Source organism: Vibrio sp. Scap24, assembly GCF_013394185.1.
Taxonomy (GTDB): Bacteria; Pseudomonadota; Gammaproteobacteria; order Enterobacterales; family Vibrionaceae; genus Vibrio; species Vibrio pomeroyi.
Map to the genome: position 1 here is coordinate 57672 of NZ_CP041333.1, position 57671 is coordinate 115342.

Annotated in this window: 53 protein-coding genes (2 of these 53 cut by a window edge); 39 read left to right on the plus strand and 14 right to left on the minus strand. The window is 45.8% G+C overall.

The window, feature by feature from the left end; genetic code table 11:
• Positions 1–1310, plus strand: the 3' portion of a protein-coding gene (locus FLM53_RS15855; protein ID WP_176679067.1) for an aspartate aminotransferase family protein. It extends 7 nt beyond the left edge of the window; the window shows 1310 of its 1317 coding nt (coding positions 8–1317); the start codon falls outside the window, past its left edge; it ends in the stop codon at positions 1308–1310.
• A gap of 205 nt (positions 1311–1515) precedes the next feature.
• On the opposite strand, the gene FLM53_RS15860 is transcribed toward FLM53_RS15855, so the two are convergent.
• The gene (locus FLM53_RS15860) at positions 1516–3030 is read right to left on the minus strand and encodes a PLP-dependent aminotransferase family protein (RefSeq protein ID WP_176679066.1); all 1515 of its coding nucleotides are present in this window, start codon (positions 3028–3030) and stop codon (positions 1516–1518) included.
• 240 nt (positions 3031–3270) lie between these two features.
• Between FLM53_RS15860 and FLM53_RS15865 the strand changes: the two genes are divergently transcribed.
• The 4 genes from FLM53_RS15865 (at position 3271) to FLM53_RS15880 (ending at position 6535) form a co-directional block, all read left to right on the plus strand.
• Positions 3271–4137 (plus strand): transporter substrate-binding domain-containing protein, encoded by an 867-nt coding sequence (locus FLM53_RS15865; protein ID WP_017061226.1) that lies wholly within the window; start codon positions 3271–3273, stop codon positions 4135–4137.
• Positions 4138–4268: 131 nt separating this feature from the next.
• A complete protein-coding gene (locus tag FLM53_RS15870; protein ID WP_176679065.1) occupies positions 4269–4910 on the plus strand; it encodes an amino acid ABC transporter permease in 642 nt (213 codons plus the stop codon).
• 112 nt (positions 4911–5022) lie between these two features.
• Complete coding sequence (locus FLM53_RS15875; protein WP_176679064.1) at positions 5023–5688, plus strand: amino acid ABC transporter permease; 666 nt, start codon at positions 5023–5025, stop codon at positions 5686–5688.
• Positions 5681–6535 (plus strand): amino acid ABC transporter ATP-binding protein, encoded by an 855-nt coding sequence (locus tag FLM53_RS15880; protein ID WP_256099308.1) that lies wholly within the window; start codon positions 5681–5683, stop codon positions 6533–6535. The genes FLM53_RS15875 and FLM53_RS15880 overlap by 8 nt, the downstream gene beginning before the upstream one ends.
• A gap of 108 nt (positions 6536–6643) precedes the next feature.
• Here the strand turns inward: FLM53_RS15880 and FLM53_RS15885 are convergent, their stop codons facing one another.
• Entirely contained in the window at positions 6644–7372 is a 729-nt protein-coding gene (locus FLM53_RS15885) for a UTRA domain-containing protein (protein WP_176679063.1), read from the minus strand.
• Between the two features lie 211 nt (positions 7373–7583).
• Between FLM53_RS15885 and FLM53_RS15890 the strand changes: the two genes are divergently transcribed.
• From FLM53_RS15890 to FLM53_RS15915, 6 genes are read left to right on the plus strand one after another with little or no spacing between them, the layout of a single operon-like run.
• On the plus strand, positions 7584–8687 hold the full coding sequence (locus tag FLM53_RS15890) for an ABC transporter substrate-binding protein (protein ID WP_176679062.1): 1104 nt from the start codon (positions 7584–7586) through the stop codon (positions 8685–8687).
• A 60-nt stretch (positions 8688–8747) separates the two neighbouring features.
• Positions 8748–9626, plus strand: a complete 879-nt coding sequence (locus tag FLM53_RS15895; protein ID WP_176679061.1) for an alkaline phosphatase family protein — start codon at positions 8748–8750, stop codon at positions 9624–9626.
• The gene (locus FLM53_RS15900; protein ID WP_099165983.1) at positions 9623–10516 is read left to right on the plus strand and encodes an ABC transporter permease subunit; all 894 of its coding nucleotides are present in this window, start codon (positions 9623–9625) and stop codon (positions 10514–10516) included. The genes FLM53_RS15895 and FLM53_RS15900 overlap by 4 nt, the downstream gene beginning before the upstream one ends.
• On the plus strand, positions 10516–11301 hold the full coding sequence (locus FLM53_RS15905) for an ABC transporter permease (protein WP_102285509.1): 786 nt from the start codon (positions 10516–10518) through the stop codon (positions 11299–11301). Before FLM53_RS15900 ends, FLM53_RS15905 begins: the two co-directional genes overlap by 1 nt.
• Entirely contained in the window at positions 11301–12320 is a 1020-nt protein-coding gene (locus tag FLM53_RS15910; protein ID WP_176679060.1) for an ABC transporter ATP-binding protein, read from the plus strand. The genes FLM53_RS15905 and FLM53_RS15910 overlap by 1 nt, the downstream gene beginning before the upstream one ends.
• A gap of 1 nt (position 12321) precedes the next feature.
• Positions 12322–12981, plus strand: coding sequence for an HAD family phosphatase (locus tag FLM53_RS15915; RefSeq protein WP_176679059.1), 660 nt, complete (start codon positions 12322–12324; stop codon positions 12979–12981).
• A 76-nt stretch (positions 12982–13057) separates the two neighbouring features.
• On the opposite strand, the gene FLM53_RS15920 is transcribed toward FLM53_RS15915, so the two are convergent.
• The 3 genes from FLM53_RS15920 to FLM53_RS15930 all read right to left on the minus strand — a co-directional run bounded on the left by FLM53_RS15920 (position 13058) and on the right by FLM53_RS15930 (position 15622).
• Entirely contained in the window at positions 13058–13723 is a 666-nt protein-coding gene (locus tag FLM53_RS15920; protein WP_010432275.1) for a response regulator, read from the minus strand.
• Positions 13720–15090, minus strand: a complete 1371-nt coding sequence (locus FLM53_RS15925; RefSeq protein ID WP_176680051.1) for an ATP-binding protein — start codon at positions 15088–15090, stop codon at positions 13720–13722. Before FLM53_RS15925 ends, FLM53_RS15920 begins: the two co-directional genes overlap by 4 nt.
• Positions 15091–15376: 286 nt before the next feature.
• Positions 15377–15622 carry a hypothetical protein gene (locus FLM53_RS15930; protein ID WP_010432281.1) on the minus strand — a complete coding sequence of 82 codons (246 nt, stop codon included), beginning with the start codon at positions 15620–15622 and terminating at the stop codon, positions 15377–15379.
• 300 nt (positions 15623–15922) lie between these two features.
• On the opposite strand from FLM53_RS15930, the gene FLM53_RS15935 reads away from it, so the two are divergent.
• From FLM53_RS15935 to maiA, 5 genes are all read left to right on the plus strand, one after another.
• The gene (locus tag FLM53_RS15935) at positions 15923–17962 is read left to right on the plus strand and encodes a DUF3466 family protein (protein ID WP_176679058.1); all 2040 of its coding nucleotides are present in this window, start codon (positions 15923–15925) and stop codon (positions 17960–17962) included.
• A 365-nt stretch (positions 17963–18327) separates the two neighbouring features.
• Positions 18328–19401, plus strand: coding sequence for a 4-hydroxyphenylpyruvate dioxygenase (gene hppD, locus FLM53_RS15940; protein WP_176679057.1), 1074 nt, complete (start codon positions 18328–18330; stop codon positions 19399–19401).
• A complete protein-coding gene (locus FLM53_RS15945; RefSeq protein WP_108202338.1) occupies positions 19394–20524 on the plus strand; it encodes a homogentisate 1,2-dioxygenase in 1131 nt (376 codons plus the stop codon). Before hppD ends, FLM53_RS15945 begins: the two co-directional genes overlap by 8 nt.
• Before the next feature lie 12 nt (positions 20525–20536).
• Entirely contained in the window at positions 20537–21574 is a 1038-nt protein-coding gene (locus FLM53_RS15950) for a fumarylacetoacetate hydrolase family protein (RefSeq protein WP_176679056.1), read from the plus strand.
• Between the two features lie 21 nt (positions 21575–21595).
• On the plus strand, positions 21596–22294 hold the full coding sequence (maiA, locus tag FLM53_RS15955; RefSeq protein ID WP_176679055.1) for a maleylacetoacetate isomerase: 699 nt from the start codon (positions 21596–21598) through the stop codon (positions 22292–22294).
• A 118-nt stretch (positions 22295–22412) separates the two neighbouring features.
• Here the strand turns inward: maiA and FLM53_RS15960 are convergent, their stop codons facing one another.
• On the minus strand, positions 22413–24419 hold the full coding sequence (locus FLM53_RS15960) for an acetoacetate--CoA ligase (RefSeq protein WP_176679054.1): 2007 nt from the start codon (positions 24417–24419) through the stop codon (positions 22413–22415).
• A gap of 199 nt (positions 24420–24618) precedes the next feature.
• Between FLM53_RS15960 and phhA the strand changes: the two genes are divergently transcribed.
• The 4 genes from phhA (at position 24619) to FLM53_RS15980 (ending at position 27013) form a co-directional block, all read left to right on the plus strand.
• Positions 24619–25413, plus strand: coding sequence for a phenylalanine 4-monooxygenase (gene phhA / locus FLM53_RS15965; protein ID WP_176679053.1), 795 nt, complete (start codon positions 24619–24621; stop codon positions 25411–25413).
• Positions 25403–25741 carry a 4a-hydroxytetrahydrobiopterin dehydratase gene (locus FLM53_RS15970; RefSeq protein ID WP_176679052.1) on the plus strand — a complete coding sequence of 113 codons (339 nt, stop codon included), beginning with the start codon at positions 25403–25405 and terminating at the stop codon, positions 25739–25741. The genes phhA and FLM53_RS15970 overlap by 11 nt, the downstream gene beginning before the upstream one ends.
• Before the next feature lie 249 nt (positions 25742–25990).
• Positions 25991–26200, plus strand: coding sequence for a DUF3283 family protein (locus FLM53_RS15975; RefSeq protein ID WP_008216860.1), 210 nt, complete (start codon positions 25991–25993; stop codon positions 26198–26200).
• Positions 26201–26296: 96 nt separating this feature from the next.
• On the plus strand, positions 26297–27013 hold the full coding sequence (locus FLM53_RS15980; RefSeq protein WP_017057670.1) for a YebC/PmpR family DNA-binding transcriptional regulator: 717 nt from the start codon (positions 26297–26299) through the stop codon (positions 27011–27013).
• A gap of 126 nt (positions 27014–27139) precedes the next feature.
• Here FLM53_RS15980 and FLM53_RS15985 read toward each other — a convergent pair whose 3' ends face one another.
• Entirely contained in the window at positions 27140–27397 is a 258-nt protein-coding gene (locus tag FLM53_RS15985) for a DUF2798 domain-containing protein (protein WP_176679051.1), read from the minus strand.
• Between the two features lie 83 nt (positions 27398–27480).
• Here FLM53_RS15985 and FLM53_RS15990 point away from each other — a divergent pair, with 83 nt between their 5' ends.
• Both FLM53_RS15990 and FLM53_RS15995 read left to right on the plus strand, forming a co-directional pair.
• Positions 27481–28380, plus strand: coding sequence for a LysR family transcriptional regulator (locus FLM53_RS15990; protein ID WP_017630284.1), 900 nt, complete (start codon positions 27481–27483; stop codon positions 28378–28380).
• 17 nt (positions 28381–28397) lie between these two features.
• Complete coding sequence (locus FLM53_RS15995) at positions 28398–29273, plus strand: NAD(P)-dependent oxidoreductase (RefSeq protein WP_176679050.1); 876 nt, start codon at positions 28398–28400, stop codon at positions 29271–29273.
• Positions 29274–29419: 146 nt separating this feature from the next.
• Here FLM53_RS15995 and FLM53_RS16000 read toward each other — a convergent pair whose 3' ends face one another.
• Complete coding sequence (locus FLM53_RS16000) at positions 29420–30301, minus strand: LysR family transcriptional regulator (RefSeq protein ID WP_218113439.1); 882 nt, start codon at positions 30299–30301, stop codon at positions 29420–29422.
• 116 nt (positions 30302–30417) lie between these two features.
• Here FLM53_RS16000 and FLM53_RS16005 point away from each other — a divergent pair, with 116 nt between their 5' ends.
• Positions 30418–31395, plus strand: coding sequence for a DUF1254 domain-containing protein (locus FLM53_RS16005; RefSeq protein WP_176679048.1), 978 nt, complete (start codon positions 30418–30420; stop codon positions 31393–31395).
• A gap of 441 nt (positions 31396–31836) precedes the next feature.
• Here FLM53_RS16005 and FLM53_RS16010 read toward each other — a convergent pair whose 3' ends face one another.
• Together FLM53_RS16010 and FLM53_RS16015 are read right to left on the minus strand one after the other, a co-directional pair.
• Positions 31837–32607, minus strand: a complete 771-nt coding sequence (locus FLM53_RS16010; protein ID WP_176679047.1) for a hypothetical protein — start codon at positions 32605–32607, stop codon at positions 31837–31839.
• A 58-nt stretch (positions 32608–32665) separates the two neighbouring features.
• Positions 32666–33031 (minus strand): hypothetical protein, encoded by a 366-nt coding sequence (locus FLM53_RS16015; RefSeq protein ID WP_176679046.1) that lies wholly within the window; start codon positions 33029–33031, stop codon positions 32666–32668.
• Between the two features lie 728 nt (positions 33032–33759).
• Between FLM53_RS16015 and FLM53_RS16020 the strand changes: the two genes are divergently transcribed.
• The 13 genes from FLM53_RS16020 (at position 33760) to rlmJ (ending at position 51426) form a co-directional block, all read left to right on the plus strand.
• Positions 33760–34434, plus strand: coding sequence for a hypothetical protein (locus FLM53_RS16020; RefSeq protein ID WP_176679045.1), 675 nt, complete (start codon positions 33760–33762; stop codon positions 34432–34434).
• An 86-nt stretch (positions 34435–34520) separates the two neighbouring features.
• Positions 34521–35219: an ABC transporter ATP-binding protein gene (locus FLM53_RS16025; RefSeq protein ID WP_176679044.1), complete on the plus strand. Its 699-nt coding sequence runs from the start codon at positions 34521–34523 to the stop codon at positions 35217–35219.
• Positions 35207–36496, plus strand: a complete 1290-nt coding sequence (locus FLM53_RS16030) for an FtsX-like permease family protein (RefSeq protein WP_176679043.1) — start codon at positions 35207–35209, stop codon at positions 36494–36496. Before FLM53_RS16025 ends, FLM53_RS16030 begins: the two co-directional genes overlap by 13 nt.
• Positions 36489–37283: an outer membrane lipoprotein-sorting protein gene (locus FLM53_RS16035; protein WP_176679042.1), complete on the plus strand. Its 795-nt coding sequence runs from the start codon at positions 36489–36491 to the stop codon at positions 37281–37283. The genes FLM53_RS16030 and FLM53_RS16035 overlap by 8 nt, the downstream gene beginning before the upstream one ends.
• Before the next feature lie 9 nt (positions 37284–37292).
• Positions 37293–38585, plus strand: a complete 1293-nt coding sequence (locus FLM53_RS16040) for a hypothetical protein (RefSeq protein ID WP_176679041.1) — start codon at positions 37293–37295, stop codon at positions 38583–38585.
• Positions 38585–39643: a sensor histidine kinase gene (locus FLM53_RS16045; protein ID WP_176679040.1), complete on the plus strand. Its 1059-nt coding sequence runs from the start codon at positions 38585–38587 to the stop codon at positions 39641–39643. Before FLM53_RS16040 ends, FLM53_RS16045 begins: the two co-directional genes overlap by 1 nt.
• 67 nt (positions 39644–39710) lie before the next feature.
• Positions 39711–40559 carry a LytTR family DNA-binding domain-containing protein gene (locus tag FLM53_RS16050; RefSeq protein ID WP_176679039.1) on the plus strand — a complete coding sequence of 283 codons (849 nt, stop codon included), beginning with the start codon at positions 39711–39713 and terminating at the stop codon, positions 40557–40559.
• Between the two features lie 175 nt (positions 40560–40734).
• On the plus strand, positions 40735–43497 hold the full coding sequence (locus FLM53_RS16055) for a pitrilysin family protein (RefSeq protein ID WP_176679038.1): 2763 nt from the start codon (positions 40735–40737) through the stop codon (positions 43495–43497).
• Positions 43498–43882: 385 nt separating this feature from the next.
• Positions 43883–46657: a pitrilysin family protein gene (locus FLM53_RS16060; protein WP_176679037.1), complete on the plus strand. Its 2775-nt coding sequence runs from the start codon at positions 43883–43885 to the stop codon at positions 46655–46657.
• 218 nt (positions 46658–46875) lie between these two features.
• The gene (locus FLM53_RS16065) at positions 46876–47376 is read left to right on the plus strand and encodes a hypothetical protein (protein WP_176680050.1); all 501 of its coding nucleotides are present in this window, start codon (positions 46876–46878) and stop codon (positions 47374–47376) included.
• Positions 47377–47614: 238 nt separating this feature from the next.
• Positions 47615–49414 (plus strand): protein translocase subunit SecD, encoded by a 1800-nt coding sequence (gene secD, locus FLM53_RS16070; RefSeq protein ID WP_176679036.1) that lies wholly within the window; start codon positions 47615–47617, stop codon positions 49412–49414.
• 2 nt (positions 49415–49416) lie between these two features.
• Complete coding sequence (gene secF / locus FLM53_RS16075; protein ID WP_176679035.1) at positions 49417–50358, plus strand: protein translocase subunit SecF; 942 nt, start codon at positions 49417–49419, stop codon at positions 50356–50358.
• A gap of 201 nt (positions 50359–50559) precedes the next feature.
• A complete protein-coding gene (gene rlmJ, locus FLM53_RS16080) occupies positions 50560–51426 on the plus strand; it encodes a 23S rRNA (adenine(2030)-N(6))-methyltransferase RlmJ (protein ID WP_176679034.1) in 867 nt (288 codons plus the stop codon).
• A 270-nt stretch (positions 51427–51696) separates the two neighbouring features.
• Here the strand turns inward: rlmJ and FLM53_RS16085 are convergent, their stop codons facing one another.
• The 4 genes from FLM53_RS16085 to FLM53_RS16100 form a co-directional block, all read right to left on the minus strand.
• Complete coding sequence (locus FLM53_RS16085; protein WP_176679033.1) at positions 51697–52518, minus strand: HNH endonuclease signature motif containing protein; 822 nt, start codon at positions 52516–52518, stop codon at positions 51697–51699.
• A gap of 208 nt (positions 52519–52726) precedes the next feature.
• Complete coding sequence (locus FLM53_RS16090; RefSeq protein WP_176679032.1) at positions 52727–53815, minus strand: alkene reductase; 1089 nt, start codon at positions 53813–53815, stop codon at positions 52727–52729.
• Between the two features lie 73 nt (positions 53816–53888).
• Positions 53889–55097: an MFS transporter gene (locus FLM53_RS16095; protein ID WP_176679031.1), complete on the minus strand. Its 1209-nt coding sequence runs from the start codon at positions 55095–55097 to the stop codon at positions 53889–53891.
• Positions 55098–55196: 99 nt separating this feature from the next.
• Positions 55197–55880, minus strand: coding sequence for an SDR family oxidoreductase (locus FLM53_RS16100; protein ID WP_176679030.1), 684 nt, complete (start codon positions 55878–55880; stop codon positions 55197–55199).
• Between the two features lie 125 nt (positions 55881–56005).
• Between FLM53_RS16100 and FLM53_RS16105 the strand changes: the two genes are divergently transcribed.
• From FLM53_RS16105 to FLM53_RS16115, 3 genes are all read left to right on the plus strand, one after another.
• Entirely contained in the window at positions 56006–56923 is a 918-nt protein-coding gene (locus FLM53_RS16105; protein ID WP_176679029.1) for a LysR family transcriptional regulator, read from the plus strand.
• 126 nt (positions 56924–57049) lie between these two features.
• Positions 57050–57442, plus strand: coding sequence for a GFA family protein (locus FLM53_RS16110; protein WP_017070209.1), 393 nt, complete (start codon positions 57050–57052; stop codon positions 57440–57442).
• 29 nt (positions 57443–57471) lie between these two features.
• Positions 57472–57671: the beginning of an OsmC family protein gene (locus tag FLM53_RS16115; protein ID WP_176679028.1), read on the plus strand. It continues 268 nt past the right edge of the window; 200 of the gene's 468 nt are visible here — the first part of the coding sequence; the start codon lies at positions 57472–57474; the stop codon falls past the right edge of the window.

Here is a 57671-nt window from a genome sequence, read left to right on the forward strand (position 1 = left end):
TATCAACAGAACAGTTAGTGAACCAAGATATTATCGACCTCGACAAGAGCGTATTTCATTCTTGGTCAGTTCAGGAAGCGGCAGAACCTATCGCTATTGCGGGTGGACAAGGCTGCAAAATGTGGGACTACGAAGGTAAGGAATACCTCGATTTTAGTAGCCAGCTCGTCAACACCAATATTGGCCATCAGCACCCACAGGTGATCAAAGCCATTAAAGATCAAGCGGATTCCTTGGTGACTGTTGCACCTGCGACTGCCAACCTCACTCGTGGTTTGGCGGCGAAACGCATTTTGTCGAAAGCGCCAAGCACATTTAAGAAGGTGTTCTTTACCAACGCAGGAGCAGACGCCAACGAAAATGCGATTCGCATGGCGAGACAATTTACAGGGCGCGATAAGGTGTTATCGGCTTACCGTTCTTATCATGGCAATACCGGAACAGCGATAGCGGCGACGGGCGATTTTCGTCGTATTCCAAACGAGTATAGCCGTGGGCACGTTCACTTCTTCAATCCATTTCTCTATCGAAGCGAGTTTAATGCGGCGACTGAGGCAGAAGAGAGTGAGCGTGCCCTGCAGCATTTAGAGCGAGTGATTGAATGCGAAGGGCCAACAGCGATTGCGGCGATTATCTTAGAGACGATTCCTGGAACAGCAGGCTTTCTCATTCCGCCTAAAGACTACCTTGTTGGTGTGCGTGAGCTTGCGACCAAGTACGGCATTCAATTGATCTTCGATGAAGTCATGATGGGTTTTGGCCGAACGGGCAAGTGGTTTGCGTTTGAGCACTTCAATGTTGTACCGGATCTGATCACTTTCGCGAAAGGGGTCAACTCGGGTTACGTTCCGGCTGGTGGCGTGGTAGTCAGTGAACCGATCGTTGAGTACTTTAAGTCGAACTTCTTTATGGGAGGCCTAACGTATTCTGGTCATCCTTTGGCGATGGCTTCTATCGTTGCAACGCTCGATGTGATGGAGCAAGAGGGCATTGTCACACATGCCGATAATGTCGGTAACAGCGTTCTCGGGCCACTTTTACTGAGTCTCCAAGAGTTGCACCCGATGATTGGTGATGTGCGCGGGAAAGGAATGTTTTGGGCGGTCGAGCTGGTGGAAGATCGTGAAAGTAAGACTCCATTGAGCAATGAAAAAATGGGCAAATTGAAAGCGGAATTAACCAAGAGAGGTTTGTTAACCTTCATTGTGAATAACCGTATTCACGTCGCTCCGCCTTTGGTTATTCAACCGAGTGAAATTAAGAAAGGCGTCAAGATCATTGATGAAGTTTTGCTTGAACTCGCTTCTTAATTCTTAAATAAGATAGCTAACACAGAAACACAGGCACTTTGGTAAAGGATTCCCCGTCCTTTTCAAAGTGCTTATTTTTACTGAGTGCTTAGCTTTTGAGTGTCTAGCTTCCAATTGATTAGGTATAGACGAAAAAGAGCATCGATTGATGCTCTTTTTTACGTCTTTGTCTTGAATAACAACGTCTACACAACCCTTTGTGATGCTAGCTCTTCATTACCTCTGATAGCTCTTTAATACCGGGTGCGATCAAGTCTTTATCGATCGCGTGAAAACCTAATCTGAAATAAGAATTGGGATCAAATTCAGATGAAGTGTCATTGCTCAACTTGGTTTCGGGATCGGTCATGAAGTGAGAATACCCTGTCTCAATCAAAATCCCTTTTTGTGCGGCTCGTGACGCTAAGCGTTGGCTATTGATGTGACTCGGCGTTTGTAGCCACAAAGAGTTGGCTTGCTCACTCTGAGCCAGTCGCTTGCAGTCTGGTAGGTACTTCAAGACCGCATCATTGATCAGTTTCCAACGTTGGCGCGTGTTTTCTCTAAAACGTCTCACAAAGCTGTCGTAGTAGCCTTGTTCAATAAAGTGAGCCACTTCCATTTGAACGCGGCTTGGTGCGTGTCGATACATCAACCTACGCAGTATTCTAAGGTCGTAGATTAGCTCTTCAGGTGCCACTATGTAGCCTAATCTCAAGCCGGGTGCTAATAGCTTAGAGAAGCTGCTGACGTAGATGACACGTCCTTCCTTATCACTGGCTTTCAGCGCAGGTTTAGGGTTCCACTCCACGTTGCACTCGGCGTCATAGTCATCTTCGATAATCACTGCATCATTGGCTTTGGCCATCTCAAGTAACTGAGCTCGACGTTCGTCACTCATGGTCACGCCAGTGGGCGCTTGGTGGCTAGGTGTGACATAGAAGTGGTCACACAGTGAAGAGTGCTCATTGAACCTCAATCCTTGTTCATCCACTTGATGTGGATGTAACTGCGCACCTGAGAGGTTAAAGATGTGGTTCGCTTCTTTGTAACCGGGGTTCTCGACACCGACTCGGCTCTGGTGATTCATTAACAAGGTCGAGAGCAGGTAAAGCGCGTTCTGCGAGCCTAGGGTTATTAAAATCTCATCACTTTGAGCATGAATACCGCGCTGTGGAAGCACTCTCGTGCGTATTTGTTCCACCAGCATATCGACATCTTTATCGACCTTGTCGCAAAGCCAGCGGTGATCATGTGGGTCTGAGGTGACCTTTCTTGTCGCTTCTCGCCATTGAGCTAATGGAAAGTCATTGATAGAGGGTTGACCAAAAATAAATGGGTATTGGTAACAACTCCAATGCGAGGGTTTGACGATGCGTGGGTATTGGCCCAATTGCAGCTTAACGCGTTTGCTCCAATCCGGTGCATTGTCGCTGTCGGTTGATTCAAAATGATCCAAACTCGCGTCGATAGTATCACTCGGATTTTGATACTTTTCTGAAAGGTAATAGCCACTGCGAGGCTTACTGATGAGGTAGCCATCGTCGAGCAAACTGTCGTACACCAAGGAGACAGTATTGCGTGAAACACCCAATTGGCTAGAGAGCTTACGACAAGACGGAAGCGCTTGTTCTGCCGGGAAAATACCATTCAATATCGCCGTCACCAAATAGCTACGTACTTGTTCTTGCAGGCTTCTTTTGGAATCAAACTCGATGAAACAATTGTGATTTATCGCCATGAGATACAGTCCTTATTCTCAGTGAACCTCAGTCCAATTGGTATAAAAGAGCAAGAAATGCGCCAGAGTTCATATTGATGTTCTAGGGACAGTTTTTTGCCCTCTCTTAAACCCGCAAGTTACTTTGTCCCAAACCAGAAAATCGCTCTGTCCCAACCTGAAAATTAAATTGGCTCTACGTCTTCGATGCATTCCGTTCATAAAGTAAAGGCAGGTAAATAATCTCGATAAGGAAAGCGTATGAAACAGGGAATGACGATGAAGGCATGGGTTTCAACAGCGGCAGCAACAGTTGTACTGGGTTGTTTTGGAGTCGCACAAGCATCGGAGCTTGCTGCCATCGAAAAGCAAGGCTTCATGAAAGTGGCGACAGAAGATAACTACTCTCCATTCAACTATATCGACCGCGGTAAGCCGGCGGGGATTAACAAAGATTTGCTTGATGAGTTACGTGAATATTCGAAGTTCGATATCGAGCAAGAGATCTTACCTTGGACTGGATTACTCGCTTCGGTATCTGCCGGTCAATATGATGTAGCGTTAACTGGCGCGATCATTACCGATGCTCGCTTGAAGGCCTTTGACTTCACACCACCGATTGCTTCAGCGCAGCATTATTTCTTAACCAGAGCTGATGCGGAAGACATTAATACGGTAGCGGATTTAGATGGTAAAACCGTGGGCTTACAAGCGGGCAGTGCTTTGCTAGAGCGACTTCCAGAGCTAGAAGTGATGCTCGAAGCACAAGGCAAGTCTTTGGGCAAAGTCGTTCAGTACCAATCTTATCCAGAAGCGTATTCCGACTTGGCAATCGGCCGAATAGACTACGTGATCAACAGCGTCGTTTCCGTTAACGAGGTGGTGAAATCCAAGTCGAAAGTATTCAAAAAAGGCGAGGCGGTTTCTGGTCCTGGTTTCGTGAGCTGGCCTGTTCCTAAAGAGAACCCTGAGCTGTTGGCTTACCTAACGGAGTTTTTCCTGCACCTAGAGCAAACAGGAAAAATGGCGGAGTTGCAGAAGAAGTGGTTCGGTGAGTCATTCGACCAACTGCCTTCAGAGGCCATCACTTCCGTAGAGCAGTACCACAAGCTAACAGCAGTCCAATAGATGGATAAGCATGCGCTGACACAAACAGTTAAAGGCTGTTTGTGTCCATGCCAATGGGTTCAAAGCGGTTTAACCCATGAATCATTTGCGCAAAACCTATCGAAAGAAGTCGCTTATCAAAGAGGTCGTTTATGGATTATTACGCTTGGGAACAGTTGCTACAGGGCGCGTGGGCTACGGCATGGATATCAGCAGTCTCGATTGTATTAGGTGTCGTCATCGGGTTAGTCATTGCCTTGATTCGAATGATGAAAATCCCGTTTGTAGATCAAATGCTGGGTATCTATGTCAGCTGGGCACGAGCAACACCCTTGGTGACACTGGCTCTGTTTATCTTTCTTTCGTTCCCGTCATTTGGCATCAATTTAGACAAACACGTTTCTGCCATTTTAGCGCTCACACTCAACACATCGGCATTCAATGCGGAAATTTGGCGCAATGCCTTTCTTAACTTTTCAAAAGGGCAAATGGAAGCGGCCGAAGCGATTGGCATGCGACGCCTGACTTACTTCCGCCGAATCATGTTCCCACAGATGGTGATCATGAGCTTACCTGCGCTCGTCAATGAGATGTCGTTCTTAATCAAAGGCAGCCCAGCGATTGCAGTGATCGGTATCGTAGATCTAACCCGTGTCACCAACCGAATTGCAGCGGTTACCTATGAGCCTCTCGGGCCAATCTTATGTGCGGGTGCCATCTACATGTTGATTATTGGCGTGTTGGTGAAGTTGCAAGCTGTGGCTGAAAACCGAGCCACTTATTTGCAGCAATAAGTGCATACAGCTGTTATCAGCAGCCACAGTTTGGCCGTCATAACTACTTGGTCAGCAACACCATTTACCTGCTTGTGAAGCGTCATTGAGTGGGTAAATTTAAGGAGTAAATATGGAAGAATGGAATATTATCTGGCAACAAAAAGAGCTGTTTTCTTCTGGTTTTGTGACCACGTTTTATCTTTTTGTTTCGTCTTCAATCTTGAGTTTCGTCATCGGTATTGGTTTGTTGTACTGTCTCGAAAACTCGAGACTCGGTGTTAAGTACACCATCAACAGTTTGATAGGCATGATGCGCACCTTACCGTTTCTGATCTTAGCCTACCTGCTCTATTACGGTTTGCCTCAGGTTGGCATTCGACTAGATGCAGTGACAGCGGGAATCATCGCGCTCAGCCTCTATCATGGTACGTATTTCTGTGAGATTTTCCGCGGTGTACGCAAAGGGTTAGAGCCTGGTTACATCGAAGCAGCGCACGCTTATGGCTTTTCTAAGTTGAAAACCTTCACCCGAGTCATCACACCCAACGTGTTATTTAAGTCGGTTCCTCTGATCACTAACCAACTTATCATCTGCTTAAAAGACACCGCGTTTCTTAGCATCATTACCGTCGCAGAAATTACCGCGGCCGCCAACAGTATTCAATCGACCTACTTCATCCCATTGAATGCCTTCATCATTGCTATCGCGCTCTACTGGGCGGTGAGTATTGCACTTGAAACCATTACCAAACGAATCCAAACCAAAGTTGAACTTAGAGGGCTTAGCCATGCTTAAACAATCAGAGATTATTGAAACAGAAGCACCGATTACCCCCTCTTTGGGAGTGAATTTGGAAGTGATTGAGTGCGAGCCACTGTTGGAAGAACGCGAGACGATCATCAACATTGAAAACTTGTCGAAACAGTTTGATGGCATCGAAGTGCTACGAGACATCAACCTCACTATCAACAAAGGCGATGTGGTCAGTATTCTCGGTTCGTCTGGGTCGGGTAAATCGACACTATTGCGCTGCATGAACTGGTTAGAACAACCAGAACGCGGCACGATCTTCATGGGCGATGAGCGTATTGGTATCAACTCTGAAACGGGTAAACCGCTCAAATACAAAGAGTTGGCGAAACTTCGAGAGCGTCTTGGGATGGTCTTTCAAAGCTTCAATTTATGGCCGCATCTCACCGTTTTACAAAACGTCATGGAAGCGCTGGTACACGTGAAGAAAATAGCGAAATCAGACGCTGAAGAGATGGCTCGCAAGCAACTCGATAAGGTTGGAATGTCGCATAAGCTAGAGAGCTACCCAAGTATGTTATCGGGTGGACAAAAACAACGTGTCGCGATTGCCAGAGCACTCGCGATGGAGCCAGATGTATTGTTGTTTGATGAGCCAACTTCGGCGCTCGACCCTGAATTGGTCGAAGAGGTACTACTGGTGATGAAGAAGCTATCGCAAGAGGGCTACACCATGGTGGTAGTGACTCATGAGATGGAATTCGCGCGTCAGGTGTCGGATCTAGTGGTATTCCTTGAGAAGGGCATCTTGATTGAGAAGTCCAACCCTGAGAAGTTCTTCACTAACCCTGACTCACCTAGGGTAAGGCAGTTCCTCAAGCTTGATTCGTGAACTAGATGATTCACATCACCTTAATGTTTGATCGCTAAATCCAAAACTCCGACCTAATCAGTCGGAGTTTTTGTATGTGTGGGGTTCTTCTCTCAAGCAGGTACAGCACTACCCAATACTATCAATATGGATCACCACAGAATCCGGTCGCCAGTATTCCAGTTCGCAGTCCATTAACTCACCATCTTGTTTGTAGTTCACTCGGCAGATCTTAAGAACAGGTTGTCCTTCAGCCAAATTTAACGCCTTAGCGACATGCGCAGGGGCTGAAGTGGGAATCACATCAAAGCGTGAACGTTTGGTTTCGTAGCCGTATTTTTCTCGATAGATGCCCGTAAGCGACATGGTGAGGTTTTCCGACAATATTTTTTCAAACAGGGGCGCTTTCAATACGTTTTCAACGAACAGTACCGCTCGGCCATCAATAAATCGTAATCGCTCAATCACGTGTATCGGGGTGATCTGTTCTATCTCTAATGCTTTAGCGTAATCGCCTGCCGCCATCTCTGTGCGGGCGCTCAACAGCCTTGTTTCTGCTATGCGATCTTGTTCGCGAATCATCTGATGAAAGTGAGAACGTGACAATGGGTTGTAGCGAATACGCTCGGGCGACACATACCAACCTCGGCGCTCTTCTCGGTATATCAGCCCTTCGGTTTCTAACGACACCAACGCATCTTTGAGCGTGATTCGTGTGGTGGAAAACAGCTCACTGAGCTCTCGTTCTGATGGCAGCTTTTGTCCCTCGGTAAAGATGCCTGATTGAAGCTGTTCTCTAATACTTGCCTTAATTCTGCCTAGTTGTGTCCCTGATTGCCCTGTTGCCAATGTTCTCATTACTGATCTAGTCCATAAGTTCGTGTGCTCAATAAGGTAAACCACGGAGTTAACAGGAATGTGACAGTAAACAACGACTTGCTGTCATATGGGTGAAATATAACTGCCATGTAAATGCATCTGAACTGTCAAATAAGTTGCGCGAAAGCGTCATATTCTGGCGATAGCATACAAAACGAACTTACTGACCTAGTCCAGAGGGATAGAGACAATGAAAACTTTGCTTAGCCGTTCAACCGTATCGCCAGCCAAACTGATTGGTTCACCTGCAAAATTAATCGGCGCAACGCTAATAACGGCAACACTTTCAATGCCAGCGATGGCGAAGGATGCTGATCTTGAGTCACTGATTGAAGCCGCTCAAAAAGAGGGTGCGGTTTACAGTGTGGGCATGCCAGACAGTTGGGCAAACTGGAAAGGCACATGGGCTGATCTGAAAGCGAACTACGGTTTGAAGCATCAGGATACAGACATGAGCTCGGCACAAGAGATCTCGAAATTTGAAGCAGAGAAAAGAAACGCAACTGCAGATATCGGTGACGTTGGTTTCGCCTTTGCACGTGTCGCAGTGCAGAAAGACGTAACGCAACCATACAAGCCAACGACTTGGAATGACATTCCAGACTGGGCGAAAGACAAAGATGGTCACTGGGCTCTGGCTTATACGGGCACTATTTCGTTCATTTCAAACAACAACCTTGTTGAAGATGCACCAAAATCTTGGGGTGACCTACTAGAAGGTGACTACAAAGTTACTGTTGGTGACGTAGGCGTAGCAGCGCAAGCAAACAACGCGATTCTAGCGGCTGCATTTGCTAACGGCGGTGACGAATCAAACCTAAAACCAGCGATTAAATTCTTTGGTGAACTAGCGAAGCAAGGCCGTCTGTCTTACACAGATCCAAGCATCGCGAACCTTGAAAAAGGTGAAGTAGAAGTGGCGATCATGTGGGACTTCAACGCATTGAACTACCGCGACAAGATCGACCGTGAGCGCTTTACGGTAAGCATTCCACAAGATGGCTCAGTGATCTCTGGTTACACTACCATCATCAACAAATACGCGAAAAACCCGAACGCGGCGAAATTGGCTCGTGAATACATCTTCAGCGACCAAGGCCAAATCAACCTAGCCGAAGGTTACGCACGTCCAATCCGTAGCAGCGTTACGCTACCTCAATCAGTGCAAGACAAGCTGATCTCGAACGAGCAATACAGCAACGTTCACCCAGTAACTGACTTCTCAGCATGGGAAAAATCAGCACGTCGCCTGCCACGCCAATGGCAAGAAAGCGTATTGATTCACCAACAATAATCCCGCTTAACACGCCACCTGTAACGGTGGCTTATAGAAACAAGCAATAGAGAATAGACCATGAGCAATAAGGTTATCCTTGTTGTTCTAGATGGACTGAATTATCAGGTAGCCCGTGATTGCATGGGCTACCTGAACGGTCTTCTAGAACTTAAAGATCTTCATGAAAAACAGGGCGACTCGTACAATAAACAGAGCACTTCGCTGAGCACGCAGAAAAACAAGCTGCGCGCCACACTTTACCCAATGCAGTGTGAACTGCCGTCTATGTCACGCCCTTTGTATGAATGCATTTTAACGGGAGTTCGCCCTGTCGAGAGTGGCATTGTTAACAACCAAATCGTGCGTTTGTCTAATCACGAGTCGATCTTTAGCTTGGCTAAATCGCAGGGCAAAGTGACGGCTGCAGCGGCCTATCATTGGGTGAGCGAGTTGTATAACCGAGCGCCGTTTGACGCTGTGCGTGATCGTTTTACCAACGATGAAACCATGAACATTCAACACGGCTGTTTCTACCATTGGGACCACTACCCAGATGAAGCCTTGTTCTTGGATGCTGAGCACTTGCGTGTCACCCATCAGCCGGATTTCTTACTGATTCACCCGATGAACATTGACGATATTGGACACAAGCATGGGTTGGATTCTCGCCAGTACCGCAACAGTGCACGTGGCGCGGATATCTACCTGTCGAACTACCTTGAGAAGTGGGTAGATGATGGTTATCAAGTGATCATTACCAGTGACCATGGCATGAACAATGACTTGTCTCACGGTGGCATTTTGCCTGAAGAGCGCGAAGTACCTTTCTTTGTGATTGGCGATAAGTTCACACACCAAGAATGTTCAGTGAAACAGACGGATATTTGCGGCAGCGTGTGTCAGCTACTCAACCTTGAACACGATAAATCTTACACTCAGGAATTGTTGGCCCTATGAGCAGTTCTGTAATCACGCAGAGCGATGGCTCTGCGCTTAAACCTCAAACCAAATCTTGGTTCAAACGCTTCAAGCCCGCTTTGTGGCTTGCGCCTTTCGCACTGTTTTTCTATCTATTCCAACTGGCACCTATGGTTTGGGTGCTGATCAATAGCTTCTTTTACGACGATGAGCTTTCCCTAGAAAACTATTCTGAAATATTCGATTCTGCTTTCATGATGCAGGCCTTTGGCAACAGTTTATGGTTGTCGATTTGGTCGAGCATTGTTGGCTTGGCGATTGCGACTCTGCTCGTTTCTTCATTGCGCCGCGTTGATTCTAAAATCCGCGATGCGGTGATTGCCTTCACCAACATGAGCAGCAACTTCTCTGGCGTGCCTCTGTCGTTCGCTTTCATCATCATCTTGGGCACCAATGGGGCGATTACCTTATTGCTCAAGCAGTATGGATTGCTGGGTGATTTCGACCTTTACGGTAAGTGGGGCCTGCTGGCGATTTATATCTACTTCCAGATCCCATTGGCGGTGTTGTTGCTGTATCCAGCGTTCGATGCCTTGAGTGACGACTGGCAAGCTGCCTCAGCACTGCTTGGTGCGAAAACATGGCAATACTGGACCAAAATTGCGCTGCCTGTGTTATCTCCTGCCTTGTTTGGCACCTTCATCATCTTGATTGCCAATGCGATTGGCGCCTATGCGAGCGTGTATGCGTTGACCTCGGGTAACTACAACGTGATTACAATTCGAATCGCGAGCCTGGTATCGGGCGACTTGTTCCTAGAACCTAATCTAGCTGCCGCAATCTCAGTGATTTTGATGGCTATGCTGGCCTTTATCACCGTGATTAACCAATGGCTGATCAGCAAAAGCTACGCAGGGAAGAGAAAGTAATGAACACTGTAAAGACTCACTTTCATAAAACCGTGGTCTATTCGATTGTTGGCATCATGATGATCCCGATCTTGGCGACCTTCATCTACTCGATCTCTTCGCGTTGGGGCGCGACGATCTTGCCTGACGGTTTTACTCTGGATTGGTACATCAACCTGCTGACGGATCCTCGCTTCTTACAAGCCTTTGGCCGTTCACTGTTTATCTGTGTGGCGGCGCTGTCATTGAGTGTGGTGTTGGTTCTGCCTGCGATTTTCGTGGTGTTTTACTATTTCCCGAAACTCGACAAGGTGATGAATATCCTCATCTTATTGCCGTTCGCTGTGCCGCCAGTAGTGTCGTCTGTTGGCTTGCTTCAGCTGTATGCTGATAGCGAAATCTCCTTGATAGGCACACCATGGATTCTGATTGGTACCTACTTCACCATCGCGTTGCCATTCATGTATCGCGCGATTGCCAACAGTTTTGAAGCAATCAACCTGCACGACTTGATGGACGCAGCGCACCTGCTCGGCGCAAGCACGACCAAAGCGTTTTTATTGATTATTCTACCAAACCTTAAGAAAGGCTTAATGGCGTCGCTGTTCTTATCGTTCTCGTTCCTATTGGGCGAGTTCGTGTTCGCCAACATCTTGGTGGGTACACGTTACGAAACACTACAGATTTACCTATACAACATGCGTCAAACCAGTGGGCACTTCACGTCAGCCCTTGTGATGACGTACTTCCTGTTTATTTTCTTACTGACTTGGTTGGCAAGTCGTTTCAGCCAGGGAACAAAATAATGAGCTATGTAAATGCGAAAAACCTCACCAAGCGCTTTGGTGACAACACAGTATTTGAAGACATTGAATTCGCAATCGAGAAGGGTGAATTCATCACGCTGCTTGGCCCAAGTGGCTGTGGTAAATCAACGCTACTGCGCAGCTTGGCTGGCTTAAATCCGGTCGATGGTGGCGAAATCTGGGTGAATGGTGAGGAGATTACTCACCAAGTGCCGCAAGAACGTGGCATCGGCATGGTGTTTCAATCTTATGCGCTGTTCCCTAACATGACGGTCGAGGGCAACATTGCGTTTGGCCTTAAGATGAAAAAGCTGGCCGCTGACGAGATTAAGCGTGAAGTGGCGAAAGTGATTGGGCTGGTGGATTTAACGGGCAAAGAGAAGTTCTATCCGCATCAGTTATCGGGCGGTCAGCGTCAACGTGTGGCTTTGGCAAGAGCCTTGGTGGTGAAGCCGCGTATTTTATTGCTTGATGAACCACTTTCAGCGCTGGATGCGAAGATCCGTAAACATCTGCGTCAGCAGATCAGAGATATTCAAAAAGAGATGAACCTGACCACGATCTTCGTGACTCACGATCAGGAAGAAGCGATGATCATGTCTGACCGTATCTTCTTGATGAATAAAGGCGAGATCGTCCAAGCTGGTACACCTGAAGAGATCTACACTCAACCTGCCAATGAGTTCGTCGCGGGTTTCATGGGACACTACAACTTGGTGCAATCGAACAAGGCTAAGCAGCTGTTTAATATTGAAACCGAGTGGAAGGTGGCGATTCGTCCTGAATCTATCTACGTTAAAGAGCAAGGCCGACAATATGGCGAACATATCTCTGCGCCGAAAACGGGCACCATTCGTAACCACCAGCTGTTGGGCAACGTGATTCGCTACCAAGTGGACGTTGATGAGTGTGAATTAACGGTCGACTTACTTAACCGTTCTTCTGAGCGACTGTTGGCAAACGGCAGCCAACTTGAACTCCTGTTTAACCTTAACGAAATTCAACCTGTGAGAGCCTAAGATGTTCAAACCTTTGTATGTATTTGATATGGACGAAACGCTGATCAATGCCGATGCCGCGATGCTCTGGAATGAGTTCTTGGTTGAAAAGGGCATTGCCACTGCGCCTAACTTTATTGAAGAAGATCAGCGCTTAATGGGCCTGTATTCAGAAGGTAAGCTGAACATGGAAGATTACCTCACGTTCGCCATGCAGCCACTCGCGAATATGCCAACAGAGCAAGTCACTGCCTTGGTTGAAGAGTGTGTCGAACAGCATATTCTGCCTAAGCAGTTCAAGCAGTCGAAACCTTTGATTGAGCAGCTAGAGAATGATGACATCGACATGTTGATCATCTCTGCCAGCGTGACTTTCTTAGTGGAAGCGGTCGGCCGCAAGATTGGTATCGAGAATGCACTCGGTATCGATTTAGTCGAAAACCAAGGCCGTTTCACGTCTCAAATCTCAGGTGTGCCAAGCTACCGAGAAGGTAAAGTAACGCGTTTGAAAGAGTGGTTAGACAATCAAGAAACCAACTACTCAGATATTCACTTTTATACTGATTCAATCAACGACTTACCTTTGTGTGAACACGCTGATTTTGCTTACTTGGTGAATCCATGCCCGCGTTTGAAAGCACTTGCCGATCAACCTAACTGGTCGATTCTCAGTTGGGATTAACACGAATCTTATATTCGAATTAGCTTCGTTCTAGAGCTTATCAAGCCGCTGACTACAGCGGCTTTTTTGATTCGTATTATTCTATTTCAAGTTTGTAACCTATCCCGTAAATGGATTTAATGTAGTCACATTTTTCATTTATCGAGACCATTTTTTTGCGTAAGTTTTTAATATGGCTATCGATAGTGCGATCACTGACCACTCTTCTATCGTCGTAGATTTTATCAATCAATTGATCGCGACTATAAATGCGGCCAACATTTTGATAAAGAAGGTGCAAAAGCCGAAACTCAGCTGGCGTTAAACTTAGCTTAATACCACATAGGACGGCGGTCATACTCAATTCATCAATATCAATGGCGTTCGTTGCTGACGTGGCTTGGGGCTTGTTGGAACGGCGCAAAATATTTTTCACCCTCACGACCACTTCTCTCGGGCTGTACGGCTTACATATATAATCATCTGCACCTAATTCAAGCCCAACGAGTCGATCAATCTCTTCTACTTTGGCTGTCGCCATAACTACTGGGATGTCACTGAACGTTCTCAGCTCTCGATAAATATCCAACCCGTCTCGATTGGGTAGCATTAGGTCGAGAATAATGAGTTTAGGCGATGCTTGTTTTACCCAGTCAATGACAAGATTACCATCGATAATATGATGACTTTCAAGTCCAGAGTGCTCTAAGTACTCACACAGTACACTTGCTAATGCAGGCTCATCTTCGACGACTAAAATCACGATTTTATTTCCTTTGGCAACGCTATGATGATTCGTAGCCCACCCAATTCTGAGTGGTCGGCAGTAATGTGTCCTTGGTGCGCTTCAACGATATTTTTACAGATAGATAAGCCAAGCCCAGAACCGCCACTTGAGCGACTGCGCGATTTATCAACGCGGTAAAGCCTCTCAAACAAACGCGGGAGTGATGCATCAGGTACTCCTGGATCACTGTCTTCAACGTGGATAATAATACTATCACTAATGTCGGTAACCTCTATCGATACATGCCCATTATCGCTAGTGTATCGCGCGCTATTTTCCAATAGATTCACAAACAGTTGTGTCAGTAATCTATCATCACACGAGGTTAACAGTGGGGCTGAATGGTTATAGTGCTTTGTTAATGTGATGTTTTTTTGTTCTAAACGGATTGAGTTTTGAACGATCACCGAATCAATCAGTTTATGTATATCAACGTTGTTTTTTACATTGAGGTTAAATCCGATGTCATACAGGGAGAGTTGATGAAGATCCTCAACGAGTTGACCCAGTGTGATGATTTGTTGATGTAACGAGTCTATGTATTTTGGTTCAGGTGATCGAATACCGTCTTGTAGCGCTTCTAGTTCACTTCTAAGCACGGTGATAGGCGTTCTAAGTTCATGTGAAATATCCGATAACCACTGTTCTCTAAGTGTTTTCTGTTTTCTTAGTGTCTCGACAACACCGTTAAATATTCCGATGAGATCGGACAATTCATCATTGCCGCTTTTTTCAATGTAGAAATCGAGATCGCCATTTTCGATAGATTTGGCACCTTTCGACAAAGCACGCAATGGTTTCAAAAATCGCCTAACAAGAAACAAAGCGATAAGGAATGAAAGCAACACGGTAATCGATGCGATAGTGCTTACATGCGTCGTTTGTTGTTTGAAAAAGCTTTCAGCTAAAGGCCCTGATATTTCATCCATCTGGATGATGGAGATATACCCAATCACTTGATCATCCCGTGTTATTTCGACTAGTGCTTGATGCTGACCATCTTCAAGGTGACGTAGGTTTTCAGGAGGTCCAATTATAGCTCGCCCGTTTTGATCTAAAATGTTGAGTCGTTGCCAAATAGGTTGAAGACCTGACGCTTCCGGCTCTCGTACTGGTGGTGGCGATGGGTGTCTGTCACGAGCATGTGGTCGTGAGGGGCCACCAATGCTACTGGCGATTAAATGTGGTTCACGTTCTAGCCGCCTCCACTTTTCGGAAGGTGAGTAATATTGCTTTAAGTTATTGGCGAGTTCTTGAGCTAGGGCAATCTCATTATTATTTGTGAAATCTTGGAGCCCTCTTTGAAAACTGGAGTTAATAAAATAGGTGAGTACAAAGAGCATGGTCACGCATACCATTAGTATTGAAACAAACAGTTTAGTGAAAATTGATATGCGCACGTTCTCTCCAGAAGTTAAAGTGAATTAGGACAGTAAAATGAGTTAAGACAAAAGTGAGTTAAACCAATATTAATCCCCAATCGTGTGGGAAATGTGGACATTGATTTCTTTATTCATCTTAGGCCATGTATAAGCATCTTTTTGTTAGAAACGAATAGCGAGCTGACAGGGTGCTATGCCCTATCAGCTCGCATTGAATTATCACTATTTTTGGATAACCCTCTAACAATTATTGACGTCTTGGTGGTGGTGGCGGAACTTCCTCTTCAGATAGACCACCGCTTCCATCTGCGTCTAGTTTGTCAAAGTCATCGGCGAGTGGACCTCTGAGCTCTTCTAATTGTAATTCGCCATCACCGTTTGCATCCATTTCTTCAAAGCTTGGCATTTCTCTTGGACCTTCACGACTTTCAGCGCACGCTTGAAGCGCGAATGTCGATGTCAGTAAAAGTAATGCTGTCGTGATTTTTTTCATAATTTCATTCCTATTCGTAACCAAAGATAAGTGTATTTCTTTGACGCAAATAGGTTAGCTATCAAATTAGCAGAGAAAATGGATAAATCTAGGAGATGAAAGTTAGCGCTTAATTTTAATAGCGCATCAGATCATCAGCCCATTAAGTAAGTTTTTTAAACCTCCATTGTTTCTACATAGTTTCCACATTTTCTATTTTTATCCTAGTCCACTATTGAACTCATGAATTTAATGCCTTTGGCAATAAAGGCAGAAAGCTATCGTTGGTATTGAAATGGATTATTTTTTAGGAGCCGTAGAATGAAGGCAATGGTAAAAAAATCAGTCGTTGTCTCTTCTACGTTGTTGGTTGCTTCTTATAGTAACGCTGCGCTTTATAGGGTGGTTTTAGAGGAATCACCAGTAGAAACGGAATCTGTGTATGGGGTTGCAGTTGAACCAGAGCTTGGTACAACTGATTGCTTTAGTACCAGTTGTGGTGACACAGACTACGCGTTCGCAGGGGAAGCTCAAAATGCAGAACCAGGTTTTTCCTTTAAAGAGGAGGTCCCTTTAGGTATCGATAACACGTTCTACTATTTGGATTATGACGATATCTATAGCTACTGCACGAGCGAACTTGGCTACTCGACTTGTGAAGCTTGGAGTTCTTTGTTGTGGTATGGCGATGAGGATGCTGGTATTGGAGGCTTGAAAAATGAGCGTGATGCATATTACGAGTTGAGCTATCAGACGAATTCCACGGCTTTTTATGACTCTTACTCGTTAAGTGGGATCCCGGATGTCGGTAGTAACCCACCTGATGTGAGCAGTTATAGTTATTCCTTTGTTGATGGAACAGAGGAGAAGGTCATCACTAAAGTTGACGAGAATGGTTTTGTTCTTGGTAACACCAGCAGTGGTTACTACAGCTATAACAACCAATATATTCAGTTGTATAGGCAGCGTGGTTACTACGATACAGGCACTGAATTTACGGTTCTCCAACCTGAAGCCGATACCAGTATTACGATCAGCGATGCTGACGGCGAAGCGAATATAATTTCCCAAATGGGAAGAACGATGGCTTTTGACTCTTTCAGTTATGAAGGAGAAAGCTATGTGGTCGGAAGCGCGTCCGTTGCGACTTTTTATTACAGTGATGGATACAAAGATTATGACTCTCCGTACACATCCGACAGTGATGCAGAGGATCTAGATAATTGTATCGATGGAGATATTGAGCCTGCTTTATATCCAGAGTGTCAGAACTTTGCTTTTGCTAATCGAGCTTTTGTCTGGAATATAACCGATGCGAATGGCCCCAATGATGATGGAAACCGTTTTGCTGTATCCGATTGGGAAACCAGTTCGACCTATTACTCTTACAACGATGATGAAGCTTCAGCACAGGCGAGTGTGAGGGCTGCAACGATTTCATCTAGAGGGACATATAGCTCTTATCCTGTTTTAGTTGGTTACAATACAGAGCTAGATGATTCTGATAACTTTCTTATGCAGGCTGCTGTGTTTAGGCCAAGCAGTACGTCAAATTTCAGCGTTTCGGAAAATGCTTGGACGACTACATTTATCGCTAATGCGACGGTAGAAGTGAGTGATTCATACATTCACAGTAATTCTGTTGCAACAGATATTAATGAAAACATGATGGTTATTGGTTATGCAAAACGAGATGGTGATTATGCGTCGGATCGTGTGTCTGACAATCGTATGTTTGTCGCTGATGCGAATGACACAACGCCAACAGCCACATTCTTCGCAAGTTTAGGTGAAGACATTTTCTTTGATAGTGCAGAAGGAAAAGCAAGTGAGATCAATAATTACAATGAAATTGTTGGCTATGTTGACGCAGAAACTCACTCTGAAGTAGACGGCCATGAAAGAAGGCATCGCGGCTTCATTTTCCCTTACAACGACACTGGTAGCGATGCTGATAGACGTGCAAGATATAATGATCAAGCTTGGTGGTTAGACGACCTAACTAACGGTGGTGACTACAGTGATGCTAACAACCACTTTAGGATATTGGACGCAACCGACATTAATGACGCGGGTGTTATCTCTGGGACGGCAATACAATGTTTTGCGAGTGAAAGTAGCTCCTCTTCTATGGCTTATGATTCAACCGCGCACTTTGCTTATTGTAATGATGGAGTGGGTGATGAGAGGGTGGTGGCAGTGAAACTTATCCCGATATCTGGAGCAACAAGTGAAGACATTGCTGAAAGAAGTGATGATAGCGCTGAAGATGTTGAACGTAGTGGTGCCGGTACCGGGTTATTAGTGCTCATCAGTTTAATGTCTGTGCTTTCTATGCGTTCAAGAGTATCTCGTCTGTAACTCTTTAAATTGATGAAGTTCAAAAGTCGCCTTCTATTTCCGATAACATCGAAGGCGGCACTAAGTCGAATTTATCCCATCCCTTTCGCTTAAAAGCCTATGCATGTAACAATTCAATAACATCTCTTGCTTGCTTGTAAATCAAACCACCCTCTTTCAATCCCTTGATAGCACTCACTTTCTTGTGAATTGAGTTTGTGTGTAATAAATATTTTACAAATTGACGGGTTTTTAGCGTTATTGCCCATTTCTCTCTATCCATTCCAATCTGTCGGCTTGTGGGCCAAATTTAATTAAGGACAAAAAACAAACAATCATTTCATAAAAAACGTAACACAAGACCGATAGGTACAAGGAGAAAGTTCATGGTGGAGTCATACAACCCGCTTGGTACGGATGGATTCGAGTTTGTTGAATACACAGCTGTCGACCACAAGGGAATTGAGCAACTTAAAGCGCTGTTTGTGTCACTTGGTTTTGCTGAGATCGCTAAGCACCGTTCAAAAGAGGCTTGGCTGTATCGACAAGGTGACATCAACTTTATCGTCAATGAACAGCCACACAGCCAAGCTGAAGCATTCGCTAAAGTTCACGGCCCATCTGTGTGTGGCATGGCGTTTCGTGTAAATGATGCAACTGCGGCAATGAAGCAGGCGTTCAGCGGCGGTGGTGAAGAGTACAAAACAGAAATAGGGCCTATGGAGCTGAGCATTCCTGCCATTTATGGTATCGGTGAAAGCCTGCTCTATTTTGTGGATCGCTACGGCAAGCAGAGCATCTACGACGTTGACTTCCGATTCTATGATGACGCGCAAGAGCGCATGGCGAAAGCTGATGTTGGTCTTTACGAGATCGATCACCTCACGCACAACGTGAAACAAGGCAATATGGATCTGTGGTCTGGTTTTTATGAGCGTATCGGTAACTTCCGTGAGATTCGCTACTTCGACATTGAAGGTAAGCTGACAGGCCTTGTGAGCCGCGCCATGACCTCACCATGTGGCAAAATCCGTATCCCTATCAATGAGTCTTCAGACGACAAATCACAAATTGAAGAGTTCATCCGTGAATACAACGGTGAAGGTATCCAGCACATCGCCCTCGCTACGGATGACATCTACAAAACAGTGAAAACCCTGCGTGATCGCGGCATGGACTTTATGCCAACTCCAGACACCTATTATGAGAAAGTTGACGGTCGTGTGAAAGGCCACGGGGAAGATACCGATCTGCTGCGCGACCTACGCGTTCTGATTGATGGTGCGCCGACTAAAGACGGCATCTTGCTGCAAATTTTCACGCAGACAGTAATCGGGCCTGTGTTCTTTGAAATCATTCAGCGTAAAGGCAATGAAGGCTTTGGCGAAGGCAACTTCAAGGCGCTGTTTGAATCGATTGAAGAGGACCAGATTCGTCGAGGAGTATTAGACGATGCATAAATGGATCTCGTTTCCTCATCGGGAGGGTGTTTGCTCTAAACAAGCGCATGCCGACTTCCCCGAAGAGGCAATCTATGAGCGAGAGGCGGGCCGAAGTGGTTTCTTCGGCCCTGCCGCTCACTTCCATCACCAACATGCCCCAACAGGTTGGTCAGAGTGGGAGGGTGATTTACGCCCTCGCGCTTTTGATTTTACGCTGGTGGAAAAAGCCAGCCAGATAACCCCTTGGGCGGTGCCTCATCTTTTGCACAACGCGGACTGCAAAATTCGTGTATGGCGTATGGACGAGAAGATGGATTTCTTGGTGCGTAATTCCGATGGTGATGAGCTGCTGTTCATTCACCAAGGTAGGGCTGATCTCTATTGCGACTATGGTCATTTAGAAGTGAGTGAAGGGGATTACGTGATGATCCCGCGCTCGACCAACTGGCGCTTGGAGCCAAGCGAGCCGATGTTCATCTTGATGATTGAGAACACCGACGCGGCATACTCCTTACCAGAGAAAGGCATGGTCGGCAATCATGCGGTGTTTGATCCGGCGGTTCTTGAAATCCCGTCGATCAACGATCAATTCCGTGCTCAATATTCAGAAGATCAAACCCAAGTTCAGGTGAAACGCCACGACAAAGTCAGTGTGATCACTTATCCGTTCAATCCATTGGATGCGATTGGTTGGCATGGGGATTTGGCTGTAGTGAAAGTGAATTGGCGCGATATCAGACCGCTGATGTCACATCGCTATCACTTGCCACCGTCTGCACACACCACCTTTGTTGGCGCAGGCTTTGTGGTGTGCACTTTTGTACCACGCCCGATTGAGAGCGATCCCGGTGCATTGAAAGTGCCGTTCTACCACAACAATGACGATTATGACGAAGTGCTTTTCTATCATGCCGGGGACTTCTTCAGTCGCGATAATATTGAAGCGGGCATGGTGACTTTCCACCCTGCGGGCTTCACGCATGGGCCTCATCCAAAGGCTTTCAAGGCGGGTCAGGCACACAAGAAGAAGTTTACCGATGAAGTCGCGGTGATGATCGATACTCGTCATGCACTGCAGTTCTCTGACGAACTCGATAGCGTTGAGAACAAAGAATATGTCTACAGTTGGCAAGAGAAGTAAGGGGCAACAAGGATGAAATTAGCAACCAAGAAAAATGGTACTCGTGATGGTCTGTTGATGGTCGTGAGTAAAGATCTCAAACAGTGTGTACCTGCCACTGAAATCTTCCATGCGATGCATCTGGCACCTACCATGCAGGTAGCCTTGGATTACTGGGACAGCGTTGCGCCTCAGTTAGAAGAGTTATACACCTCGTTAAATAGCGGGCATGTGACGAGCCGTGAAGTGTTTGCCACTCAGTATTGTGAATCGCCTCTGCCACGCGCTTATCAATGGGCAGATGGCAGCGCCTATGTAAACCACGTTGAGCTGGTGCGTAAGGCGCGTGGTGCTGAAATGCCAGAAAGCTTCTGGGTCGATCCGCTCATGTATCAAGGTGGCTCAGACGCCTTTATTGGTCCTCGTGACAATATCGAATTTGCTAGTGATGATTGGGGTATTGATTTCGAGGGTGAAGTCGCGGTTGTCACCGGTGACGTGCCAATGGGGGCTAGCGCCAAGCAAGCGAATGATTCGATTCGTCTGCTGATGCTGGTGAATGATGTATCCCTGCGTGGCTTGATTCCAGCAGAGCTCGCAAAGGGTTTTGGTTTCTTCCAGTCTAAGCCCTCTTCAGCGTTTTCTCCTGTTGCCGTCACACCTGACGAGCTAGGTGAGCAGTGGAAAGGCAGCAAGGTGCATGTACCACTGATATCGACCTACAATGACCAGCCTTTTGGTTGTCCAAATGCAGGTGTAGACATGACCTTCAATTTCGCTGAGCTGATTGTCCATGCTGCGAAGACTCGTCCACTGTCGGCTGGTGCGATCATTGGCTCTGGCACGGTATCGAATAAGCAAGGCACAGACCATGGTACCTCGATTGCGGAAGGCGGTGTGGGCTACTCGTGTATTGCTGAAGTACGCATGATAGAGACAATTCGTGATGGTAAGCCTTCGACTCAATTCATGTCGTTTGGCGATTCGATCAAGCTTGAGATGTTCGATGCAGCTGGTGACTCCATTTTTGGTGCGATTGACCAAAAAGTGAGCCAGTATCGAGCGCTATAATCCACGTAATAGGATTTCTGTATGAGCGAGAGCATCGTGAACAAGAACATTATACTTTACGGTTACTGGCGCTCGTCCGCAGCCTATCGAGTGCGTATTGGATTAAACCTGAAGCAACTCAACTACGAGTCTAAATCGGTGCACTTGGTGCGTAATGGCGGCGAGCAGCATAACCCACAATATCGTGAGCTCAACGCCAGCCAATTAGTGCCCGTGCTGGTGGATGGTGAAGTTCAACTCAATCAGTCACTGGCTATTCTTCAATATCTCGATGAACACTATTTGTGTGAGAGCAGCCCTGACTCCTCGCTCATTCCAGAGCAAACCCCACTGCGCTATCAAGCACTGGCGATGGCTCAGGACATTGCGATGGAAATTCACCCTCTGAATAATCTACGTGTGTTGCAGTATTTGGAGCGAGTGTTGTCGTGCGAGCAAGAGGCAAAAATGGATTGGCTTCATCACTGGATGAGCCAAGGTTTCAGTACTCTAGAAGAGAAGCTGGCGAAGCACAGAAAAGCGCATGGCGATTCGGTGTATAGCCTCACAGATTCGCCCGGTATCGTCGATATTTGCTTAGTGCCGCAAGTCTACAATGCACTGCGTTTTGGCGTTGATATGTCGCCTTATCCGCTAATTAATTCGATTGTCGAAGCGTGCAATAAGTTGTCCGCGTTTATTGAGGCAATGCCAGAGAATCAATCGGATGCGAACGGATAGCCATAGATTAAAATTTAATAGTCTCTAAGATTAAGAAAGCCCTCCACGATGTTCATTCGTGGAGGGCTTTTCGTTGGAAGTTATTTTCTTCTAATTGAGACCTTATGAGATAAGAGCGCTAAAGCGAAATCACACGTTTGATCTCATCGAGCACGTCCGCATTGGCTATCGCGCCGATGTTCTCGACGGGCTTGCCATTCACCACCTGTTTCACCGCCAGTTCCACCAGTTTTCCTGAGCGTGTTTTTGGTACGTCACTGATAGCAAAAATCTGACTAGGCACATGCCTTGGCGAGCAAGATGACTTGAGCTTACTCTTGATGGTTGCCAATAACGTTTCATTGAGATCCACGCCTTGCTGCAGTTGAACAAACAACCAAATCTGTTCATTGCGGTCGACATCTTTACCCACGGCGATGGAGTCGATGATGCCCTCAATGGTGTTCACTTGTTGGTAGATCTCGGCGGTACCAATTCGCACGCCACCGGGGTTGAGTGTAGTGTCGCCTCGCCCGTAGAACAGATAGCCGCCATGCACGCTCTGTGAGACCTCGTCACCGTGATGCCACACATTATCGAATCTATCCCAATACGTGCTGTGATAACGCTCTCCGGTGTCATTCCAGAAGCCAACAGGGAAGTTGGGTAGGGAATTTGTACACACCAGTTCACCACGTTCGTGATTGACCTTTTGACCCGACGAATTGAACACCTTGATGTCGACGCCAAGCCCTGCCTGTTGGCATTCACCGCGATATACTGGTGAGATAGGGTTGCCCAACACAAAGCAGCCACAAATATCTGTACCACCAGAAATGGACGCCAAATGCAGGTCTTGTTTGATGTGTTTGTAAACGTAATCAAATTGCTCGGGGTAAAGCACTGACCCCGTTGAGCACAGTGTTCTTAAGTGGGGAAGAGAATGGTTGTCGATAGGTGAGAGCTCTGCCTTCTCGATAGCTTCTAGATACTTGGCTGAGGTGCCAAATAGCGACACATCGGCGCGCTGTGCCACGTCCCATAGAACGTTAGGTTGCGGATAAACTGGGCTGCCATCAAAGATCACCAAACAAGCACCGCTAGCGAGCGCAGAGACGTGCCAGTTCCACATCATCCAACCACAAGTGGTGTAATAGAACACGCGATCGTTTGGCTTAACATCGCAATGAAGCTGATGCTCTTTTAGGTGGTTGATGGTAGTGCCACCAACCGAGTGAACAATGCACTTTGGCTTGCCTGTGGTGCCGGAAGAGTAGAGTACAAACAATGGTTCATTGAAGCCGACACGCACAAATCGTACAGGTTGTGGCTGATAATGGTTAATGATGCTGTGCCAGCTTCGGGTCGACACATCATTTTCAAAGTCATTCCTTCCCAAGTAACTGATCTGACACACCTGTTTTAGCTCGGTTAAGTGCTCGATGATTTCACGGTTCTTGTCCGTCATATCGAACGCTTTACCATTGAAGGTGTAGCCATCACAGGTGAACAACACCTTAGGTTTCACTTGGCCAAATCGCTCAATCACACTCTCGACACCAAAGTCAGGCGAGGTTGATGTCCAAATCGCGCCCAAGCTGGTGGCTGCCAGCATCGCTATTACGGTTTGTGGCAGATAGGGCGTATACGCAGCAACCACATCACCTTGCTTCACTCCGCTATCGACAAGCCATTGCTGAACGCTAGAGACCGCTTCACACAGGGTTTTCCATGTATAACTCTGTTGTTCGCCACGTTCATTCTCAAACCAAATCGCCAGTTCATTAGGCATGGTTTGTGCCAAACGCAGCAAGTTCTCGGCGTAGTTTACTTGTGCATTGGGAAACCAAACCGTATCACGATTCGATTTAGGCTGCTGCCAGCGGCTCTCACCTTGAGCTTTGATGGTCTCGCTTTCTGCCTTGTTAATCGAGCCTTGCGAGCCGACTACTCCACAAAACTGCCATACGTTTTGCCAAAACGATTCCGGCTGATCCACAGACCATTGATGGAGTTCGGCGTAGCTTTTTACGTCCCTATCCAGGTTTAACCCAGACTGTTCAAGGCTATCGATAAATCGGGTTAAGTTGGCATCGGCGATACGCTGCTCGCTTGGCTGCCAAATGGGCTTATTGCTTTCGTGCATTCCTTTACCTTTAACAAAAAGTTAACGTTTTCAGTCTGGTATTTAGGTTTTACAAAGTCAAAAGTTCAGCAAAATAAGCGTCCGGCGGAATTGTGTAAATAAAATGTTACACAATCGCTTGTTTCGAAAAATAGCGCAAATTGGCGGATATAAGGAGTGGAGATAGGCTTAAAGTGAGACATTCGAAAGGAGGTGTGTAATGACTCAATATCATTCTAAGCCCGTGAGCCAAGAGGGATGGGTTGGGTGGAGCCTCGAAGAAGATGCCATTTGGCACGACTTGGTGAAAAGGCAACTGGACGTCATTAGTGACCGCGCATGCGATGCTTATTTGCACGGTTTGACCCTGCTGGATCTGCCATTAGACAGAGTTCCTCAGCTTCCAGAGATAAACAAAGTGCTAAAGGAAACAACAGGTTGGCAGGTTCAGCCTGTTCCTGCGTTAATCGATTTTGACCGTTTCTTTGATTTGCTCGCCAATAAGAAATTCCCCGTCGCGACATTTTTGAGAACGCGAGACGAGTTCGATTATTTGCAAGAACCTGATTTCTTTCATGAAATTTTTGGTCACTGTGCCATGCTCACTAATGCTGATTTCGCAGCATTCACTGAGCATTATGGAAAACTAGGCCAAGCAGCGACATCAAAACAGCGCGCTTATCTTGCCCGTTTGTATTGGTTTACGGTCGAGTTCGGTTTAGTAAAAGAAGGCCAACAACTGAAAATCTATGGCGGTGGCATTCTTTCGTCTCCGGCGGAAACTATGTATGCGTTGGGAGGGGATTTGGCCGTTCGTGAGCGGTTCGATCTGCAAACGGTTTTAAGAACGCCTTATCGCATCGACATCATGCAACCGAAATATTACGTGATCGACGAGCTGTCTGAGCTCTTCAAAATCAGTCAAGAAAACCTATTACAGCAAGCTGATCTCGCGATTGATGCGGGGTTACTACCACCACTTTTTGAACCCAAGGAACCAACACATGTTGAATGAACAAAAATGCGAAGCCTGCAGTATCGACGCGATTGCCCTAAGTAAAGATGAGCAACAATCTTTACTGTTGGAGTTGTCAGATTGGCAGATCATGGAAAGAGACGGCATCCCACAGCTTGAGAAGGTGTTTAAGTTCAAGAACTACAAACAAGCATGGGCATTCAGCAACAAAGTATCTGAGTTGGCAGAAGAAGAGTTCCATCACCCTTCGATCTTATTGGAATGGGGCAAAGTCACCATAACTTGGTGGAGCCACTCAATCAAAGGCCTCCACAAAAATGATTTCATCTGCGCCTCACGCTGCGATGTGTTCGCTGTGAGTGAATAGTATTGCAGGTTAGAAATTACTCTTTCGCCTTTGTGATGTGATTAACTCATTATTCGGCTCATATTGTGATTTGAATAAGTAATACTTTCGCATCATCGGGCGTCACTTCTCTCAAACTAGCTTGACCTGCATCAGTGACTTGCTTGGTTTCGGGTCTCATAAACCCTTTCTGTTACTCATAGTATTGGTTTTATGAGCCTGCTCTATGATATATTTCTCGGCCAAGTGTATTACAGACGAAGGCTAGCAATGTCTATCAACCTTTCACTCCTTCCACCCAGCGAGAAAAATAAAATCGAACTGGATAAGCAAGCATCGTTTCTTGTATGGAAACTGAAGCAAGCGAAATGTGGCCCTGAAGCCATTGTTGAAGAAGCAATGAAGCTAGGTGACCCAGATGAAAAGGTGTGGTTTGAACAGTCTGTAGAAAAATACAAACGGGTAATGGGTGTCGCATAAACGCAGACAAACCTTGCCCAGCAATGCTGTAGAATTGAAATGACACAGTAATTTGCTAGAATTTGCACCGTTAATTGAATCAGAGAGAAGATCCCGATGGGAAGAAGTTTTGAAGTGCGCAAGGCCTCAATGGCGAAAACTGCAGGCGCAAAAATTAAAGTTTATTCTAAATACGGTAAAGAGATTTACGTACTGGCTAAGAACGGCAGCTCTGACCCAGACATGAACCTACCTCTTAAGCACCTGATTGCTAAAGCGAAGAAAGACCAAGTACCAGCTCACGTTATCGACAAAGCGATCGATAAAGCGAACGGCGGCGGCGGTGAAGACTTCCAACCAGCTCGTTACGAAGGTTTTGGCCCAGGTGGCACAAGCGTAATCGTTGACTGTCTAACTGACAACGGCAACCGTACTTTCCAAGACGTTCGCCAATGTTTCGTTAAGACTGGCGCGAAAATCGGTGTTGAAGGTACTGTTTCTCACATGTTCGCTCACCAAGCTGTATTCCAGTTCAAAGGTGAAGATGACGAGATCATCCTAGAAACGCTAATGATGGAAGACGTAGACGTGACTGACGTTGAGCTAGAAGACGGTGTTATCACTGTATTCGCTCCAACGACTGAGTTCTTCAAAACGAAGACTGCACTAAACACTGCGTTCCCAGAGCTAACTCTAGACGTTGAGGAAATCACTTTCGTTCCTCAAACAACTACGCCAGTAGCTGAAGAAGATTCTGAGAAGTTCCAGAAGTTCTTAGACATGCTTGACGACTGTGATGATGTTCAGCAGGTTTACCACAACGCTGAGCTGTAATCTTTACAGTAACAACAGTTATTAAAAAACCGAGCCTAGTGCTCGGTTTTTTTATGTCGGTAACAATGATTGTTTTCCTTGATCATTGTTCCGCTGGTTCTATAAATAACTTTGGAATTCATGGCGTTATTCATCGCATAAACTCACTTTGGCTATCGTTTTTGATCTCGGGCGACATAGCCACTCAGCGACTTTTCTGACTTGTGGTAACAAGGTTAGGCTCAGTGTGAGTGCACACGGCCAAGCAATCAAAAAGCTGTTTAACCAAATTGGTGGCCATGCTTGACTGAAACCCATCTTATAACCCGATATGATCCCCGACATCATGAATGCCATGACAAGTGAAGACAGTATCGCGGTAACCCAATGCAGTCTGTTTTTCATCTGCTCTCCTTAGTGATTTTATTATTGGAATGCATTAAGGTTACTCTTATCCATAAATGAGAAAAATAGGCACATATAGAAGTATGAATTCCATATTTGGAAACATTGATGATCTATTCCTGTTTTGTACGGTGGTGGAAGAGGGGTCGTTGTTGTCGGCATCGAAGCGACTTCAATTACCTGTGTCGACCATGTCGCGCCGATTAACCGCCTTGGAAGAGCGCCTGAGCATTCGCCTTTTAGAGAAGAAGGGTAGAGAGTTGGTGGCCACTAAAGATGGTGAAGCGGCCTTTGCAGCACTGAGTAGCAGCATGGAGTCACTGCATCAGGGTTTTAGTAGCTTGCTTGAAGAGCGCGATGCTATCCAAGGCAAAATAAAGCTCGCGGTGCCTCATAACTTCTATAGCGGTTTTCTTCGCCCTACTGTCGAGCAATTTCTTGCTGAGTACCCAAAAGTACAACTCAATCTCATCTTGAGCCAACAGCAAGTGGTGCCTGAAACCGATCGTGATTTGTTGATCACGTTTCAAATTTCCGACATGGACGGCATGATTGCGCGACCACTGTTTAAGGCCAAGCACGGATTTTTTGCGAGCCAAGAGTATCTGGATTCTCGCGAAGAGATTAAAAAGCCAGACGATCTCGAGCATCAAGAGTGGATTAATGTCGATGATGTGTTTGATATGCCACTCTACAAATCTGGTCAGTTAGAGCAGATGGTGACGATCAAACCTAAGTTCATCGTTAACGATATTTATGCTGTCGCGGCCGCTGCGCAAAAGGGATTAGGCATCGCCTCACTGCCTTTTCGTCATGTTTCTCCGGAAATGAATCTGATTCAAGTGCTCCCTGAGTATCATCGGGGTGATCGCCAAGCGTATTTAGTGTACAAAGAAAGAAAATATCAGCCGAAGGCTTTGACTTTGCTTATCGAGACCTTGATTGAGAGCGTTCGATCGTTCCATCACGATGAGCTGAGTTAAATGAAAAGGAGAAAGAAATGAAAGTAAGTTTTATCGGGCTAGGCGTAATGGGTTTCCCAATGGCAGGCCACCTAGTCAAAGCCGGTTTTGAGGTAACGGTATTTAACCGCACTCATAGCAAAGCACTAGACTGGGCTGATAAACACCAAGGTAAAGCCGCTGAGAGTGTAGCTGAGTGTGTCGCAGAAGCCGACGTAGTATTGGTTTGTGTAGGCAACGATGATGACGTGCGTAGCATGACAACCAGCGAAACAGGCGCATTGGCGGCAATGAAGCCAAACGCGATTCTTGTTGACCACACCACAACGTCTGCAATCTTGTCTGAAGAGCTTGAAGTCGCTGCGAAGGAAGCGGGTATTCGCTTCATGGATGCACCAGTGTCTGGTGGTCAAGCGGGCGCAGAAAACGGTGTGCTAACTATCATGTGTGGTGGTGAGCAAGCGCTATTCAACGACCTTCAACCTGTATTTGAAGCTTACGGTAAATCGTCCGTTCTGATGGGTAAAGTCGGCCAAGGCCAACGCGCGAAAATGGTGAACCAGATCTGCATCGCGGGTGTATTGAACGGCTTATCTGAAGGCTTGGTACTGGCTGAAAAATCAGGTCTGGATATTCCAACTCTGGTTGATTGCCTTAAAAACGGCGCAGCAGGTTCATGGCAGATGGAAAACCGCGCTACCACAATGGCGCAAGACAAATTCGACTTCGGCTTCGCAATTGATTGGATGATCAAAGATTTAGGCTTCTGCCTAGATGAAGCAGAACGCCAAGGTATCCAACTTCCGTTGACTGAAAAGACTAACAACGCTTACAAGGCATTGTCTGCTGAAGGACAAGGTCGCATGGATACATCAGTATTGATGAAAGCTGTCGTTGAAGAGACAAAGAAGTAGCAAGACAGAAGAGATAGAAGCTTCGTTTAGATAACTAAAAATAGCCGCTAATTAGCGGCTATTTTTGTTTGCATGAAACGATAACGAGCCTTTTTAACTCGTTTCAGACACTAACTATTTAGATTAAAGCCTATCTAGATTAAAACCTATATAGATTGAAGCATGACCCTTTTAATCACGTCATGAACAGCAAGGTTTAGAGGGCTTTGACGATCGACAAGACGCATGCAGGATACAAGATTTAGATCAATTCTAAGCTCTTTGGGTGGCTCTATTGTGTTAAGCGAAGCGTCCTTCCAACTATCGCTTAATACGCAGGCGTGGTCACCTTGCTCTAGAATTTGTCTCGCAACTGAAAAATTGTCCACCGTGATACTGATGTGAGGGTCAATTCCACTGCTTCTCAACATTTCTAAATATCGGTAACGTTCTTCATTCCAACCTTGGCTTCGGATCTTGATAAAAGGCAACTGCAATGCCTCTTCCCATGTTAGTTGCCCTAATGATTTTGATACGGCGATCACCAGTTGGTCGGGCATGATACGTTTCTGGAAGATATTCGAACTACGCTCTTCATTTAGAAAGTGCACACCTAAGGTGATATCACCGTCTTCTAATTTTTGCTCTGTATCTGATGTCCAAGTTTTCAGCTCTATTTGTGCTTTGGGAAATGTTTTCGAGAGCTCCCTAAATAAACTAACGCCTGAGAACTCTAGTGTGTAAGCGAAGAAAGCAAGGGTAATTGGCCCTTCGTAGGTGGCAGGGTCGAATGTCACTGGTGAGGTGGCGGAGTGCATCAAGGACAAGGCTTGTTCAATCTTGGGCAAAATAGATTTGCTGTAATGCGTTGGTCTTAACCCTTCCGTGGTGCGTTCGAAAAGTGGGTGCCCTAATTGTTCTCTTAGCTTGGTCATTTGCTTGCTGATGGCGCTTTCTGAGATCCCCAGTTTCATCCCAGCCCTTTTCAGGCTATTCGACTGACACAGTAATACAAAGGTACGCAGCAAGTTCAAGTCTATGCTTTCCATTTTGGCAAGTCCTATTTTCCACACTTTCCATTTTGGAAGTATAAAGTGATCACTATCGGCAGAGCAAATAATACTCTTCCAAATGACATTCACTTTGAAATATAAAGGTCGCTAATATGAAAACACTATTTCCCCTTACTGCTGTCGCTTTATTCTCAACCAGCGTTATTGCAGCGCCAACCATCGTCACGGAAGATAATTTTGCTCAGGCATACACCAATATGCGTCTCGGCGCGGTAGTAGAGAAAGCAGGCGGTATCAATACATTCTTTGAGATGCCAGTACCAAGCAGCGTTCCAGAAGAGCAGTTCGTTGTGCGAATGAATCGAGATACCTTTTACTCCGTTTCTGTCATCGATATGTCGAACGATGATGTCTACGTGACGGTTCCAGAAACTGACCAATATGTGTCACTGCAAGTCGTGGATGAAAACCACGAGACGCAGCCAATGATCTACGGTTCGGGTCGTCATAAAATCAGTGCAAAAACCGACCACGCATTCGTTATTGTTCGTGCGCTTGAAGATGACGCTCGCCATAACCTTAAAATTGAAACAGGCAGTGAGAAACCGTTTGTCGTAAAAGAATGGGATATGGCGTCGTTCAAGGCCACGGATAAAGCTGGCAACATCGATTTCAGTGACGGATATGACCAATCAAAGGCGTTTGGTAACGAAGAAAGCGGCCAAACTGATTATATGAATTACGTCGGCGCAGCTGGCGGTTGGGGTGGTGCGATGGTTGAAGACAACATCTATCAAACTAGCCAGTACTTCGATGCGAATGCATGTTACGAGACGACTTTCAAAGATCCGAAGGCTGGCTCATTCTGGTCGGCGACCGTATATAACGCTGATGGACGCATGTTTAACGATAAAGCCAATATTTCGAGTGAAATGGCACCTGTTATGAACAGCGATGGAACCTATACTCTCCGTTTCGGATGTGAAGGTCAGCCAAACAACATTCCAACTATGGACGGTAATAACACGGGTAAATTTAATGTGCTAATGCGCCACTACAATCCAAGCGAACCAGTGAGCAAAGGCGAGAAAGGTTACAACCCAGCGACGATGATTAAGAAAGTCGGCTAATTTTAGTCGTTGGTTCTGAAAAATAAAGTAGTCTAAGACTCATTTGAAACATTAAAAATAGCCGCTGATTAGCGGCTATTTCTGTTTGTGTGTATAGAAGTACATGCGAAGCGTTGGTTTTGCTATCCGTCATCGGACAAAAGCGTAATGGTTCGCTTGTTAACTTATCAATGAATTGTCCCAAGTATGGAAAACTTGTCGATATTACTCTAGAAGAGTCCAATGAGAGATTCAGCGTTTTACGAGTAGATAATCTAAAGAATAGCCAGCTTTTGAGACTAATAACTATCGATGTAACGGATGAGCTTCGTTCTTTGCTTTAGCTTGTATTGAATCGGTTTATTCAACGGCCAGATACGAAAACGCCAACTATTTAGTTGGCGTGTTTTTATAACAACAATAAGTCACAAAATCTTGATTAGCATAGTAAAGCTAAATTATTTAACCATTGTCCCAACGTTTACGAAGTGTGGCTATTTTTGCATCCGCGCGTAATGAATAGCCTTCGGGATCACAAAGTCTAACAGACCCTTCTGGCAGGCCAAAAACCTCTTCTATCGTCGAACGAATAGACCCTACACTTGCATCCGAGCGAGTTGCTCTTTGTCGGGTATAAATGGCTCTAGATTGTGTCGTATCATCTGTACATTTTATAACGTCAAGTTCGGTAGCATCGACTTTGCCTTTGTTTTTTAACAAGTCGCCGGCTTCATAAACCTTAGCGTTGCTTGGGTATTTGGCATAGTCTTCATCCGTATATTGATAATCATCATCTTCCAATTCTGATGATTCTTCGTACTGATTGAGGCCAGAGTCGACAAACCAAGTCGAGTCGTCTTCCTGTCGCCAAACAGAACCATCCTCGATGTGAAGCCTACGGCTTGATTGCTTTGCGAGAATTGAATCGCCGTAGCGAGCATCTACTCCTTTTGTCGATTGGAAGCCGTCCAAAATTAATTCTAGGGCATTTGAGTTCCCCACAACACCAATAAAAACTGAGCAACCTGGCTGCATAAAGTTGGCTGATGGCATCTGTTGTACATAAACGGTTGCACGCAGATTCGGGGACGACTCTGCTAGCGGTTGTAAGCTCTCAATAACAACATCGAGGTAGTCATGGCAACTCTTCGTAAGGCTACCGAGATCTACTTCTACTGTATCTATAGCTTTTGCTGAATTAATGAAATGCAAATCACTAATCAATCGTTCCATTTTTAAATCTCCAGATTCTAAATGAGGATGATATTCAAATATTTCGCTTTAAAATCGTTTAATTACTCAAGTGCTCATGTTCACTGACTAAGGTATCAACAATGAGACTCATCTGTTTCATCATTTGGGTCTCAGTATTTTCTAGCCATTCATAATGTTCAGCTATCGCCTGCAATTGTCTATCCAGAGAAAAAGAATGCCTGATCAACCTCTCTAACATCGGTTTGTTTATAATCGTGATAGGTGGCGAATAGACTGTTCTTGCAAGGTGACATACATTTTGCAGATATAGCTGAAGCTCAAGGATCGAGTTATGTTCTCCTAGAGAGTCTGAATGTTTTTTCTTCGTATCTAATAGTCGATAAAGACTGACCATTGGATTTGCGATCTCGATTGGAAGTTCAGGAAAGTAAGGTGTGTTCATATTGAGTTCGTCGTTCCGGCTTTTAAAAATAACAGGGCAACAAAAATGTGAATTGAGACTAAGGCCGTGGTGCGCAGTGAATATAAAATCCACTGCGTACTCATTAGTCAATTATTCATTGACCAACTGAGTAGGTAGTGGATCTAAAGGAGAGGTCATAAACGGAATGTATCCCTCACAACCATGCCCGCTAAAATTTCATTTTTAGCCATATCCATTCTGTCGATGATAATAAAATTATTATTAACAGTATCTTAGGGTGATCTTACGGTTATTTCTTTGATGCAGGATACAAGATGCATAAAAAGACTTTAAAATACGCTTGAAGATTAACTTTCCGAATCAAAAAGTTAGGATATTGATGATAACTTTGTGAAACTTTTTTATCGTCAATGCTCACCATTTCCATTGCATAAAGGGGACTGAGAATCACTAACCTTATAGGATGAATAACTCTAGTTGAGGAAATGCATATTAACAGCGTCTGAATGACAATTTACTCGATCTAACAAGGAGGTAGAATGAGTCAGCTCTGCTCAAGGTTTGAATTAGAAAATGTCAGATTACGTTTGGCTTATCCATTTTTTTACTTTTTATCTAATGCCCTCATCACTCACGACCCAACTAAACCATTCACTCCTCATTATTACCATTCGTCGCATTGATAAAACTGCATGACAAATTCTAGTTAACCTTTCAACGTCAACATTTGAAAGGGATTAGAAATCATGACTACTGTAAACACGACTTACTCACTTACTTCTCAATTTAAGCGCTCATTTTTGATTGGGCTTGTTTCAATCGCTCCTACGTTAGCTTTGGCTAACCCAAGCTCAGATGTGCTTGATATCTACAACCAAGCCGCGCAAGGCAATGAAGACATGGTTGAGGTGGCTTATGAACGCCTTAACGATACGCTGCAACAAGACGGCGCGACGCCACTGACTTTGGTTTATCTAGGAAGCACAGAAACCTTAATGGGGCGCGATGCGTTCTTACCTTGGAACAAGATGAAGTATGTCGAAAAGGGCTTATCGACCATTGATAAATCACTCGTTCTACTTAAAGACGAAGACCAACCGATTCATGAGCAGCCTCGTGTTCAAGGATTACCAGATTCTTACCTGACTCGCGCTATGGCTGCGGTGACTTACACCTCTCTACCCGACATGTTTAACCATTTCGACCGTGGTTATGACCTGTTCCTCTCGCTACTGGCTGAAGACGCTTTCAAGCAACAGCATTTCGCTGCGACATCGTGGATTTACCGTTATGCAATTGAGGCATCGATTCGTGCTGAAGACCTTAAGCAAGCACAAGCTTGGTTAGAACAAATGGAAACTGCCGATGCTGGCAACATCGAAACTATGACTGCGAAGGCGCTAATAGCGAAAGCCAAGTAACAGTTGCGAATGCTAAACAATGAGCGCGAAAGCCAAATAGTAGCTGCGAACGCTTAAGAATGGATTGGTAATCGGAGGACAACGGGATGATTGAATTTAAAGGAATCGGCAAGTCGTATCTCACGGGAGGACAAAGTGTAGATGCACTCAAGGGAGTCGATGGTCAGATTAAACGTGGTGAAATGGTTGCACTGTGCGGCCCGTCGGGATCGGGAAAAAGCACATTGCTGAACATCCTAGGTTTGTTGGATATGGACTATCAAGGCGAGATCAATATTGATGGCCAAGCGTATCCAACAGAACAGATTGCTGCTGCGCGTTTTCGTCGCCAGTCGTTGGGTTTTGTATTTCAGCGCTTCAATCTGGTTCCTGTGATGACAGCGCTTGAGAACGTCGCTTATCCATTGATGTTGAACCAATGTTCGAAACAAGAACAACAGACCAGAGCTCAAGACATGTTAGAGCGCGTTGGGCTAGGGGATTACGTACATCACCGCCCAGACAACCTTTCAGGCGGCCAGCAACAACGTGTCGCGATAGCCAGAGCGTTAATCCACAACCCAAGCCTAGTGATTGCCGATGAACCGACTGCCAGCTTAGACAGCCACACTGCTAACCTTGTGATCGACATCATGAAAGAGCTTGGTCATGAGATGGGAACCACCTTTATTGTCGCAACGCATGACCCAAGAATGGCGCAGCGTTGTGATCGAGTGATTGAACTTATCGACGGACAACTGGCACCACAAGCCACAGCAAGGGAGGCTATCTCATGGGCAAGTTAACACAAAGAATGAGCACGTTTTTGTTTCCAACCTCGGTGCGTTTGGCGTGGCTTAATTTATTGAGAAATAGTCGACGCAGCCTGCTTTCGGTGTTGATCATCGCCATTGCCGTATTTGCACTCACCAGTGCGGGCGGTTATGGGCTTTACACCTACGAATCCTTAAGGGAATCGACCGCGCGCGATACCGGTCATCTCACCTTGAGCACGCCTGGTTATTTTGAACAAGATGAAGACATGCCTCTGAGCAATGGTCTGGATAACGTTCAAGCGCTAACCAAGAGCATTATTGGCGACAGCGACGTGCGCGGTGTTCAGCCAAGAGTCTACTTCAGCGGTTTGGTTTCTAACGGTAGTAAGTCGACCATCTTTATGGGAACAGGCGTTAATGAGCGTGAGTTCGACATGAAAGGGCCGTTTCTTGATGTGCGCAGCGGTCAGACTCTCTCGGATGTGAAATCGCCAAGATACGACAACCAAGAACCACAAGTGATGCTGGGAACTGACCTTGCTCGTAACCTCAAAGTTGCGGTTGGCGATTGGGTCACATTACTCGCCACCACTAGCGATGGCGCATTGAATGCCTTTGATTTTAAGGTGCAGGGTATTTACTCGACAGGCGTTCCTGAGCTGGATAAGCGTCAGCTGTATGTACACATCACCACAGCTCAAGAGCTTCTAGCCTCAGACCGAGTTAGCACTTTATCGGTATTCCTTTTTGAAACCAGCAAGACATCGACCGTGCAGCAACGCATTGAGGTGTTACTGAATAGACAAAGCGAACAACAAGGTTCCGAAATAGAGATTACTCCATGGCAAGATCGCGCGTTTTTCTACACCAAGGTTAAAGACCTTTACGACCGTATATTCGGCATCATGGGCGCAGTGATGGCATTGGTGGTGTTCGTATCGCTGTTCAATACCATGACCATGTCAGTCACAGAGCGCACTCGTGAAATTGGTACCTTGTCGGCACTCGGCAGTTACCCTTCTGAGATCGTGTCAGGCTTCTTAAAAGAGGCAGGGTTACTGGCGGTGATTGGCAGTGCGATAGGTGCGCTAGTGAGTGGCTTAGTGTCGGTGTTGTTACTGGTAGTCGATATACAAATGCCACCACCTCCGGGTCGAACCGAAGGTTACCCACTCAACATTTACTTCTCACTAGAATTGGTCGGTTACGCCACCTTAGGTGTGCTGACGATATGTTTGCTGGCTGCTTATTTCTCTGCTCGTAAAGGCGTGAATAAGCCAATCACGGAGGCGCTGGTTTATGTGTAAATTAACTCGTTCATTCAATACCTTGGCTTTCGCGGTGGGCTCTGTTTTAGCTTTGGTTCTCGTATCGACACCAAGCTGGGCAGTCGATTCACAGCAAGTCACAGAGATGATTGCCAAGGCAGACAGCTACCGCTTGAACAGTGCACAAGCGTCCAAGGTGGTCTCTTTAGTGGCGTTATATCAAGACGAACAACTCGATAAAACCCGTGAGTACAACGTCTACACAAGACCAAATCGGGAGTCGTTAGTGGTCTTTAAATCGGCCGTAGAGGCAGGTCAAAAGATGTTGATGATTGAAGATAATTATTGGCTACTGATGCCGAAATCTCGTCGCCCAATTCGTATCACACCGATGCAAAAGCTATTAGGTGAAGCTTCAGTAGGGGATATCTCGACGCTGACGTGGAGTGAAGATTACCAAGGTGAGTGGGTTGCCGAGCAACAAGTTGAGATGTCGACTGGCGAGACAATCGACACCCATCACCTAAAGCTAGCGGCGAAAACCAAGGGTGCGAGTTATCAATCGATTGATCTGTGGTTAACAGCAGATCGTGCATTTCCAATCAAGGCAGATTTGTATCTGCGTTCAGGAAAACTAGCCAAGCAAGCGTGGTTTACTGAAGGCGTGCGTGATGGATTACCAACAGTGGTGTCGATGACCTTGCTCGATAAGATTCAGCCGAGTAAGAAAACCGTGATTGAGTATCGCGAAGTGATTGAACAAAGTTTGGAAGACAAATATTACAACCCTGCCTACCTATCGCGTAACAGCGTGTCTGGGCTGTAGGTGAGCGTCATGAAAGCTTCCAATCGCCGATTCCACATAAAGTCTTCAATCGCTACTTTGCTTGCCTTGTCTTGTGTGAGCAACACGATTCAAGCGGACGATCTGAGCTTGGCGTGGGACTGGCAACTGAGTGCAGAAGCCGTTGAATCGAGAGAGTCGCCATTCAGCCCCTTAGCGTCTGATAATCGTCAGTCTTTAAATGGCTTGCTGGATCTAGAGGTTGGATATAACAATTGGCTTGGTCTGTTTGCAGTGAAAGCCAACGACATTTTGAGCAATAACCCTCAAGGGCAAGAGGCGAGCTTTGAATCCGAATTCATCGTGCGCGAGTTGTTTTGGCAAGGTGGTGTTGAACTGTCTAATTCTATAATCGGTGACCACTACCTCGATGTCACGCTCGGCAAGGTTCGCCTAGATTGGGGCGTGGGATATGGCTATCGCCCTTTAGACATCATCAAACCTTATCGCCAAAATCCTGTGGGTATTGTGGCAGAAGAGGGCGCGGGTGTGGCCTCGGCGTCACTGTTCGATATGACGGGCGAGTGGACACTGCTTTACAGCGATTCATCATGGACTTCCCAAGACGTGAATGAGTTCGAAAAGCAGAATCAACAACAAGGTTTTGGCTTACGTCGTTACAACTTAGTGGGCGACCACGAATATCAATGGGTCGCCTATTACGACGATGTACGCCACGGCTTGCTTGGAGCGAGTTTGGTGTCGGTATTAAACCTCGCTTGGGAGTTTCATGGTTCGATGGTTTATCAGAGACAAAGCCTTAGCTACAGCCAGCCTGATTCAATGCTTAAACCTGTTTATTTAGAAGAACAGGGCGAGGCCTATCAAGCGTTAGCCGGATTAACATGGGCAAATGACACTGGCCACAATGTGGTATTGGAATACTGGTTTGATAGCCGCGCTTGGAGTAATTCTGAGTGGCAAAGTGCGATAGAAAGTGCAGAGTCTTTGTCGGTTAATCCGATGACAGCTTTGTTGGCCGGCTCTTATGCGCAAGGCTATCAGCACGCTAATTTGGTTCAACACAACATCATGTTTCACTGGTCTTTGGATTCGACACATGGCTGGCTTGAAGATATCACGCCAACATTTGATGTGATGTTGTCTCCACAAGACGGTGGTTTTATTGCTACTCAGTGGCTCAATTATCAGGCGTTAGATAATGGCGACTCATCGTTGGAATTGGAACTTGCTGCACGCTTTCTAGGCGGTAAAAGTGATTCTGCTTACGCCAACTTACCCGATAGTCATATGATTCTTATAAATATCAAAGGACGATTTTAATGAACACTTCTTCAAACAGTCGGTTGTCATGGATTAAAAGCTTCGCGTTCACCACGTTATTTTGTGTTCTTATTGCGATTACAACCCATACGATTTGGGGCGGCGGATTAACGGTTAATCTAGCCATCAGTTTTGGCTTTGGTTATAGCGCTGTGGGTTCCTCTTTCATCTTGGTGAAGTTGTTTAAGAGAACATCCAGAAGGCTTGAAGTTGCCATCTCAATGGTGGTCGCGATGACCTTTGGTACCCTGAATGCGCACTATTGGTTAAACGGGTATTTCGGATCCAATATCTCTGATCTTAAATCTGTGGTGCTGTTGGGCGTTATCTTTTGCTCGGTTTGCTATTACTACTTCTACTCAAGAGAGAAGCAGCTGCGTGCCGACAATGAATTAGAAGTGGCCAAGCGCCGTCAGGCCGATCAAGAGAAGGTGGTGGTGCTGAGTCAACTTAAGCAGTTGCAAAGCCAAATCGAACCGCACTTCCTATTTAATACACTGGCGACCATTAATGTGTTGATTGAGAGCGACAGTGCGAAAGCCAAGCTGATGCTCGAAAAGCTGACTGATTTGCTGCGTGTGACTCTGAAGAACAGCCGTACTGAGCAATCGACCATCGCACAAGAGGTCGACTTGTTGGATGCTTATCTTAACATTCAAAAGATACGCTTAGATGAGCGCTTGGCGTTCTCGATTGAGACGCACGACATCAGCGATCAGCAAATGATTCCACCATTTTTGGTTCAACCTTTGGTTGAGAATGCGCTCACACACGGTATTGAGCCCAAAGCGGCGGGTGGCCAAGTGAATATCCGCATTACCCAACAAGCCGAGCAGTTGAAGATTGAAGTGGCTGATAATGGCGCAGGGCTGAAAACGCCCTCGGTGAATACTGGCCATGGTGTTGGGTTAAGCAATATTCGTCAGCGAATCGAAACCCTTTACGGTGATAAAGCAAGCCTCACGATCACCGAGCAAGCTTCGGGTGGCGTGGTATCAACTATCTTATTACCGAACATCAGGGAAACTAGCTCCGAGAACGCAGAGCAGATGCTCTAGGCACTGCTACGAAATAAGTACGGTTACGAAAACAGACGATTTACAGTGTGAATTTAAAGGAATAATAATGAATAACCCAGCATCAAAGCCAAGTGTCACGGCGATTATCGCAGACGATGAAGCACTGTTAAGGCACCATCTCGACAAGAGTCTGGCTGAGGTTTGGCCTGAGCTAGAGATCGTCGCTAAGGCACAAAACGGGCTAGAGGCGATGCAGGGTATTCAGCAACTTGAGCCTGATGTGGCCTTTCTTGATATTCGAATGCCAGAGCTCGATGGTATCTCGTTGGCGAAAAAACTGAACAAGTTAGCTTCGCCGCCATTGGTGGTTTTCATTACCGCTTATGACGAATACGCGGTCAAAGCCTTTGAGTACAATGCGATTGATTACCTGCTAAAACCAATCAATGAAGATCGTTTACTGGCCACATGTCAGAAGGTTCAAGCACGCTTGTCGAGCAATCAAACGCAATCATCTAGCATGCCGGAACAGCCCGATATCACGGCATTAATGAGTCAGCTTCAACAGTTATCACAATCGACTTCCCAGCAAACGCAGCCTCCTTATCTATCCCAGAAAAAGTATCTAACGTGGCTCAAGGCCAGTATCGGGGAAGACATCCACCTGATTGCCGTCGATGATGTGGCGTATTTCAAAGCCGAAGACAAGTACGTGTCTATATTTAAGAAGGGTCAAGAGGGTGCATTAGAGGAGTTTATTCTTCGCGTGTCGTTAAAAGAGTTGATTGCTCAGCTTAACCCTGATGAGTTTTGGCAGATCCACCGTTCAGTAGTGGTGAAAGTTTCCGCCATTGATAAGGTTAAGAAAGGCCTTTCTGGTCAGATGTCGGCGTATGTGTCAGGCGAGAAACTACCGATCAGCCGCGCCTCGCAAGCCCTGTTTAAAGGTATGTAGAAAACGAACAAAAGGCGATACATATAGGCTTTATAATTAATTCATGTAATTTATAAATCAAACATTTTCATACTTATATCGAGTGACTCTAAAATTTTAGTCGTTTGATTTAATGGCGAATTATTACACTTTGGCGATCGGATATATTGGAGCAAAGCCCTTCAAAGAGATCGTTATGAAAGCATACTATTTAGTCGTCGTATTGAGCTCCACATTGCTAGGTTGCAGTTCTACTCCTCAGCAACAAACGTTATTGAAATCCGACCCGTATTGGGTCACCGGTGAATTAGATAACGGCTTAACCTACCACGTTTACCCTGACCGAGAACAACCAGTATCGGTACGCTTACTTGTGCATGCTGGCTCTTTCCAAGAGAGCGAACAACAAAAAGGTTATGCCCATTTTGTCGAGCATATGGCGTTTAATGGCAGCAAAAACTTTTCAGGGAATGATGTAGTAGAGTTGTTTGAGCAATCTGGTGCTAGCTTTGGCGCCGACTTAAATGCTTATACCTCCTATCAAGAAACCCTCTATAAGCTAGATCTACCCGACAACAAGAATCTAGATAAAGCGTTGGCTTGGTTTAGAGATATTGGCGATGGTTTACTGTTGTCCGGAGATGAGATCGAAAAAGAGAAAGGTGTGATATTAGGGGAATTTCGACACACACGCGTTGAAGATAAACCGCTCTCATTTAAGTTCTACGATCATATGATTGAAGGCACGAATTACCAAACCAACGATCCCATTGGCAATAAAGAATCCGTTTCTAATGCGAATGTTCAAGAATTAAAAAACTATTATCAAACCTGGTATCAACCTCAGTTAACCGAGGTGATTGTCTCTGGTGATATCACTCTGGCAGAAGTGATCCCTTTGATTGAAAAAACCTTCTCTGATTGGCAAAGAGGCACAACACCGGTTCCCGTGAAGAACACATCAGCGGATTACAATACTCAAGATTTTGTGGCGTATGGATCTGGGGTTGAGCCACCGAGCATCGGGATAGTGATTGATCGTGGGCAAAGAGTGACACGCAGCCATGAGCAACAACATCAGCTTTGGCTAGATGATATTGCTCAGCAACTTATCCAACAAAGGTTGAATTCAGATTTTGTTGACGCTGCGTTGCCATTGCAATGGGTTGCTTCGACTCCCTATTTCTTAGAGTACCAAAGGTATTCTATTACTACGGTTGGCTTTCCTGTCGATAGTCGAGAGCAAAGTCAGCAGCAGTTTATTTCTACTCTCGCCTCATTGCGTGATCATGGTGTGAGCGAATATGAGTTTACGAGTGTGATACAGCAATACCAAGCGAACCTTGATGACATTAAGTCTAACTGGGAGAGAATGAACGCAGTGGCTCATGCTGACGGTAAGTCGACAGCACTGGTGATTAACCAGACGGTTCAATCACAGCTTGATTATAAGTCGAGTTTGAAAGAGTTTCTTGCGAGTACTGATCTGGAAGCCGTAAATGATAATTTAGATGATTTACTTTCTAGCCCTTATATTTTGGGATTAGGTTTATCGTCTAAAGAAGACTTGCAGGCAATGAATAACGAGCTAAAAGATGTCAGAAAAGCCTATAAAAAGACAGGTAACAGACCATTACTCGTTACTGCAAGCTCCGCGTTTAGTGTGCCTGCGTCTCAAGGCGAAATTGTAAAACAAGTTCAGGTGAGTGACGATCCTAATTTGAAGCAGTGGACATTAAGCAACGGCATTGAAGTTTTGTATCTCCGTAACTCTGAGGCTGGTAATAGTGTTGGGGTTTACTATGCCAGTGAGGGCGGAAAAGCGGCGCTGGATCCTTCGCTGTTTCCTGCAGTAGAGATTGCGCTGCCAGCTTCGGTTCGTAGTGGTGTTGGTAAATTTAGTGGTTCGGAGTTAACTGCTCACTTGAGACGCGAAGACATTGAAATCTATCCCTTCATCAACTTTACTCATCATGGCTTAGAAATAAGTGCCAAGAAAAAGACGCTTGCAGAAGGTTTAGCTGCGCTGCACACCATTGTTACTGAACCTAAAATAGACAGTGATCAGCTTGAGGCTGTGAAATCTGAATTTGCTCAAGATCGTACAGCATATTTAGAAACTCCAGTTGGCCAGTTTATTCAGATGGTTAATCGCAATAGCTATCAAACACGCAGCCGTCACATGATGCTTGAAAGTGAAGATATTAAGGCTGTCACGTCGCAAGATATATTAGATGTGCATCATCAACTCTTCCAAAAGTTAAGAGACAACACATTGGTTATTGTTGCTGATATTAACCCGGCTGAAATTAAGCCTCTTGTGCGTCAATACGTTGCTTCATTGCCATTAGAGGCCGCTGTGTCTCCTGATTATCAGGTGGCTTATAGTCCTGATTCGAAAGAACGAATGGATATATCCGTCAATAATGAAGACAGCAGTCAGTATTTATTGCGTGTGATTTCTCAGCAAGCTCGGGATCAAACCGCAAAAGATGTGTTTATGGACGATATGCTTCAGCGCGTGTTGTCGAGCCGTTTAACGGCTTATGTTCGTGAAGAGTTAGGTTTGGATTATGCGCCTTATGTGTATTCGGTTGCACAAGACAGTGAGCCGAGTTATGACTGGTTAATCGGCTCTTTAACGGCTCCAGAAAACTCAGATAAAATTGAACAGGCGATTGATAAGGTCATTGCTGAAGCGGCAAAAGGGATTTCTGAAGATGAGACTCGAACGGCCGCTAAGCAGCTTGTAGCTGACCTTACTCCACTTAAATATAAGCCCACTGAACAAGCTTGGTTTATCTCTCGTTATTTGATTCATGACTATGGTTTTGAGGCGTTGTTCGACCTGCAGGGGACGGTAGACTCAATTTCTAGTCAAGACATGACAGAGTATGCGAAAGAAATTTTTGGTGATAACAGCTATCAGTTGAAGAATCTGTTAAGCCCACAAGGTTAGGTCTAGTTTAGGTGAGTGGTTTTTCTTGAAAGCCACTTCTACTCTTTATATATGGATTCACTTCCAAGCCAAATGTTCAAGCATTTGGCTTTTTTATTGCGCTGAATCTTGATGAGGTTTGGCAGAACCACTTATTAGCCGCGCCTCGCAAGCGTTGTTTAAGGGTATATAGAGTCTCACTTAAGGTATGCAGCAAGCGGGTTTAAATGTAGCTCATAAGCTTTTATTAAAGTGCTACTTCAAGTGAATACAGGCGATCTTACATATCGAACGGTGATTTATAAAATGAAGATCGAGATCACAAAGATATTCATCGGGTTAAATATTAAATAATAATCGTTAGCTCAATCTGTATATTGTCGATGAATGACATTAAGAGGTTGTTATGAAAACATATTATTTAGCGACGGCACTATGCCTAACTTTGGTTGGCTGTAGCTCAACATCAAAAACTACCGAAAACTTAATCCAACCGGATCCAGCGTGGAAGTCAGGTCAACTGGAAAACGGTCTTACCTATCATGTTTATCCTGATCACGAAGAGTCTGTTTCTGTACGTTTGGTCGTGCACGCGGGTTCGATTCAAGAGACTTCTCAACAGGAAGGTTATGCTCACTTTGTCGAGCACATGGCATTCAATGGCAGTAAAAACTTCTCTCAAAACGATGTAATTCGTCTGTTTGAAGATGCCGGTTCTAGCTTTGGTGCGGATATTAACGCCTACACCTCTTATGAAGAGACGGTATACCAGCTAGATCTGCCCGATAACATCGAGTTGCAGTCTGCCTTGACGTGGATGCGTGATGTGGGTGATGGCCTAGACATCGCAAGCTCAGAAGTTGAAAAAGAGAAAGGCGTGATTCTGGGTGAGTTCCGCATGGCCCGTCTTGATGACAAGTCATTCGGAGAGGTCTTTTATGACCACTTGATTGAAGGTGGTCCGTATGAATATCAAGATGCACTGGGCTCGAAAACGTCGGTTGTAGAGGCAACGCCGCAAGGCTTAGCTGACTTCTATCAAACTTGGTATCAACCTCAAATCGCCGAGTTAGTGATTTCAGGTGATGTAGACATCAAAACCTTGATTCCATTGATTGAAGAGAAGTTTTCAAGCTGGGAGCGTGGCGACACCCCGAGACCAGAAAAGCAGAAAATGACCTCGTTCAACGAAGGTGATTATGTTGAATACGCAGGAAGAGAAGCGCCGAGCATCACTCTGACGTTCAACCGCGGTTTAGATAGAGTTGAAACTCATGCTCAACAGCATCAACGTTGGTTAGATGAAACCGCGCAACAAATCATTCAACAGCGACTCGAAGCGGTATTCAATGATGCAGCGCTGCCGACGCAATGGGTAGCGTCCGATAACTATCGAATGGGTTCTCTGAATTATTCTTCAATCAGTGTTGGCTTCCCAGCAGGTGGTCGCGAGGTTATCCAACAAGAGATGCTCTCTACATTGGCATCACTGCGTGACTTTGGCGTGTCGAACACGGATATCGTTGGCGAGCAGCACTACTACCAAGACTTGCTGGATAATATCGAGCACAAGTGGGACAAAATGGACAGCGTTGATCACGCGAACTACAAAGCCAGTGCGCTTGTGACTGATCGAATCGTCCAATCTCAGAAAGACTATCAAGCCAGTTTAGAAACTTTCATTGCGAATCTAAACCTTGAGGCGATTAACGACAACATCAAAGACCTGCTTTCTGATGATTACTTCCTTGTTATCGGCTTGGACGATTCTGAAGATAGAGCGGCGATCATCGACTCGCTAGATGGTTTAAAAGCGACTTACAGCGAAACGGGAATACAGCCACTCGCGATTGCGACAGCGAATGCCTTTGCTGTACCAAGTTCGCAGGGCGAGGTTGTGCTTGCGGAACAAATGTCCGTCGACCCATACATCCAAAAGTGGACGTTAAGCAATGGTATCGACATGTGGTACCTGCGTGATTATGTGGCAGGTGATGATGTTGGTGTGATGTACATGAGTCTCGGCGGAAAAGCCGCTTTGGATTCAAACTTATACCCAGCGGTTGAGGTTGCGTTACCTACTTTCGCTCGAAGCGGTGTCGGTGAATTTACGGGCTCTGAGCTTTTAGCGTACTTGGATCGTGAAAATATTCGCGCCGATTCCTTCATTGGCAATACTCGTCATGGTATTGAATTTAATATTACTAAAGACGGCCTTGAAGACACGTTTGCTGCGCTTTATACCTTCATCATGGCTCCTAAAATTAACCCTGAGCAATTAGACGCGGTGAAGCAAGAGTTTGCACAGGGGCAAGAATCTTTCTTAGACAGTCCTGTTGGTCAGTTTGAACGAGCAATCAACCAGAACATCTATGGTCAGGACAGTGGTCACCTGTTTGTTGATAAAGAGCGTGTTGAAGCGGTTTCTGTGGAAGACATCGCTAATCTTCATCAGCAGTTGTTTGGTCAAATGAGACATAACCAATTGGTGGTCGTGGGTGACATCGACCCTAGTGTGTTGAAGCCTTTAGTTCAGAAATATCTAGCTTCGATTCCATTGGAACAAGCGGCTGTGCCGGACTTTAAGGTGGCTTACAAGCAGCCATCAGAATCACGCATTGATCTCGCCATCAACAATGTGAACAGCGCAGAGTACGTCTTACGAGTCATCTCAGAGCCAGCAACCGAAGCCGGTCAAGGAGCAACGGCAAAAGATATCTTCACGGAAAGCTTGCTAGAACGCCTGTTGGCGACTCGTTTAGATACTTATATTCGTGAAGAGTTGAGCTTGGATTACTCGCCTTATACATATTCAGCGTCTGCAGACGGCGAGCTGAGTCATGAGTGGGTCATCGGTGCGATGATAGCGCCTGAAAACGTAGATGAAGTGGAAGTGGCGATCGATAAGGTGGTTGCAGACCTTCTACAAGGTGTCTCTGAGGAAGAAATGCGAGCGGTTGTGAAACAGTTTGAAGCTGACTTTACGCCTCTTGAGATGAGCTCTATTGACCAAGCGTGGTACGTGTCTCGTTATCTACTTTATGGTTACGACATCGAAGCTTTGTCTCAAGTTGAGCGTGTTGCTAGGTCGATCAGCGCGGAAGAGATGAATGCGCTAGTGCAACGCATCTTTGGTGGCAATAGCCGTAAAGTTAAGAACGTCATGCGACCTAAACTTTAACTAATACAATTGCTTAATGTATGCATTGTTTAAAGCCAAGCCTTGTTGCTTGGCTTTTTCTTTTCTTTAGAACGATGATGCTTAATCGGTTGCATCGTATCATTTTCTAAAAAAATGTTTTAAATCAAGACAGCGTTTCATTTGTATTGTAGATTGACGATCTACGAGAATGTTGTTTGGATATTAGATTGCTTAAACTGGGTACCCGATTAGTCTTAATGTTGTTTTTACTGAGCTTTGGCTTAGTGAATTCTAACGGCTATTCGTTTCCTTCTAAGCCGTTTCAAATCGAGACTGCTCAACAGCAATCTTTAGCTAATAAACAGTCTTCTGCGGAAAAGCAATCTTCTTCGGAAAAACAATGTAAGCAAGCCGCGGTTGATGATCCATCAGCCTATTTAGAGTGCGATAAAGTTCAGTTGGGTGCCGCGTCTGTCGGTGACAGTTCCAACTACCACGATACTGAATCGAGCCTTCAAGCGACCACTTACCGACGTATATTAACCAATGAGCAAGAAAGTGGGGCCGATCTAGAGCCTTCTTATCATCTGCTTATCGACTTTTCTCCTCCTTCTTTACTGGCCTCTCTGTTGGTCAACACACCTCTGTTGGATCAAAAACAGCACTGGACCAGTATTGTGAGTTCTCCGTCTTCCCGGCTTTCTGGGTGGAAAGAGGGCAACATACAATATTCCCACTTTCGAGATCTTCTTAGCTAATCGTTTGACCCCAAATTGGTCGTATCGATGGTCACTTGTGCCCGTTGAACTCACCAGTTAATCAAATATAGCGACACATAATTTTAGCCTCACTATCGTTCAATCAGCTTGTTCTGGTTGTCGCTAGTCGTCGCTCGTGTTCGCAAAACATTAGTTATACCAATCGTAGTAAATAACTGGTCACCCTAGCTGGTTAAAATGCTCGAACATTTACTGTGATTGGTAAAAAGAAGAGATCTTGACTGTGAAAAAGCGCATTCCAAGAAAACAAATCAACCACTACGCAAAGTGGAAATACGTGGTGCTTATCGCCACCATCATCATCATGGTTCTGAGTGCTCTACCTTCTTGGTATGGCGAGAATGCTTCGGTCCAAATCAGCAATCGTTCTGAGCAAACTATCGATGCTACTCAGGTAACTCAATACCTTGCGAGTGAAGGCATCCAAGCCAAATCAGCCTTTCAAAAAGACAAACGTTTAGTAGTTATCCTAGAAGATGCCGAGCAACAAGCGAAAGCTAAAGAAGTGCTTAATGAGCGCCTATTGGACAACGCAACCGTTGCTCTCGCGATGGAGCCAGCAGCACCAAAATGGTTGACTGATATGGGCTTCGCACCGATTCAGCTAGGCCTTGATTTACGTGGCGGTGTGCAGTTCTTATTAGAAGTGGATATGGAGCCGGTTTACCACGCACAAGCGCAAGCTATGGTCGATGAGATCACTAGCCAAGTACGTTATGCCCGCGGCAAAGTGGTGAACAACCAAGTGGAATTCAATTTCCGCACTGACGCGGATTTCGAAAAAGCACAAAAGCTGATCCGTGAAGAGTTCCCGCAATGGCTACGTGATAGCTCAGACAAAAAGCTGACTCTGACGCAATCTGAAGATGAACAAAGAACGCTACGTAACCTAACGGTTCAACAAAACCTGCAAATCATGCGCAGCCGTATCGAAGAACTTGGCATCACAGAGGCTTCAATTCAACGCCAAGGTGAAAGCCGTATTCGTATCGAACTTCCGGGTGTACAAGACCCAGCAGCCGCGAAAGACGTGATTGGTGCAACGGCATCATTGGCGTTCTACTCTGTTTACGACAACGCAACGCGCAACACTCAAACGCTAAAAGATACAGATGGCAATCGTGTTGTTGTCGCTCGCAAAGCCGTTCTGAGCGGTGAACACATTATCGATGCTCGTAGCGGCATCGGTGAGATGGGCAGCGCAGAAGTAAACATCACGCTAGATTCAGCGGGTGGTAAGAAAATGTCTGAGTTCTCTCGTCATAACATCGGCAAGCCAATGGCAACCGTGTACAGCGAGTACAGCCGTGACAGAGCCGGTAACAGCGAGAAAACCAGTGAAGTGATCAGTGTGGCGAACATCCAATCTCAATTGGGTAGCCGCTTTAGAATCACGGGTGCAGGTAGCATGGCTGAAGCACAAGAGCTGGCTCTATTGCTTCGTGCGGGTTCATTGACTGCGCCAGTGACCATCATTGAAGAGCGCACCATTGGCCCATCTCTGGGTGCTGAAAACGTCACGAACGGCTTTGCTGCTTTGGCTCTTGGCCTTGGTCTAACTCTCACGTTTATGGCGCTATGGTATCGCCGCCTTGGTTGGGTCGCGAACGCTGCATTGGTCGTCAACATGACCACTCTATTTGGTTTGATAGCGATGCTTCCGGGTGCGGTATTAACCCTGCCTGGTATTGCAGGCTTGGTATTAACGGTCGGTATGGCGGTCGATACCAACGTACTTATCTTCGAACGTATTCGAGACAAAATGAAAGAAGGGCGCAGCTTTGCGAGTGCGATCGACCGTGGCTTTGATAGCGCGTTCTCTTCAATTTTCGATGCCAACGTCACTACCATGATTGTTGCCGTGGCTCTGTACACCATTGGTAATGGACCGATTCAAGGGTTCGCATTAACCCTAGGTTTGGGCCTTCTAACCAGTATGTTTACAGGTATTTTTGCGTCACGCGCGATCATCAATTTGGCTTGGGGGCGTGACCAGCGCCACGATGTAAGGATTTAAGCATGAGAACTTCAACAAAAGTGACTAATTCAGACCGCTATATTTCAGATAACAATATGACTCGCCTTCGTAAGGTGATGTCTGTGATCTCTATTGTGCTGTTCATGAGCTCTGTGATGCTGGTGGCAGTAAAAGGCTTTAACTGGGGCTTGGACTTTACTGGCGGTGTGGTTGCCGAAGTTCAGCTTTCTGACCAAGTAACCAAAGACGATTTAAAAACAAAACTGGATGCGGCTTTCCAACAAGACGTACAAGTTGTTGGCATGGCAGAACAAGACCGCTGGACACTGCGTTACAGCCAATTGACGGATGTACCACAGCCTAACCTAGTGGATGTTTTGTCATCGGTCAGCGACCAAGTGCAAGTGCTTAACAGCAGCGTGGTTGGCCCTCAAGTCGGTCAAGACATGGTTGACCAAGGCGGCTTGGCGGTATTGGTGTGTTTCCTAATGATCATGCTGTACCTGAGTGTACGATTTGAATGGCGTTTAGCATTGGGTGCACTTGCCGCGATCATCTATGACGTGACGCTTATCTTGGGCTTATTCGCCTTTACTCAGTTCGAGTTCAACCTAACGGTACTGGCGGCGGTGTTAGCGATTTTGGGTTACTCACTCAATGACTCAATCATCATCGCCGACCGTGTGCGTGAGATGCTGCGTGGCAACCCTAACGGTGATACTGATAACTTGCTTAACGAATCAGTGAAAGCGACTTTCTCGCGCACTATGGTGACGTCAGGCACTACGCTAATCACTGTATCAGCGCTATGGTTGCTTGGTGGCGCGGCACTGCAAGGATTCGCAATTGCTTTGGTTGTCGGCATTGTCAGCGGTACGTGGTCTTCAGTTTCAGTAGGTATTACTCTGCCTAAATTGCTTGGCTTACAGCCTTGTCACTACCAAGTAAAAGCACCTGTAGAAGTTGAGGGTGAGTACCCTTAGGTTGTCTATTCGCTAGCAGCACAAGTTAGCAAGTAACGTCACTAAAGCCCTTCGTTTGTAATAAGACGAAGGGCTTTATTTTTTATAAGAGTCAATCAGTTAGTCAAAAGAGAGGCTATTTCAAAAAACGATAGATTGAGCAGGAAAGCCCTCAGGATATGAAGTATGTTTATATGACGTCAGTAGAAATGAGGCAAGGGAATGGAATATCGACATCAATGTCATGTAGGCGACCACGGTGATGCACTGAAGCACCCCGTGTTGAGTGCTCTGGTTCAGTCATTAATGCAGCAGCATTCACGCCTCAATGTTATCGACACACACTCAGGGACTGGGTGTTATGACCTAACAACAGCGCCAAGTAATCATGCAGGCGAGTTTGCCGAAGGGGTGGGGTACTTATGGCGAAACAAGGCTTATCTTCCAGAATCATTCGCGTCTTTTATGTCGGTGCTGGAATACTACAATCCTAATCAGCTTATCACGCTTTATCCCGGCTCTGCGGCCATTACCTATCAACAAGGTCGAAGCCAAGACAGCTTCTATTTTTCCGATATTCAGCAAGATGAAGCCGACTTACTTCAAACCAATATTGAGAAGCTACAACGTGATCTGGATGTCTCAAGTAAGCTCACCATTACCGCCGGCGACGGGCTTAAAGCGCTACCTGATGATGTAGCTAAGCATGATAGCCATCATCTGATCGTTATCGACCCACCCTATGAAACCGATGCTGAATATCTCGCAGTGATTGATGCCTTGGTGAAGGCTTATCAGCAATCTGAGAAAGTCTCTGCGCTGATTTGGTATCCGCTGTACACCGATGACAAAAGCTCACTGATTTTGAACCACTGCGTGACAGCAGTGAAAGATGGTTTGCTACCAAGCCCGATTAAATCGGAATTACGACTGCGCGATCCTAAGGGCGATGACCGACTCATCGGCAGTGGTTTGTTGCTGTTTAATCCGCCTCAAGGCATTGCCGGAAAAGTGGCTGACACGCTCGATTACTTACATAGTCAGCTCGCAACCAATGGTGAGGGTTATTGGCAAATGAGAAGTCTATAAATCTGATTTATATGGGATTTATGATGAATTTCTAGACGCTGTTCACTAAATCACTGTTATTTATGTGGTTTAAATTGACCAAACGCTAACTTTTATCGATTGATTAATTGCAGTGAATCATTTAAAAATAGAATATCAATGCGCACAAGTGCATAATGGCTCATAAGTTAAATAATTAGTCCCAGATTAATATCAGATTGTGGTTTACCCCCTAAACTGCATTAGGCTCGCACTAGTCATGCGAGCCTTTCTTTTGCCTGAAGGAAATGTTTACAACAGTTGTTCTTCAATCTTTAGTGCTTTCTCGATGAGTTTCGCATTGAAATCTGCAGCTTCCACTGAGTAGTGCGCTTTACGATGGCAAGTCGGGCAGAGTGCAATCACGTTTTCAGGACAATCTGCACCACCATCCGCTAACCGTGTCAGGTGATGTACTTCTAGGTAAGGGCCTGTCTTAGTCTCAAAAGGCGAAGGCACTTCACAACCTTCACAGATACCATCTGCTCTCTTTTTCGCGTAAAGCTTAATGGCTTCACTACGATATTTTACATGTGTGAGTTGTTCTTTGGTGTCAGTTTTAAGTGGCGTCGAAGCTAAAGCGATGTCTCGTAATTGCTTTAATGATTTACTTTTAGTTGGCTTAGTAAGGTATGACATTTTGGGAGATTGAACTGAATCCCCAATACTTTGCGGTACGATATCTAAATGGAAAACTATCGCATCACGAAGTTGGTCGTTCTTGTCGGGGCGTTGCTCAATGTGATGACAGATGTAATTACAAACACCGACGAATCTAACAAAACCAGTTGAGACAGATTCAAATAAGAGAATCTCTTTGAGGTTGTTTTGGTGTTCAAAGATGGCCAAGTTTCCTTTAACCATTTTCATATCACCTTCTTGCCCTTCTCCTGTATATCGGAAAGTGCCGTCTGCACTAAAACCATCAGAGTAGCCAAACTCTTCGCCCGCATCGCTAGTGAAGATAAATACATACGGGTGAGCAGCCGGTGTAGCGATACCACCGTATTGTTGACCTTTGTAATGACCGTGTATCTCTGCACGTCGATTGTAAACCTGTCCTACATTGAACAATGGAGAGTCCTCATTTATCCGTTTGAATCGGAATTATTATTGATATTTTTGTAGTTTATGTTTTATTTAAAGTTTAAATATAACAGTGGTTTAAGTGAAAATATGCAAGTGGATTCTTGGGTGTGAAAAGGTATCGGCTCAGTCACGTTTCTAGAGAGGCAAGCCTGCTGGACTCATGCAGGCTTGGTGTTTGTTTAATGCTTTGTCATTACAAAGCTGGATAATCGATGTAGCCTTTTTCGTTGCCGCCGAATAGGGTGGCGCCATCAAGTTCTGATAGTTCGCTGCCGTTTTGTAGGCGTGATACGAGGTCTGGATTTGCCACGAATGGGCGACCAAATGCGACGAGATCCGCGTAGCCTTTATTTAGCACTTCCTCGGCACGCTCTGGTGTGTAGCTGCCTGCGACGATGATGGTATTGGAAAACAACTCTCTCAGTTCGACTCGGAAGCTTTCAGGAATAACGGGTGCGTCATCCCAATCGGCTTCTGACAGGTGCAGATAAGCGATATTACGAGCTTGCAGTGCTTTTGACGCTTCTAGAATCGTTGGCACGATATCTGGGCAGTTCATGTCTTTGAAGGTGATGAATGGAGCCAAGCGCACGCCAACTTTGTCTGCGCCAATCTCATCAATGACGGCATCTACTACTTCAATCAAAAAGCGAAGTCGGTTCTCGCGGCTTCCACCGTAGTTGTCGGTTCGCTTATTCGAGTTCGTTCTTAAAAATTGATCGATAAGGTAGCCATTACCGCCGTGGATCTCGACACCATTAAAGCCTGCTTCAATGGCTTTCTTCGCTGAGTTCGCAAAATCTTGAACGACACGATCGATGTCTTCTTGGGTCATCTCCCTTGGTTGGATGCAATCGACCATGTTGCCGTTACCATTCTCGTCAGCAATCCACACCTGAGTTTCTATTGGAGCCAAAGCTGACGGTGCAATCGGCAATTCGCCCTTTTGAAAAGTAGGATGAGACACGCGACCGACATGCCATAACTGGCAGAATATTGCGGCACCTTGTTCTTTCGCGGCTGTGGTTACTGATTTCCAACCTTCAATTTGAGCGTCGGTATAAACGCCGGGAGTGAATGAGTAACCTTGAGAGTCATCAGAGATCTGCGTGGCTTCGGTGATGATTAAACCTGCACTGGCGCGTTGCTGGTAATAAGTTGCCATCATGTCGTTTGGTACATTGCCCGGTTGGCTAGTACGAGCGCGAGTCATGGGTGCCATAACGACGCGGTTTTGCAGTTCTAGGCCTTTGAGTTCTGATGTTTCAAATAATTTATTCATGGTATCTACCTTGTTTTAATTCAGTGTTCTTGAATTCAGTGCTTTTAGTTTTGTGTTCGGGCTATAAGCCGCGTTATTTGCTTTCTGCAGGGCTGAAAATAGAGTTGCTCTGTGGCTTTTCTGCTCGGTTGGCTTTGGCGATAAGTAGCAAGCCAATGACAGGGACAACAACGGCTGCGAACGGAATCATTCCTGCGCCTAGTTGGCTGTCGAGTACCATGCCGCCAAGGAATCCACCAAAGGCATTGGCCAAGTTAAACGCTGAGATATTCGCAGTTGCTGCTAACTCTTGGCCTTCACCACCGTGGTTCATTACTCGAAGTTGCATGGCAGGAACGTTCGCAAATGATGCAATACCAAAGACAAATGCAGCTGCAACGAATAGGATTTTGTTGTCTACCACTAGGCCCACCACAACCAGTGAAGCGATCATCGCGACAGCCCAAAACATGGAAGCTTTGCCTAAATCTTTATCGGAAGAGCGGCCGCCCAATGTGTTACCTATGATTAAGCCAACACCGACAATCACTAAGATCCAAGTGACCGATTCTTGGCCGTAACCCGTGATGTGCATGGCGATAGGTGCAAGGTATCCGTAAAGTGTCATGAAGCCAGACCAAGCAAAAGCGGTGATCGCCAAGCTGATAAGCAGCATTGGATTTTTGAACGCCATAAGCTGAGTTTTGATGTCTTTCGCTTCGCTGTGACCCGTTGATTTGATAGATGTCAGGATAGAAACCATCGCAACAGTGCCAAGTGCTGCCACGGTAAAGAAGGTGGTGTGCCAACCGAATTGCAAGCTCACCCAAGTACCCGCAGGCACCCCTAGAACGTTTGCGAGCGTTAAGCCTGCGAACATTTGACCAACGGCGCGACCTGCCATTTTTTCCGATACTAAGTTGGTAGCGACAACGGCACCGATGCCATAGAAAGGACCTTGCACTAAGCCTGCAATTACGCGGCTCGCGAGTAGCAATGGGTAGCTTGGTGCGAGTGCAGACAAGACATTGCCAATAATAAACAGCGCCATTAATCCAATCAAAACCATCTTCTTATTAAAGCGTGCAAGGTAGATAGTTAAGATCGGGCCGCCGATAACGATAGCTAACGCATAAGCACTGATTAGATAACCTGCTTGGCCTTCGGTGATCGAAAGGGATGTGGCAATTTGTGGAAGAATGCCTGCGATAACAAACTCAGCGGTGCCAATCGCAAATGCCGCGAGTGTTAGTATCCAAACTTGGAATGGAATCTTTTCTTTATGGATGGCTTCTTGTTTCATGATGAGTTACCTGTGTAAGTTCTTGTTTGTTAGGACATTTAGAACCACGTCCTAACGATTGTTCTTTGTGTCTTTGTGTCTTTGCTTCTTTACGGAGTGTTAGCCGAGCAGCGCACCGCCATCGATGTCGATGATTGAGCCAGTCACGTATGGATTATTAATCGCGAGCAGGTAACCCATCGCGATTTCTGAAGCTTCGCCAACCTTGCCTGCGGGTAAATTGTTTTTTGCGTTGTCGTACATGGCTGAGCGAGCTGTGTCGTCCATGTTTTTGTAGGCTGTCGTCATGGTTAAGCCTGGGCTTACGGCGTTCACTCGAATTGGTGCGAGTTCTTTCGCGAGCACCTTAGTTACGCATTCTAGTGCGGCGTTGATGGCTGTTTTTACGTAAGTGCCAGCGACAACCTTGCGTGACAACATACCTGTGGTGAGTGTGATAGATCCGTTGGGCTTCATGTAACGTGCCGCATGTTTAGCTACGTTTAGGCTGCCCCAAAATTTGGTATCAAATGCCGTTTTCGCATCTTCAATCGCAACGTCTGTCACCTTTCCTGCCGGAGCGGATGAGCCCGCTGTCACGACTAAATGATCGAAGGGACCAATTGATTCGAAGTATTCGCAAATCGACTTTTCATTGCTGATGTCCACGCCTGTGTGGCGACTAGCAATGTGGACGATGTTGTTGTCGTTTCTCAATTGCATCGCTAGTGCTTTACCTATACCTGACGTGCCACCAATGATGACGAAAGTGCTCTTTTCTTGGTTCGCTAGTGTGTTGTTCATGATCTGAATTCCTGCGTGTTCTGCTGATGGTTGTCATTATATTTGTTCGACTAAATTTGATAATTGGCTAAAATATGAATTCATTATTCGGTTTAAATGAACAATAGGGCGAGAGCACGAATAGTATGGATAAGTTTTCAGACATGGCGATGTTCGTCAGTATTGTGAAGCATCAAGGGTTGGCTGCCGCTGGGCGTGAACTGGGTTTATCACCCGCGACCATGACAGCAAGGCTGCAGGCACTGGAAGAACGATATGGCGTGAAGTTGCTGAATCGAAGCACGCGACATGTGTCTTTGACGGACTCAGGCGAGCTGTATCACAAGGCATGTCTGGAGATATTGGATAATGTCAGTGAGGCTGAAAACCTGATTCAAAATGGCGTCAAAGAGGTTAAAGGCCCATTAAAGATCGCGGCACCGAAAGACATCGGCAAGCAGTACATCCTGCCAATCTTGTCGGAGTTTTGTCAGCAGTACCCAGATGTGATTCCTTATCTGTATTTGAACGACAACCTGTCGAACATTGCCGAGTCGGGGATGGATATCGTGATCCGCTATGGTGAGTTGGTCGACAGCAGTTTAATCTCTCGACGTTTATCTCCGAGCCGACGTGTACTGTGTGCCTCGCCTGAATATCTTGCCAAGCATGGGACGCCGTTGACGCCACAAGATTTGGTTGAGCACGACTGCTTGGCGATGCTGCGCAGCAATGAGGAACTCAAGACTTGGCACTTCCAAGATCACGACATGAAGAAGTCGATTACCGTTGTACCAAAGCGATTCTCAGACGATGGTGAAGTGATTCGCTACTGGGCATTAAAAGGTGAGGGTATCGCGCTTAAATCAGTGTTGGATGTGCAAGATGACATCAATAACCAACGCCTTGTGACTCTGCTTAATGGCTATATGAAGAACTTCAATACCTCGACTTCCGTATCAAGCGCCGACTTGAATGTGGTGTACATCAGCAAGAAGTACCAGCCGAAGCGTATTCGACTCTTCTTAGATTACCTTCTTGAGAACTTCAATGGTTTGGTCTAAAGGTCAGGCAAAGAGTAGACGCTTATCTACGCATGACGGATCTCTCGAACTCAGCGTCAGCTTACGGACAGAGATCATTGAACTGGTTATGATACCTGCAACATAAGGACGTGATTGGAGAGAGAAATGAAAGTCGTCGGTAACACGGTTATCCAACCTTTTCACAAAGCCACCTGCCACTGCGGTGCAGTCGAATTAGAACTCAGCTTGCCTAATGGAATAGAGAAGCCTCGTCGATGTGATTGTTCTATCTGTCGTCGTAGAGGCGCGATCGTGGGTTCTGTCGCGCTGGATGGCATCAAGATCCTTAAAGGTGCAGAACATCTCAAGCTTTATCAATTCAACACCAATACCGCGAAGCATTACTTCTGCTCAAACTGCGGTATTTATACCCATCATCAACGCCGTTCTAGCCCGAATGAATATGGTTTTAATATCGGTTGTTTGGAAGGGGTGAACCCTTTTGATATTGGTGATGTGGTGACCAACGATGGTGTCAACCACCCAGCTGATCGTTAATTTATTGAGCACTAAAAAGGGAAGGGATTATGTCTGAATACGGAGCGATCATTCGCTGGCAAAAAGCGCAAGATGAAGCCTTTAGCGACAACCAATACAGCCGCGGCCACACATGGGAGTTCGATGGTGGTGTCACTGTACCTGCTTCGTCTTCTCCACATGTTGTGCCACTACCGTTGTCGGTTGAGGAGAATGTCGACCCAGAAGAAGCCTTTATCGCGGCACTTTC

What these genes read in the sequence shown, in the direction of transcription:
- FLM53_RS15860 (WP_176679066.1), bottom strand. Translation starts at nt 3,030, where the DNA reads ATGGCGATAAATCACAATTGTTTCATCGAGTTTGATTCCAAAAGAAGC.
- FLM53_RS15865 (WP_017061226.1), top strand. Translation starts at nt 3,271, where the DNA reads ATGAAACAGGGAATGACGATGAAGGCATGGGTTTCAACAGCGGCAGCA.
- FLM53_RS15870 (WP_176679065.1), top strand. Translation starts at nt 4,269, where the DNA reads ATGGATTATTACGCTTGGGAACAGTTGCTACAGGGCGCGTGGGCTACG.
- FLM53_RS15875 (WP_176679064.1), top strand. Translation starts at nt 5,023, where the DNA reads ATGGAAGAATGGAATATTATCTGGCAACAAAAAGAGCTGTTTTCTTCT.
- FLM53_RS15880 (WP_256099308.1), top strand. Translation starts at nt 5,681, where the DNA reads ATGCTTAAACAATCAGAGATTATTGAAACAGAAGCACCGATTACCCCC.
- FLM53_RS15885 (WP_176679063.1), bottom strand. Translation starts at nt 7,372, where the DNA reads ATGAGAACATTGGCAACAGGGCAATCAGGGACACAACTAGGCAGAATT.
- FLM53_RS15890 (WP_176679062.1), top strand. Translation starts at nt 7,584, where the DNA reads ATGAAAACTTTGCTTAGCCGTTCAACCGTATCGCCAGCCAAACTGATT.
- FLM53_RS15895 (WP_176679061.1), top strand. Translation starts at nt 8,748, where the DNA reads ATGAGCAATAAGGTTATCCTTGTTGTTCTAGATGGACTGAATTATCAG.
- FLM53_RS15900 (WP_099165983.1), top strand. Translation starts at nt 9,623, where the DNA reads ATGAGCAGTTCTGTAATCACGCAGAGCGATGGCTCTGCGCTTAAACCT.
- FLM53_RS15905 (WP_102285509.1), top strand. Translation starts at nt 10,516, where the DNA reads ATGAACACTGTAAAGACTCACTTTCATAAAACCGTGGTCTATTCGATT.
- FLM53_RS15910 (WP_176679060.1), top strand. Translation starts at nt 11,301, where the DNA reads ATGAGCTATGTAAATGCGAAAAACCTCACCAAGCGCTTTGGTGACAAC.
- FLM53_RS15915 (WP_176679059.1), top strand. Translation starts at nt 12,322, where the DNA reads ATGTTCAAACCTTTGTATGTATTTGATATGGACGAAACGCTGATCAAT.
- FLM53_RS15925 (WP_176680051.1), bottom strand. Translation starts at nt 15,090, where the DNA reads ATGCTCTTTGTACTCACCTATTTTATTAACTCCAGTTTTCAAAGAGGG.
- FLM53_RS15930 (WP_010432281.1), bottom strand. Translation starts at nt 15,622, where the DNA reads ATGAAAAAAATCACGACAGCATTACTTTTACTGACATCGACATTCGCG.
- FLM53_RS15935 (WP_176679058.1), top strand. Translation starts at nt 15,923, where the DNA reads ATGAAGGCAATGGTAAAAAAATCAGTCGTTGTCTCTTCTACGTTGTTG.
- hppD (WP_176679057.1), top strand. Translation starts at nt 18,328, where the DNA reads ATGGTGGAGTCATACAACCCGCTTGGTACGGATGGATTCGAGTTTGTT.
- FLM53_RS15945 (WP_108202338.1), top strand. Translation starts at nt 19,394, where the DNA reads ATGCATAAATGGATCTCGTTTCCTCATCGGGAGGGTGTTTGCTCTAAA.
- FLM53_RS15950 (WP_176679056.1), top strand. Translation starts at nt 20,537, where the DNA reads ATGAAATTAGCAACCAAGAAAAATGGTACTCGTGATGGTCTGTTGATG.
- maiA (WP_176679055.1), top strand. Translation starts at nt 21,596, where the DNA reads ATGAGCGAGAGCATCGTGAACAAGAACATTATACTTTACGGTTACTGG.
- FLM53_RS15960 (WP_176679054.1), bottom strand. Translation starts at nt 24,419, where the DNA reads ATGCACGAAAGCAATAAGCCCATTTGGCAGCCAAGCGAGCAGCGTATC.
- phhA (WP_176679053.1), top strand. Translation starts at nt 24,619, where the DNA reads ATGACTCAATATCATTCTAAGCCCGTGAGCCAAGAGGGATGGGTTGGG.
- FLM53_RS15970 (WP_176679052.1), top strand. Translation starts at nt 25,403, where the DNA reads ATGTTGAATGAACAAAAATGCGAAGCCTGCAGTATCGACGCGATTGCC.
- FLM53_RS15975 (WP_008216860.1), top strand. Translation starts at nt 25,991, where the DNA reads ATGTCTATCAACCTTTCACTCCTTCCACCCAGCGAGAAAAATAAAATC.
- FLM53_RS15980 (WP_017057670.1), top strand. Translation starts at nt 26,297, where the DNA reads ATGGGAAGAAGTTTTGAAGTGCGCAAGGCCTCAATGGCGAAAACTGCA.
- FLM53_RS15985 (WP_176679051.1), bottom strand. Translation starts at nt 27,397, where the DNA reads ATGAAAAACAGACTGCATTGGGTTACCGCGATACTGTCTTCACTTGTC.
- FLM53_RS15990 (WP_017630284.1), top strand. Translation starts at nt 27,481, where the DNA reads ATGAATTCCATATTTGGAAACATTGATGATCTATTCCTGTTTTGTACG.
- FLM53_RS15995 (WP_176679050.1), top strand. Translation starts at nt 28,398, where the DNA reads ATGAAAGTAAGTTTTATCGGGCTAGGCGTAATGGGTTTCCCAATGGCA.
- FLM53_RS16000 (WP_218113439.1), bottom strand. Translation starts at nt 30,301, where the DNA reads ATGGAAAGCATAGACTTGAACTTGCTGCGTACCTTTGTATTACTGTGT.
- FLM53_RS16005 (WP_176679048.1), top strand. Translation starts at nt 30,418, where the DNA reads ATGAAAACACTATTTCCCCTTACTGCTGTCGCTTTATTCTCAACCAGC.
- FLM53_RS16010 (WP_176679047.1), bottom strand. Translation starts at nt 32,607, where the DNA reads ATGGAACGATTGATTAGTGATTTGCATTTCATTAATTCAGCAAAAGCT.
- FLM53_RS16015 (WP_176679046.1), bottom strand. Translation starts at nt 33,031, where the DNA reads ATGAACACACCTTACTTTCCTGAACTTCCAATCGAGATCGCAAATCCA.
- FLM53_RS16020 (WP_176679045.1), top strand. Translation starts at nt 33,760, where the DNA reads ATGACTACTGTAAACACGACTTACTCACTTACTTCTCAATTTAAGCGC.
- FLM53_RS16025 (WP_176679044.1), top strand. Translation starts at nt 34,521, where the DNA reads ATGATTGAATTTAAAGGAATCGGCAAGTCGTATCTCACGGGAGGACAA.
- FLM53_RS16030 (WP_176679043.1), top strand. Translation starts at nt 35,207, where the DNA reads ATGGGCAAGTTAACACAAAGAATGAGCACGTTTTTGTTTCCAACCTCG.
- FLM53_RS16035 (WP_176679042.1), top strand. Translation starts at nt 36,489, where the DNA reads ATGTGTAAATTAACTCGTTCATTCAATACCTTGGCTTTCGCGGTGGGC.
- FLM53_RS16040 (WP_176679041.1), top strand. Translation starts at nt 37,293, where the DNA reads ATGAAAGCTTCCAATCGCCGATTCCACATAAAGTCTTCAATCGCTACT.
- FLM53_RS16045 (WP_176679040.1), top strand. Translation starts at nt 38,585, where the DNA reads ATGAACACTTCTTCAAACAGTCGGTTGTCATGGATTAAAAGCTTCGCG.
- FLM53_RS16050 (WP_176679039.1), top strand. Translation starts at nt 39,711, where the DNA reads ATGAATAACCCAGCATCAAAGCCAAGTGTCACGGCGATTATCGCAGAC.
- FLM53_RS16055 (WP_176679038.1), top strand. Translation starts at nt 40,735, where the DNA reads ATGAAAGCATACTATTTAGTCGTCGTATTGAGCTCCACATTGCTAGGT.
- FLM53_RS16060 (WP_176679037.1), top strand. Translation starts at nt 43,883, where the DNA reads ATGAAAACATATTATTTAGCGACGGCACTATGCCTAACTTTGGTTGGC.
- FLM53_RS16065 (WP_176680050.1), top strand. Translation starts at nt 46,876, where the DNA reads ATGTTGTTTTTACTGAGCTTTGGCTTAGTGAATTCTAACGGCTATTCG.
- secF (WP_176679035.1), top strand. Translation starts at nt 49,417, where the DNA reads ATGAGAACTTCAACAAAAGTGACTAATTCAGACCGCTATATTTCAGAT.
- rlmJ (WP_176679034.1), top strand. Translation starts at nt 50,560, where the DNA reads ATGGAATATCGACATCAATGTCATGTAGGCGACCACGGTGATGCACTG.
- FLM53_RS16090 (WP_176679032.1), bottom strand. Translation starts at nt 53,815, where the DNA reads ATGAATAAATTATTTGAAACATCAGAACTCAAAGGCCTAGAACTGCAA.
- FLM53_RS16095 (WP_176679031.1), bottom strand. Translation starts at nt 55,097, where the DNA reads ATGAAACAAGAAGCCATCCATAAAGAAAAGATTCCATTCCAAGTTTGG.
- FLM53_RS16100 (WP_176679030.1), bottom strand. Translation starts at nt 55,880, where the DNA reads ATGAACAACACACTAGCGAACCAAGAAAAGAGCACTTTCGTCATCATT.
- FLM53_RS16105 (WP_176679029.1), top strand. Translation starts at nt 56,006, where the DNA reads ATGGATAAGTTTTCAGACATGGCGATGTTCGTCAGTATTGTGAAGCAT.
- FLM53_RS16110 (WP_017070209.1), top strand. Translation starts at nt 57,050, where the DNA reads ATGAAAGTCGTCGGTAACACGGTTATCCAACCTTTTCACAAAGCCACC.